Origin of the sequence: Streptomyces sp. NPDC012466 (genome assembly GCF_042955215.1) — a bacterium.
Classification (GTDB): Bacteria; Actinomycetota; Actinomycetes; order Streptomycetales; family Streptomycetaceae; genus Streptomyces.
The window spans coordinates 378,825-434,889 of record NZ_JBIBEQ010000004.1 but is presented as its reverse complement, the minus strand read 5'-3'; the positions used below and the strand labels follow the sequence as shown (position 1 = coordinate 434,889).

47 protein-coding genes and 12 pseudogenes (2 of these 59 only partly in view) are annotated in these 56,065 nt (G+C 69.2%); 32 read left to right on the top strand and 27 right to left on the bottom strand.

Annotated features, from left to right (window positions below; genetic code table 11):
* From ACFY9E_RS17935 to ACFY9E_RS17895, 9 genes and pseudogenes are all read left to right on the top strand, one after another.
* A protein-coding gene (locus ACFY9E_RS17935) for a TetR family transcriptional regulator (RefSeq protein WP_390984665.1) crosses the window boundary here: on the top strand, window positions 1–484 show its 3' portion. Its footprint begins 116 nt before the window's first position; 484 of the gene's 600 nt are visible here — the last part of the coding sequence; its start codon lies off the left edge, out of view; it ends in the stop codon at window positions 482–484.
* A 186-nt stretch (window positions 485–670) separates the two neighbouring features.
* Window positions 671–1,470, top strand: a pseudogene (locus ACFY9E_RS17930) (IS5 family transposase).
* Between the two features lie 302 nt (window positions 1,471–1,772).
* Window positions 1,773–2,078 carry a hypothetical protein gene (locus ACFY9E_RS17925; RefSeq protein ID WP_390984662.1) on the top strand — a complete coding sequence of 102 codons (306 nt, stop codon included), beginning with the start codon at window positions 1,773–1,775 and terminating at the stop codon, window positions 2,076–2,078.
* A gap of 14 nt (window positions 2,079–2,092) precedes the next feature.
* Window positions 2,093–3,019 (top strand): LysR substrate-binding domain-containing protein, encoded by a 927-nt coding sequence (locus tag ACFY9E_RS17920; RefSeq protein ID WP_390984659.1) that lies wholly within the window; start codon window positions 2,093–2,095, stop codon window positions 3,017–3,019.
* A 626-nt stretch (window positions 3,020–3,645) separates the two neighbouring features.
* Window positions 3,646–4,875: an MFS transporter gene (locus ACFY9E_RS17915; RefSeq protein ID WP_390984656.1), complete on the top strand. Its 1,230-nt coding sequence runs from the start codon at window positions 3,646–3,648 to the stop codon at window positions 4,873–4,875.
* A 682-nt stretch (window positions 4,876–5,557) separates the two neighbouring features.
* Window positions 5,558–6,490, top strand: a complete 933-nt coding sequence (locus tag ACFY9E_RS17910) for an NAD-dependent epimerase/dehydratase family protein (RefSeq protein WP_390984654.1) — start codon at window positions 5,558–5,560, stop codon at window positions 6,488–6,490.
* A 311-nt stretch (window positions 6,491–6,801) separates the two neighbouring features.
* Window positions 6,802–8,904, top strand: a complete 2,103-nt coding sequence (locus ACFY9E_RS17905) for a BTAD domain-containing putative transcriptional regulator (protein ID WP_390984651.1) — start codon at window positions 6,802–6,804, stop codon at window positions 8,902–8,904.
* 159 nt (window positions 8,905–9,063) lie between these two features.
* A complete protein-coding gene (locus ACFY9E_RS17900; RefSeq protein WP_390984649.1) occupies window positions 9,064–10,926 on the top strand; it encodes a nuclear transport factor 2 family protein in 1,863 nt (620 codons plus the stop codon).
* A gap of 187 nt (window positions 10,927–11,113) precedes the next feature.
* Entirely contained in the window at window positions 11,114–12,157 is a 1,044-nt protein-coding gene (locus ACFY9E_RS17895; protein WP_390984646.1) for a TetR family transcriptional regulator, read from the top strand.
* A 373-nt stretch (window positions 12,158–12,530) separates the two neighbouring features.
* Here the strand turns inward: ACFY9E_RS17895 and ACFY9E_RS17890 are convergent.
* The 4 genes and pseudogenes from ACFY9E_RS17890 to ACFY9E_RS17875 all read right to left on the bottom strand — a co-directional run bounded on the left by ACFY9E_RS17890 (window position 12,531) and on the right by ACFY9E_RS17875 (window position 16,035).
* Window positions 12,531–13,013: pseudogene (locus ACFY9E_RS17890) on the bottom strand (transposase family protein).
* Window positions 13,014–13,296: 283 nt separating this feature from the next.
* The gene (locus ACFY9E_RS17885) at window positions 13,297–14,097 is read right to left on the bottom strand and encodes a methyltransferase domain-containing protein (protein WP_390984644.1); all 801 of its coding nucleotides are present in this window, start codon (window positions 14,095–14,097) and stop codon (window positions 13,297–13,299) included.
* A 10-nt stretch (window positions 14,098–14,107) separates the two neighbouring features.
* Window positions 14,108–14,993, bottom strand: a pseudogene (locus ACFY9E_RS17880) (transcriptional regulator); the annotation flags it as partial.
* A 46-nt stretch (window positions 14,994–15,039) separates the two neighbouring features.
* Window positions 15,040–16,035, bottom strand: a complete 996-nt coding sequence (locus ACFY9E_RS17875) for a helix-turn-helix domain-containing protein (protein ID WP_390984641.1) — start codon at window positions 16,033–16,035, stop codon at window positions 15,040–15,042.
* A gap of 272 nt (window positions 16,036–16,307) precedes the next feature.
* Here ACFY9E_RS17875 and ACFY9E_RS17870 point away from each other — a divergent pair, with 272 nt between their 5' ends.
* On the top strand, window positions 16,308–17,621 hold the full coding sequence (locus ACFY9E_RS17870; protein WP_390984638.1) for an MFS transporter: 1,314 nt from the start codon (window positions 16,308–16,310) through the stop codon (window positions 17,619–17,621).
* 15 nt (window positions 17,622–17,636) lie between these two features.
* A pseudogene (locus tag ACFY9E_RS17865) lies at window positions 17,637–18,253 on the top strand (transposase).
* A gap of 44 nt (window positions 18,254–18,297) precedes the next feature.
* Here the strand turns inward: ACFY9E_RS17865 and ACFY9E_RS17860 are convergent.
* Window positions 18,298–18,927: a LysE family transporter gene (locus ACFY9E_RS17860; RefSeq protein ID WP_390984636.1), complete on the bottom strand. Its 630-nt coding sequence runs from the start codon at window positions 18,925–18,927 to the stop codon at window positions 18,298–18,300.
* 228 nt (window positions 18,928–19,155) lie between these two features.
* Between ACFY9E_RS17860 and ACFY9E_RS17855 the strand changes: the two are divergent.
* The 4 genes and pseudogenes from ACFY9E_RS17855 to ACFY9E_RS17840 form a co-directional block, all read left to right on the top strand.
* Window positions 19,156–19,468: pseudogene (locus ACFY9E_RS17855) on the top strand (CGNR zinc finger domain-containing protein); the annotation flags it as partial.
* A 112-nt stretch (window positions 19,469–19,580) separates the two neighbouring features.
* Window positions 19,581–19,760 (top strand): annotated as a pseudogene (locus ACFY9E_RS17850) (methylaspartate mutase); the annotation flags it as partial.
* 127 nt (window positions 19,761–19,887) lie between these two features.
* A complete protein-coding gene (locus tag ACFY9E_RS17845; RefSeq protein WP_390985113.1) occupies window positions 19,888–20,160 on the top strand; it encodes a hypothetical protein in 273 nt (90 codons plus the stop codon).
* Window positions 20,136–20,492, top strand: a complete 357-nt coding sequence (locus ACFY9E_RS17840) for a hypothetical protein (protein ID WP_390985110.1) — start codon at window positions 20,136–20,138, stop codon at window positions 20,490–20,492. The genes ACFY9E_RS17845 and ACFY9E_RS17840 overlap by 25 nt, the downstream gene beginning before the upstream one ends.
* Before the next feature lie 42 nt (window positions 20,493–20,534).
* Here ACFY9E_RS17840 and ACFY9E_RS17835 read toward each other — a convergent pair.
* The 3 genes and pseudogenes from ACFY9E_RS17835 to ACFY9E_RS17825 all read right to left on the bottom strand — a co-directional run.
* Window positions 20,535–20,708, bottom strand: a pseudogene (locus ACFY9E_RS17835) (IS5/IS1182 family transposase); the annotation flags it as partial.
* 266 nt (window positions 20,709–20,974) lie between these two features.
* Window positions 20,975–21,907 (bottom strand): anti-sigma factor RsbA family regulatory protein, encoded by a 933-nt coding sequence (locus ACFY9E_RS17830; RefSeq protein ID WP_390984633.1) that lies wholly within the window; start codon window positions 21,905–21,907, stop codon window positions 20,975–20,977.
* Complete coding sequence (locus ACFY9E_RS17825) at window positions 21,907–22,260, bottom strand: STAS domain-containing protein (RefSeq protein WP_390984631.1); 354 nt, start codon at window positions 22,258–22,260, stop codon at window positions 21,907–21,909. Before ACFY9E_RS17825 ends, ACFY9E_RS17830 begins: the two co-directional genes overlap by 1 nt.
* Window positions 22,261–23,580: 1,320 nt before the next feature.
* Here ACFY9E_RS17825 and ACFY9E_RS17820 point away from each other — a divergent pair.
* Window positions 23,581–24,429 carry a SigB/SigF/SigG family RNA polymerase sigma factor gene (locus ACFY9E_RS17820; protein WP_390984628.1) on the top strand — a complete coding sequence of 283 codons (849 nt, stop codon included), beginning with the start codon at window positions 23,581–23,583 and terminating at the stop codon, window positions 24,427–24,429.
* An 842-nt stretch (window positions 24,430–25,271) separates the two neighbouring features.
* Here ACFY9E_RS17820 and ACFY9E_RS17815 read toward each other — a convergent pair.
* Window positions 25,272–25,625 (bottom strand): antibiotic biosynthesis monooxygenase, encoded by a 354-nt coding sequence (locus ACFY9E_RS17815; protein WP_390984625.1) that lies wholly within the window; start codon window positions 25,623–25,625, stop codon window positions 25,272–25,274.
* 276 nt (window positions 25,626–25,901) lie between these two features.
* Between ACFY9E_RS17815 and ACFY9E_RS17810 the strand changes: the two are divergent.
* The 4 genes and pseudogenes from ACFY9E_RS17810 to ACFY9E_RS17795 all read left to right on the top strand — a co-directional run.
* Window positions 25,902–26,251 (top strand): annotated as a pseudogene (locus ACFY9E_RS17810) (transposase); the annotation flags it as partial.
* Window positions 26,252–26,374: 123 nt separating this feature from the next.
* Window positions 26,375–26,881: a DUF6624 domain-containing protein gene (locus tag ACFY9E_RS17805; protein WP_390984623.1), complete on the top strand. Its 507-nt coding sequence runs from the start codon at window positions 26,375–26,377 to the stop codon at window positions 26,879–26,881.
* A 182-nt stretch (window positions 26,882–27,063) separates the two neighbouring features.
* A pseudogene (locus ACFY9E_RS17800) lies at window positions 27,064–27,779 on the top strand (IS630 family transposase); the annotation flags it as partial.
* 141 nt (window positions 27,780–27,920) lie between these two features.
* On the top strand, window positions 27,921–29,021 hold the full coding sequence (locus ACFY9E_RS17795; protein ID WP_390984620.1) for a serine hydrolase: 1,101 nt from the start codon (window positions 27,921–27,923) through the stop codon (window positions 29,019–29,021).
* A gap of 1,242 nt (window positions 29,022–30,263) precedes the next feature.
* On the opposite strand, the gene ACFY9E_RS17790 is transcribed toward ACFY9E_RS17795, so the two are convergent.
* Both ACFY9E_RS17790 and ACFY9E_RS17785 read right to left on the bottom strand, forming a co-directional pair.
* Window positions 30,264–30,392: a hypothetical protein gene (locus ACFY9E_RS17790; protein WP_390984618.1), complete on the bottom strand. Its 129-nt coding sequence runs from the start codon at window positions 30,390–30,392 to the stop codon at window positions 30,264–30,266.
* 267 nt (window positions 30,393–30,659) lie between these two features.
* On the bottom strand, window positions 30,660–31,346 hold the full coding sequence (locus ACFY9E_RS17785) for an FCD domain-containing protein (protein ID WP_390984615.1): 687 nt from the start codon (window positions 31,344–31,346) through the stop codon (window positions 30,660–30,662).
* Between the two features lie 309 nt (window positions 31,347–31,655).
* Here ACFY9E_RS17785 and ACFY9E_RS17780 point away from each other — a divergent pair, with 309 nt between their 5' ends.
* The gene (locus ACFY9E_RS17780; RefSeq protein WP_390985108.1) at window positions 31,656–32,300 is read left to right on the top strand and encodes a transposase; all 645 of its coding nucleotides are present in this window, start codon (window positions 31,656–31,658) and stop codon (window positions 32,298–32,300) included.
* Window positions 32,301–32,755: 455 nt separating this feature from the next.
* Here the strand turns inward: ACFY9E_RS17780 and ACFY9E_RS17775 are convergent, their stop codons facing one another.
* Window positions 32,756–33,754, bottom strand: coding sequence for an ElyC/SanA/YdcF family protein (locus ACFY9E_RS17775; protein ID WP_390984613.1), 999 nt, complete (start codon window positions 33,752–33,754; stop codon window positions 32,756–32,758).
* A gap of 1,224 nt (window positions 33,755–34,978) precedes the next feature.
* On the opposite strand from ACFY9E_RS17775, the gene ACFY9E_RS17770 reads away from it, so the two are divergent.
* The 5 genes from ACFY9E_RS17770 (at window position 34,979) to ACFY9E_RS17750 (ending at window position 38,694) form a co-directional block, all read left to right on the top strand.
* On the top strand, window positions 34,979–35,503 hold the full coding sequence (locus tag ACFY9E_RS17770) for a hypothetical protein (RefSeq protein WP_390984610.1): 525 nt from the start codon (window positions 34,979–34,981) through the stop codon (window positions 35,501–35,503).
* Between the two features lie 124 nt (window positions 35,504–35,627).
* Window positions 35,628–35,879 carry a hypothetical protein gene (locus tag ACFY9E_RS17765; RefSeq protein WP_390984607.1) on the top strand — a complete coding sequence of 84 codons (252 nt, stop codon included), beginning with the start codon at window positions 35,628–35,630 and terminating at the stop codon, window positions 35,877–35,879.
* Window positions 35,880–36,009: 130 nt separating this feature from the next.
* Window positions 36,010–36,339, top strand: coding sequence for a hypothetical protein (locus ACFY9E_RS17760; RefSeq protein WP_390984605.1), 330 nt, complete (start codon window positions 36,010–36,012; stop codon window positions 36,337–36,339).
* A gap of 260 nt (window positions 36,340–36,599) precedes the next feature.
* Window positions 36,600–37,196 carry a hypothetical protein gene (locus tag ACFY9E_RS17755; protein WP_390984602.1) on the top strand — a complete coding sequence of 199 codons (597 nt, stop codon included), beginning with the start codon at window positions 36,600–36,602 and terminating at the stop codon, window positions 37,194–37,196.
* A gap of 775 nt (window positions 37,197–37,971) precedes the next feature.
* Entirely contained in the window at window positions 37,972–38,694 is a 723-nt protein-coding gene (locus tag ACFY9E_RS17750) for a hypothetical protein (protein ID WP_390984599.1), read from the top strand.
* A gap of 244 nt (window positions 38,695–38,938) precedes the next feature.
* On the opposite strand, the gene ACFY9E_RS17745 is transcribed toward ACFY9E_RS17750, so the two are convergent.
* The 3 genes from ACFY9E_RS17745 to ACFY9E_RS17735 form a co-directional block, all read right to left on the bottom strand.
* Entirely contained in the window at window positions 38,939–39,136 is a 198-nt protein-coding gene (locus ACFY9E_RS17745; protein ID WP_390984596.1) for a hypothetical protein, read from the bottom strand.
* 245 nt (window positions 39,137–39,381) lie between these two features.
* A complete protein-coding gene (locus tag ACFY9E_RS17740) occupies window positions 39,382–40,614 on the bottom strand; it encodes an MFS transporter (protein ID WP_390984593.1) in 1,233 nt (410 codons plus the stop codon).
* The gene (locus tag ACFY9E_RS17735) at window positions 40,611–42,008 is read right to left on the bottom strand and encodes an NAD(P)-binding domain-containing protein (RefSeq protein WP_390984590.1); all 1,398 of its coding nucleotides are present in this window, start codon (window positions 42,006–42,008) and stop codon (window positions 40,611–40,613) included. Before ACFY9E_RS17735 ends, ACFY9E_RS17740 begins: the two co-directional genes overlap by 4 nt.
* Before the next feature lie 290 nt (window positions 42,009–42,298).
* On the opposite strand from ACFY9E_RS17735, the pseudogene ACFY9E_RS17730 reads away from it, so the two are divergent.
* A pseudogene (locus ACFY9E_RS17730) lies at window positions 42,299–43,258 on the top strand (flavin-containing monooxygenase); the annotation flags it as partial.
* Between the two features lie 96 nt (window positions 43,259–43,354).
* Here ACFY9E_RS17730 and ACFY9E_RS17725 read toward each other — a convergent pair.
* Together ACFY9E_RS17725 and ACFY9E_RS17720 are read right to left on the bottom strand one after the other, a co-directional pair.
* Window positions 43,355–43,564: a hypothetical protein gene (locus ACFY9E_RS17725; RefSeq protein WP_390984587.1), complete on the bottom strand. Its 210-nt coding sequence runs from the start codon at window positions 43,562–43,564 to the stop codon at window positions 43,355–43,357.
* A 126-nt stretch (window positions 43,565–43,690) separates the two neighbouring features.
* Window positions 43,691–44,212, bottom strand: coding sequence for a hypothetical protein (locus ACFY9E_RS17720; RefSeq protein ID WP_390984584.1), 522 nt, complete (start codon window positions 44,210–44,212; stop codon window positions 43,691–43,693).
* A 136-nt stretch (window positions 44,213–44,348) separates the two neighbouring features.
* Here ACFY9E_RS17720 and ACFY9E_RS17715 point away from each other — a divergent pair, with 136 nt between their 5' ends.
* Window positions 44,349–44,720, top strand: coding sequence for a metalloregulator ArsR/SmtB family transcription factor (locus ACFY9E_RS17715; RefSeq protein ID WP_390984581.1), 372 nt, complete (start codon window positions 44,349–44,351; stop codon window positions 44,718–44,720).
* Window positions 44,721–44,749: 29 nt separating this feature from the next.
* Here the strand turns inward: ACFY9E_RS17715 and ACFY9E_RS17710 are convergent, their stop codons facing one another.
* A complete protein-coding gene (locus ACFY9E_RS17710; protein ID WP_390984578.1) occupies window positions 44,750–45,013 on the bottom strand; it encodes a hypothetical protein in 264 nt (87 codons plus the stop codon).
* A gap of 239 nt (window positions 45,014–45,252) precedes the next feature.
* Between ACFY9E_RS17710 and ACFY9E_RS17705 the strand changes: the two genes are divergently transcribed.
* On the top strand, window positions 45,253–45,402 hold the full coding sequence (locus ACFY9E_RS17705; RefSeq protein ID WP_390984575.1) for a hypothetical protein: 150 nt from the start codon (window positions 45,253–45,255) through the stop codon (window positions 45,400–45,402).
* A 66-nt stretch (window positions 45,403–45,468) separates the two neighbouring features.
* Here ACFY9E_RS17705 and ACFY9E_RS17700 read toward each other — a convergent pair whose 3' ends face one another.
* On the bottom strand, window positions 45,469–46,083 hold the full coding sequence (locus ACFY9E_RS17700) for a hypothetical protein (protein WP_390984572.1): 615 nt from the start codon (window positions 46,081–46,083) through the stop codon (window positions 45,469–45,471).
* Window positions 46,084–46,214: 131 nt separating this feature from the next.
* Between ACFY9E_RS17700 and ACFY9E_RS17695 the strand changes: the two genes are divergently transcribed.
* A complete protein-coding gene (locus ACFY9E_RS17695) occupies window positions 46,215–46,619 on the top strand; it encodes a hypothetical protein (protein WP_390984570.1) in 405 nt (134 codons plus the stop codon).
* Window positions 46,620–46,626: 7 nt separating this feature from the next.
* On the opposite strand, the pseudogene ACFY9E_RS17690 reads toward ACFY9E_RS17695, so the two are convergent.
* A pseudogene (locus ACFY9E_RS17690) lies at window positions 46,627–47,036 on the bottom strand (transposase); the annotation flags it as partial.
* Window positions 47,037–47,214: 178 nt separating this feature from the next.
* On the opposite strand from ACFY9E_RS17690, the gene ACFY9E_RS17685 reads away from it, so the two are divergent.
* Window positions 47,215–47,820 (top strand): SMI1/KNR4 family protein, encoded by a 606-nt coding sequence (locus ACFY9E_RS17685; RefSeq protein ID WP_390984567.1) that lies wholly within the window; start codon window positions 47,215–47,217, stop codon window positions 47,818–47,820.
* 82 nt (window positions 47,821–47,902) lie between these two features.
* On the opposite strand, the gene ACFY9E_RS17680 is transcribed toward ACFY9E_RS17685, so the two are convergent.
* Both ACFY9E_RS17680 and ACFY9E_RS17675 read right to left on the bottom strand, forming a co-directional pair.
* Entirely contained in the window at window positions 47,903–48,565 is a 663-nt protein-coding gene (locus ACFY9E_RS17680) for a response regulator (protein WP_390984564.1), read from the bottom strand.
* Window positions 48,562–49,689: a histidine kinase gene (locus tag ACFY9E_RS17675; protein WP_390984561.1), complete on the bottom strand. Its 1,128-nt coding sequence runs from the start codon at window positions 49,687–49,689 to the stop codon at window positions 48,562–48,564. The genes ACFY9E_RS17680 and ACFY9E_RS17675 overlap by 4 nt, the downstream gene beginning before the upstream one ends.
* 239 nt (window positions 49,690–49,928) lie before the next feature.
* Between ACFY9E_RS17675 and ACFY9E_RS17670 the strand changes: the two genes are divergently transcribed.
* On the top strand, window positions 49,929–50,306 hold the full coding sequence (locus tag ACFY9E_RS17670; RefSeq protein WP_390984558.1) for a DUF6223 family protein: 378 nt from the start codon (window positions 49,929–49,931) through the stop codon (window positions 50,304–50,306).
* Window positions 50,307–50,554: 248 nt separating this feature from the next.
* On the opposite strand, the gene ACFY9E_RS17665 is transcribed toward ACFY9E_RS17670, so the two are convergent.
* From ACFY9E_RS17665 to ACFY9E_RS17645, 5 genes and pseudogenes are all read right to left on the bottom strand, one after another.
* Window positions 50,555–51,850, bottom strand: coding sequence for an MFS transporter (locus tag ACFY9E_RS17665; protein WP_390984555.1), 1,296 nt, complete (start codon window positions 51,848–51,850; stop codon window positions 50,555–50,557).
* Window positions 51,847–52,386: a helix-turn-helix domain-containing protein gene (locus ACFY9E_RS17660; RefSeq protein ID WP_390984552.1), complete on the bottom strand. Its 540-nt coding sequence runs from the start codon at window positions 52,384–52,386 to the stop codon at window positions 51,847–51,849. Before ACFY9E_RS17660 ends, ACFY9E_RS17665 begins: the two co-directional genes overlap by 4 nt.
* Before the next feature lie 153 nt (window positions 52,387–52,539).
* Window positions 52,540–52,770, bottom strand: a pseudogene (locus ACFY9E_RS17655) (IS1380 family transposase); the annotation flags it as partial.
* A gap of 382 nt (window positions 52,771–53,152) precedes the next feature.
* Window positions 53,153–54,532, bottom strand: coding sequence for an FG-GAP repeat protein (locus ACFY9E_RS17650; protein ID WP_390984550.1), 1,380 nt, complete (start codon window positions 54,530–54,532; stop codon window positions 53,153–53,155).
* A gap of 724 nt (window positions 54,533–55,256) precedes the next feature.
* Window positions 55,257–56,065 carry the 3' portion of a helix-turn-helix domain-containing protein gene (locus tag ACFY9E_RS17645; protein ID WP_390984547.1) on the bottom strand. Its footprint extends 232 nt past the window's final position, so the window shows 809 of its 1,041 coding nt (coding positions 233–1,041); its start codon lies off the right edge, out of view — the gene reads right to left on this strand; it ends in the stop codon at window positions 55,257–55,259.

The window sequence follows — 56,065 nt, the reverse complement described above, 5'->3', positions numbered from 1 at the left end:
CGAGCGAGCCACCATCCGCGCCATCGCCAAGGACGCGAACATCGATCCGTCGATGGTGATGCGGTACTACCGCAACAAGGAGGGCCTCTTCGCGGCGGCCGTCGCCATCGACCTGCGACTGCCGGACGTGAGCGGGGCGGACCACCGGCAGGACGCGGGGCAGATCCTCGTCGAGCACTTCCTCGACATGTGGGAGAACAACGAGGTTCTCACCGCCTTGCTGCGGGTCGGCGTGACCAACCAAGCCGGGGCGGAGCGCATGCAGGGCATCCTGCGGGACCAGCTACTGCCGGTCGCCCGGCAGGTGTGCCCCGACCCCGAGCAGGTCCCGGCACGGGCGGCACTCATGGCGTCGCAGCTGCTGGGGCTGGCGCTCACGCGGTACGTGCTGCGGATGCCGCCGGCGGCGGGGCTGGCGCGGGCGGAGATCGTGGCATGGCTGGCACCGACGATCCAGCGGTACCTGACCGCGCCGAGTCCCTGAGGCTTGCCGAGCACTCGTATCCGCCGGGGCCACGGGACCGGTAGGGCGCTGGAAGGCCGCCCAGCTAATGAGACCCGCCGAGCGACGAGAAACTCGGGCCCAGGAGGCCAGCCGAACCCGAGAACCCGCCGAGCCCCTGACACGCCTAGGCAGCGTCTTTCCGATCATCTGATCGTTGGGTCGGTCGTGAGGGATGGGGAGATATCTGACGCTGCGTGGACGGTGATCGAGCCTTTGCTGCCGCCTGCGGGTCGTGCCCGGGGCAGATGGCGTGATCACCGCCAGGTCCTTGAGGGCATCGTGTTCAAGTTCCGCACCCGGGTGCCCTGGAGGGATCTGCCCGAGCGGTTCGGGCCCTGGCAGACCGTGCACGGGCGGTTCGCGCGCTGGGCCGCCGATGGAACCTTCGACGGGCTCCTGGCCGCAGCCCAGACACGGGCGGAAGTCGACTGGCTGGTCGCAATCGACTCCACCATCGTCAGGGCCCATCAGCACACGGCCGCCAAAGGTAGCTCGAAGAACGCGGGCTCGGACGCTCCCGCGGCGGGCTGACCAGCAGAATCCACCTGGCCTGCGACGGGCGGGGCCGGCCGCTGTCCTTCACAGTCACGGCCAGCACCCGCAACGACTGCACCCAGGCCGAGACGGTCATCGACAAGATCCGTGTCACTCCACCCGGGCCGGGACGCCACCGCAGCCGGCCGGAGCGGGTCGTGGCCGACAAGGGCTACTCAGCCCGCTCCTCCCGCGCCTACCTGCGCAGACGCGGAATCAAGGCGACCATTCCCGAGCGCGTCGACCAACTCGCGGGCCGGCGGCGCCGCCGCGAGCGTGACTGCGGCTTCGACAGGACCGTCCACCGCCGCCGCAACGTCGTCGAGCGCTGCTTCCACCGACTCAAGCAATGGCGCGGCATCGCCACCCGCTCGACAAGACGCTACCCAGGGGTGTCTCGGCGATCAGGCCTGTCGGCGCTCTCCTCCTAGAGCTGGCACGCGCCTGACGCACGGACAGCATCGCGCTCTGGGGAAGCTGGGCATGCAACGGCATGACGCTGACCGTCAGTGGAGTCCCGGCTTGAGTCGGTTTGCTCATCCAGCGGTGGTGGCGGTCGGCCAGGAGCGGGAAATCTGGTTACAACCCTTGGTTCTCGCTGTCGGTCTTGTGCGCGCGATCACCACGCTCGGCCCCGTCAGAAGTACAACAAGGGTGAAGGCGCTGGAGTCGCACTCTCGTTGACCGTACGACAGGGTCAAACCCGTTCGGCGCCCCGGCAAAGGGCATCCCCTTGACCAGCCGCATGCTCACGGCCCTGGCGGCCACGGCCACGGTGGCCGTGACCACCGGCCTGCTCACGGCCACCACGGCCGCGGCCGTGGCCGCCAAGCACGGCGATGACCTCAACGGCGACGGCTACCGCGACCTGGTCAGCGGCAGCGGCAGCGGCACCGTCGGCGGCATGAAGCAGGCGGGTGCGGTTTGTGATCACGACCGTCATGGGGAGCGGCGGTTTCCGCCCACTGCGGTTCACCGTCCCCGTGGAGGTCAACAGCGCATTGTTTCCCGTCGGGGCATTGATACCTCACGGGGCTAACATAGAATCTCTAGATGCCTTCTTTTCGCGCGCTGGAATGCCTCATCGCTGTCGCGGACACAGGATCGATCACTCAGGCCGCATTGCTGCTGCACTCCTCGCAACCGGCCGTGTCCCACCAGATCGCCTCACTGGAGCGCGAGGCCCGCACGCCCCTGCTGCGTCGCGAGGCACGGGGGGTAAGGCTCACCGCCGCGGGGCGGGTCGCGGTCGCTGACGCCCGACGGGCGGTCGAGGCGGCTACCGCCGCTGTTCGGTCGGCTCGGGCGGTGGGAGAAGCCGGGGGCGGGTCGCTGCGGATCGGCTGCGCGCAAAGCCTTACCGTGGCCTTGCTCGCCCCGGTGCTCCGCGACTGGCGCCGGCGTCACCCGGAAGTGGCCATCACACTGCATGAGCTCGCAGTCATGGACGAGGCACTGAGGCTGGTCGAGTCCGACGACGTTGACGTCGCGGTGCTGCCGGACCCCCCCTCCGACCGTTTCCAGGTCACCGCCGTCGCCGAGGAGGAGATTGTGCTGGCTTCGCCCACCGGCCACCCACTGGCCCAACGGGCCTCAGTGCGGATCCAGGACCTCGATGGAGCGCCACTCGTGCACTACACGGCGCACAACCGCCTCGGCGCATGGCTCGACCAGTCCTTCGCCCGGGCCGGGGTCCACCCGGAGGCGGTCATGCGGACGTCCGTTACTGCTACGGCACCTCAACTCGCCGCCGCCGGACTGGGCGTCGCGGTCTGTCCGGTGAGTGCGGTCAGTGCGGGCTTTCCAGGCGTGGTCCGGGCGTTCTCACCGCGGTGGACCAGACAATTGATGGCGGTGACCTCCGCCGAACCCGATCCGCTCGTCGCGCGGTTCATTGCGGGGCTGCGCCGTCGCGGAGTGCGGGTCCCCCGCAGCGTACAGACACAGCTCGACGAAGGCGTCGTGGTCGCGGGCGAGTGACCACGGACGCTCTGATATCGGCAGAACCCGAAGCGCGGCTCCTCATCACGTCGTTGTCTTGCACCGGCCGAATACGCGTAGGTACGGGCTGGACGGCTTCACCGGGGACCGGTGCCCCTGCTGCCATCGTGGCTGACCGAACCGCCCTGGGCTCGCTGGTGGGCAGCTCCTTGTCGAACACCTTCTTCCCGGCCGGAGTCGGCCCGTGGCCGGATGTGCGCCCTTGCCGACGTCCAAGCCGAGGAACACACCTACCCCGTTACGCTCGCGATCACGGTGCAGCCACATCCTTCGATCCGATGCCGGCCCCGGCGGTGGGACCTTGCACCCGCATCACCATGCAGACCTACCGCCCGCAGTTGGTCAGGCATGGCGCCCGGCCGGGGGTGATGGGGTTCCTGATCAGCGTCTCCGACGGCATCCCTCGGTCCCGTTACACCTCCACGGCCACCCCATCGATCGGCACGGGCACCAGTCGCGCCTGGTCCGAAGGCCAGCGGACCTCCTGCAGGACCCCGACACCGCCCCTGTCTAGGCAGCCTCTGACCTGCATCTATCGAGACATGTACCAGATGACCTCAAATCTTTGGATGGCTCGGAACGGTACCTAAAGGAATCCTGATGGGATGTCTGAGGTTTTGCCCGTCATGACCCATGAACACATCACATCCGGAACAACCGACGAGGCGGTCACTCGGACCCACAGGACACCTCTCGGGCTGTACGCGCTCGCTCTCGCCAGTTTCGCAGTCGGCCTGGCGGAGTTCGTGATTGCCGGCCTGCTGCCGGACGTGGCCGCCGATCTGTCGGTCAGTGCCGGCAGCGCGGGCATTCTGGTGACGACGTACGCGGTGGGAATCATCGTGGGCGCCCTCGCCCTGACCACGGCTTTCAGCAGGCTTCCGCCGAAGTCGGCCCTGGTGCAGATCGGTGTCTTCTTCATCATCGGTAACCTTCTCAGCGCACTGGGACCGAACTTCGAGGTCGTTCTCGCGGGACGGATCATCGCTGGGATGACCAACGGGGCGTTCCTCGGCATGGGCATCGTCGTCGCCGTCAGCCTTGCCGATGCACGAAATCAGGGCCGGGCAATCGCCACCATGCTGGGCGGCCTGACGCTCGCAAACGTGCTCGGCGTGCCGCTTGGCACCGCGCTCGGTCAGCAGTTCGGGTGGCGGGTCGTCTTCGGCGTCATCGTGGCCCTTGCGGTCGTCGCAACCGTGGCCATCGTCGCGGTCGTCCCCCACGTGGCGTCCGCGCCGACGAGTTCCCTCGCCGATCTGCGGCATCTCCTCAACCGGCAGGCGCTCTTGGCGATGGGCATCGCGACGTTCGGGTTCGGCGGCATGTTCGGCGCCTTCACCTATGTGGCGCTGACGCTCACGAAGGTGTCGGGCTACCCCACCAGCGCTGTGCCCTGGCTGCTCGTACTCTTCGGCATCGGCCTCATGGTCGGCAACGTGCTATCCGGCCGGCTGGTCGACCGCGCCCTGGACGCCACCCTGGCAGGGTCGCTCATGGGCCTGCTGGCCGTGCAGATCCTCCTCGGGTTGCTCGCCGGTCATCCTGTCGTAGCGGCGATCTCGCTGGGCCTCATGGGAATGTTCGGCTTCGCCGCCGCGCCCGGCTACCAGCAGAAGGTGATGCGACACGCGCGCGCCGCCGGGGCGATCGCGTCCGGTGCCCCGATCGCCGCGGTGAACCTCGGCAACGCGCTCGGCTCGTGGCTCGGCGGACTCCTGATCACGGCCGGGCTCGGCTACACCTCCCCCATCTGGATGGGGGCGGTAGCCACCGGACTCGCCCTCGTCCTCCTCGCGGTTGCCGCCCGCACTGCACTCAAGGCGGCACAGTGACCCCGGCCGCCCGACTCGCCGCCGCGCGCACCGCAAAGAAGCACGGCGACGCCCATGCGCTTCCACTGGCGGACAACCCGCGCTCCAGTCAACGAGCTGCTTTCGGCGAGGACCTGCCGTAACCACAGGACGCCGCATCTAGCCCGCTCCCGTCGCCGGTTACAACTGAGGGCAGGGCCACCTCCTGCATAGTCGGCCCCCTTCTTCCATCTTCCAGGCTTCGCCGACGTTGCCATGCGACGCCGACCCGCTGCGCCGCTGCCTGATCGGGCCACCAAGCGCCGCCAAGACCTCATGGCACGCGGTCAGCAACGGAGGACGGCAGATGGTCGAGTACGTCGGCGAGGCGGTGCGCCACAGCCTCACCGCGCCACCCGTCAACGGCCCGAGCTCGCAATGGCGCCTGCATGGGTTCAAGCACTCCACAGCCACGCCCCCAAGGCCGAACCGCACGGTTGTAAGTGGCCTCTGGTCGCCGGCAAGACTCGTGCGACCAGCTGTCTGTCGCTGCGATGAGGCGTTCCGGCGCCTGGACGAGGATGAGGCATCCAAGAAATCTTTGGATTGCCGTTGATTTATGAATGACTTCGAGGGAACAACGGGCAGCCCTTGATCGCTGCACCCCACATGGCTTCCCGCCCGCAGCGAGCGGGAAGCGTCTTACACGAGAGAGAAGGCTCCCATGTCACAGACATTCGTCACGGGTGGCTCGGGTTTCATCGGTCGCGCCCTGATCCGTCGACTTGTCAGCGATGGTCATGCGGTCCGCGCACTGGTCCGCAGCGAAGCGTCGGCCGACAAGGTCGCGGCCCTCGGCGCGCAGCCGGTGCAGGGCGAATTGACGGAGCCGACCAGCTGGCAGGACGCGGTGGCAGGCAGCGACGTACTGTTCCACCTCGCCGCCGAGACAGACATCACCGCCGACCGCGAGCGCCACGAGCAGGTGACGGTCGGTGGCACCCGAGCGGCTGTGGAGGCAGCCCGTGCCGCGGGGGTCGCCACCTTCGTCCACTGCGGCAGCGAGGCCGCGCTCCTGGCCGGCGAACCGCTGCTGGACGTGGACGAGACCGCACCGCTGCGGCCGGACTCCGAAGCCGCCTACTGCGCGGCCAAGGCCACGGCCGAGCAGATCGTGCTGGAAGCCGACGCACCGGGCTTCACCACCGTCTCCATACGACCGCGGTTCGTCTGGGGCCCCGACAGCAGCCTGACCGCAGGCCTGGCGGCTGCGGCCAAGGCCGGGCAGTTCGCCTGGATCGACGGCGGCCGGCACACCACCGATGTGACATACGTGGACAACGCCGTCGAGGGCTTGATACTCGGATGGCGACACGGCCGGCCGGGTCAGGCATACTTCGTCACCGACCAGCACCCGGTCGTCCTGCGGGATTTCCTGGAGACGCTCTTCTCGCTCTACGGCGTCGACGTACCCATCCCCGACATGGACGCCGACACCGCCACCCGTGTGGTGCCGGTACCCGCCCGGTGGTTCGTCGGACAGCCGTGCACGCTGCGCACCGACAAAGCCGTGACCGAACTGGGATACCGGCCCATCGTCCCGCATGCCGCCGGTTTCGCCGCCGTGAAGGAAGCGCTCGCCTCCGACGCTGCGTGACGGCCTCACGGGGCGGCATCTGACCGCGGTGTCCGCCCTACCGGGTGGTGGAGCCAGTGCAGGTGGGTGAGCGCGGTGAGCGCACCCTTCCTCGACTTGGCGCCGGGTTCCCGGACCGAGGCGCGCTCGGCGCCGCGGCGGGCGATCGGCGGTTCACACCGATATCCCGGACCAGGCGACGGTACGTCTTGTGGTCACAGCCGGAGTCGGCCTCCGATGCCGGCGATGAGGACGAGGGGCTGCCGTCCGATCCGTTAAGCACTGTCGTTCAACGGGCCATCGCGCCACGCCCTTCTGCGTGCGGAAGCGCGATGGCCCCGGTACGACCGCAGGCATGGATACTGGCCCTGCTTCAGTGCCCGGCCATCCTGTGTGGTCGGGCGCGCCGGTGTGGGGCGGTCCAGTCAGCGGCGGACCTGAATGCAGGGATCGCCGGACCGCTCCGCGCGGCGGCCTCGCCGGCCGGGCCGGAACGGGGCAAGCATGAGAAAGAAGGGTGCGGTCGCGTGATGCGTCTTGCTGTTCTTGGTCCTGTCCGTGCATGGCGGCGGGACGAGGAGGTCGACCTCGGGTCTCCACAGCAGCGTGGACTGCTCGCGCTGCTGCTCTTGCATGAAGGGCGCCCAGTGGAGACCGAGGCGATTGTGGAGGCCTTGTGGGGTGAGCACGGGCCTCGAGGCGCTCGGGGCACCGTTCGCACCTACGTCTACCGTCTGCGCCCGATTCTCGGCGACATGGCAGTCATCGAATCGACCGGCAGTGGCTACCGTCTCACAGTTCGTGACGGGACTTTCGACTTGAGAAGGTTTCGGGAGCTGACCGCCCAGGCTCACCGGGCGCGCCGCGCCGGCGCTACGGCGAGTGCTGCCGATCTCCTGCGTCAGGCCCTCGGCACGTGGCAGGGACCGGCTCTGTCGGGTGTCCGGGGCCCCTTCTTCGAGCTCGAGCGTGACCGGCTGGAGGAGCTGAGGTTGGCCGCCTTGGAGGAGGTGTTCGATCTTGAGCTGGAGGTCGGCGGGCAGTCCGATCTGGCGTCCGAGATACGGGCAGCCGTGACGGAGCACCCACTGCGTGAACGGCTGCACGAACAGCTCATGCTGTCGTTGTTCCGTGCCGGCCGCCGGGCCGAGGCTCTGGCCGCCTTCCAGCACACACGGCGGCTTCTGCGCGAAGAACTGGGCGTGGACCCCGGGCCCTCCCTTCGCTCTCTCCACGACCGTATCCTGCGCGAGGGTGAGGATGCGCCCGCCCGTGCAGGCCGTGGGCTGTCCTCGGCCCTCGCGCCGGTTCCGGCTCAGCTTCCGGCGGACCTGGCAGTGTTCACCGGGCGCCGCGCAGAAATCGCGGAACTGTCCTTGACGCTTCGTGAGGCTGCGCACGCTCCGGTCGTCGGCATCACCGGCCTGGGCGGGATGGGCAAGACGGCGCTCGCCGTACGCCTCGCGCACACCCAACGCCACCTGTTCCCCGATGGGCAACTCTTCGCCGACCTCGGCGGTTTCAAGGATCCGGCCGGCCCGCTGGAGGTGCTCGGCCAGTTCTTGCGTGCGGTCGGGGTGTCCCGGCTGCCGGCATCGCTGGACGAACGCGCCGCGCTGTGGCGTACGACGGTGTCCGGCCGTCGCATGCTGATCGTCCTGGACGCGGCATCCAGCGGTGAGCAGGTGCGTCCCCTGTTGCCGGCCTCCCCGGGCTGTGCCGTCATCATGACCAGTCCGCGCCGCATCATCGACCTGCCCGGCATCCCCTGGCTGCGTCTGGGCGTTCTGCAGCCCGAGGACGCGTTGCAACTGCTCGCCGCCATCTCCGGGACCCGGCGGATGTTGGCAGAACAGGCAGCGGCCAGTCGCTTGGTGTGGGCCTGCTCCTGTCAGCCGCTCTCGGTGCACGTGGCGGCCGCGCGGTTGGATGCCCGGCCGTCGTGGACGATCGACCAGATCCTGGCCCAGCTCGAGGACGATCTGCGCCAGCCGGTCGTCATGCATGAGGACTGCAAGATCGTGGACAGGCCGTTCCGTGAGGCCCAGGCGCGCATGGACACCTTCCACCGCAACGCCTTTCACCTCGCCGCCGTTCCCGACTGCAGCCGGCTGGACGCCGCCATGGCCGCGGCAGTGCTCGACCTGCCGGTCAACGAAGCCACTGCCGTCATGGAAGCCCTCGTCGACGCTCATGTGGTGGAGATCGGCGAGAACGGTGACTACCACTTCCTCGGGCTCGTCAAGGCGTTCGCGCGGCGTCAGGCCCTCAACGGGCTGGGGCACGAGCACTGTCAGCAAGCGCTGCACCGGCTGCTGCGCCACTGTCTGACCGGCAAGAACACGGTCGGCGAAGAGGACCTGCGCGCGGTGGTCGACCAGATCACTGATCTTCCGGACGCTCTCGCGGAAATGGTGTCACTTTCGCTGCCCTGACCCCTGCCGCGGCCGCGGCCGCACGAGGTGACGCACCCGCACAGGCCCCGCACCACACGCGGCGAGAGTCGTGCGGAAGACGACCTGCGGCCCGTGGGCGAAACGCCCCGTCGACGCACCATCGACGCCCCGTCGACACGCGCCCGATGCAATGCACACATGCTCGATTCACTCACGCGCGCCGCTCTGGCAGCGCAGATCACCGGCCCCGTACTCGGGCCGGAAGACGAAGGGTTCGCCGCGGAGTGCGCGCCCTTCAACCTTGCCGTGACCCACCGCCCTTGCGTCGTTGTCGGAGCCGCGAACAGTACCGACGTGCAAGTCGCCGTTCGCTTCGCCGCACAGCGACGTCTGCCGGTCGCCGTCATGGCCACCGGTCACCAGGCGACAATCCCGGCCGATGACGCGGTCCTCATCACCACTCACCGCATGGCGCAGGTGAGCATCGACCCCGCAGCCCGCACAGCCCGCGTGACGGCGGGAGCCCGCTGGCAGCAAGTGATCGACGCGGCGACCCCGTTCGGGCTTGCCCCGCTCAACGGCTCCTCACCGCTCGTCGGAGTCATCGGCTACACCCTCGGCGGGGGCCTGAGCCCCACCATGGGCCGCGCTCACGGATGGGCAGCCGACCACGTCACCTCCCTGGAGGTCGTGACAGCCGACGGCGAGTTGCGCTGTGTCGACGCCGCGTCGGAACCCGACTTGTTCTGGGCGCTGCGCGGCGGCAAGAGCAACTTCGGTGTCGTCACCGCCATGGAGTTCGCCCTCTTCCCGGTGGCACAGCTGTGGGCGGGCGGGCTCTTCTTCGACGGTGCCGACGCAGCAGCCGTCCTGCACGCCTATGCCCAGGTCACGGCCGGGGCCCCGGATGATCTGAGCTCATCGATCGCCCTGCTGCGCCTGCCGGCCCTGCCCGGCGTGCCCGCCTTCCTTGCCGACCGGTTCGCCGTGCACGTCCGCATTTCCTACCTCGGCCCGGCAGTCGAGGCCACCCGGCTGGTTGCGCCGCTGCGGGCGGCCGCACCCGTCCTCGCGGACACTCTGGGTCCGATGCCGTACGCGTCCTTCGCCCAGATCCACAACGACCCGGCAGATCCGGCACCGTTCATGGAACGCACCGCGATGCTCCGCTCACTGACCGCCGAAGCCGTCGAGGAGATCCTGGCCGCCGCGGGCCCGACGGCCGACTGCCCGGTGCACTTCGTCGAGTTGCGTCACCTCGGCGGCGCCTTGGCCCGGACCGCGGACAACGCCGTCGGACACCGGGACGCCCAGTTCGCACTCTGGGTCGTGGGGGTCGGGGCACCCGATGCCTTCACCACGATGAACACCTACGCCGATGGGCTTCTGCAGCGCATGCGCCCCTGGTCCACCGGCGGACGGTACCTGAACTTCATGGCCGCCCAGGACACCGGCGCCTCCGACGTGAGCGCCGCCTACGACGAAGCCGACTACCACCGGCTCCGCAGCATCAAAACGCGCTTCGACCCGGACAACCTCTTCCGCCTGAACCACAACATTCCCCCCGAGGAGCGCCCGATGTCCGACGACAAACTGCAGCTTCTGATCGACCACGCCGCGATCGCCGATGCACTGCACCGCTACACGGCCGGACTCGACCACGGCGACGCCGATCTGCTCGCCTCATCACTCACCGAGGACGCCATGGTCGACCTGACACCCGCCACGAGCAAGATCGGCCTCGACTTCCCCGCGCTCAAGCCACGCGACACCGTCGTGGGAGCGCTCATCCCGGCGGTCGGCCCGCTCGACACCAGCCACGTGATCAGCAACATCCGCGCCGCCGTGCACGGCGACACCGCCCACGTGAACTGCTACGCGATGGCTCAGCACTACCTGCCCCAAGAAGGCCCCAAGCCGGACCGGACCCGGCACGCACTGATGATGAACCGCTACGACGCGGACCTGAGGCGCGATGGAAGCACATGGCGCATCAGCCGGCTGACGATCGACAACGCCTGGTTCGAGGGCGACGAGACCGTCCTGCTTCCCGGCGACTGATCTCAGGGCGAGACCGTCCGACCGGGGTGGCGCCCCTGCAGCCGCAGAGCGCCACCCCGGTGCTGCGGGCCACAGCCTCACTGCCGCGGACCCGACCGCACCGCCCTGACTCACCCAACCGCCACCGGCTGACCACACCCATACCCCACGACGCCCGCACTCCAATATCCGCTTGGGAGCGTTCTGCATGTCCACCACCCCTGATGAGCCCCACCCTCGTGCGCACTCACACCTCGACAGCGCCCGAGAACTCGCGGCGCTGATGCGGGACTTCCGCCACGGCGCATGGCAGCCGACCGGCCTCGAGCATCGCCTGGCCGAGCTTCTTGCGCAGTCGGCCGCCGGGACCGGGTCACTCACCGCGGTCAGCGTCCGGGCCGCGATATGGGAAGGCTCGATGGCGGCCGTCCATGAAAACGGCGGACGCTTCATCACCCTTCTGGCCGACCTGCTGCCGCAGATCGAGGCCCCCGACGCGGCCGCGCTGCACACCGCCGGCCTTGCCCTCGATCTCGTCGAGACGATCACACAGACGGCACCGCACCCACAAGCTGCTCCCCCGCCGCGCGCCTGCCCCTGTCCGGGCAAGGCAGGCAGCGCTCAGAGCGAAGGGTCACCGCCCCGGTCACCGCAACCTCGCGAGGACAGCAGACCCCTGCGCGTGGACGCGGCACGCAATCACGCCCGTCTGCTGAACGCCGCGGCACGGATAGCGCGGGAGCGTGGACTGAAGCACCTCACCATGGAGGCGGTGGCCACCGCGGCAGGCGTCGGCAAGGGCACTGTCTTTCGCCGGTTCGGCGACCGCGCAGGTCTGTTGCAAGCCCTGCTGCAGCGCTCCGAGGAGACGTTCCAGGCCGCTCACCTCAGCGGCCTGAAACCAGAAGACGGCCGTGACCAGGCCATCGAGCAGCTTCACGCATTCGGGGTGGCCGCTATACGGCGCTACGCCAAGGAGATGGAGCTGCACATCGCGGCCGAGGCCTCCCCCCACCAGCGCTACCAGCGCGCACCGCGCCGCCTGTATCACGAGCGGATCAGCGTCCTGCTCAGCCTGGCTGCACCGGAAGCAGACGCAGAACTGCTCAGCCACGCGCTGCTGGGCTACCTCGAGCCCGCCCTTCTGTGGCACCTGAGCGACCAGTGCAAGGTCCCGCTGCAGGGGCTGGAAAACGGCTGGCTCGAACTGGTCTCCCGACTGACCCAGGAGTCACAACCCCACACGGCGTGACCCGAGGACTGTCCCCGGTCTCACGTAACGTCCGCACTGCCGGACAGCTCCGCGAAGCTTTGCGCAGGCCAGTGCGCCGCTGGCGACTCATGACCGCACGCTCCGCCTCCGTCGGTGTCGGTTCACACATCCAAGCGGTCGGGCAGGTCAAGGCCGACGACCCTGGCGCTCAGGCCGGCCCAGGTGCGTACATCGAACCCACGCCCCAGGTCCATGCCGTTCACGAAGAGGACCCTCGCTCATGATCCCCACCGGCGTCCCCGAGCGGCAGCGCCGGCGCGGCGAGTCTGCCGAGGCTGGCTTCGTTCACTTCTGAAGGGTGTTGCAGAAGGCCTTGGTCACGCAGCCTGAGGCGGGCGGCTGGCCTGTCTGTTCATGTGGCGAGGGCAAGGTCGTGCATGCGGACGACGGCCTGGACGGCGCGGTGGAGGCCGTCGCCGCGCTGCCGGCAGTCACGGAGGATCTTGTAGCTCTTCATGCGGGAGAAGGTGTGTTCCACGCGGGCGCGGACCTTGCGGTGGGCGGCGTTGTCCTCTTCCTCGCCCCTGAGCAGGGGCCGTCCGAGGCGTTTGCGGTGCGGGACGATCAAACCGGTGTTGATGGGTCGGCTCGAGTGCGAGCAGCGGGCCAAGCCTTTGGATCACCCTGCACACGGCCGCCGGTGAGACGCCGAACAGCGGGGCGAGCTGCCGCATGGTGAGGTTCGTGGGGTGTACACGGCCAGCGGTAACCGCCACGGACGACCCCAGCCACACCCCTCGCCACCACGTTCACGGACCGCCCTCAGCAGCCGGCTGAACTGATCGACCCGCAGCCCGGTGAACGTCTCCACCCACACCCGCTCGGCCCTCAACACCCCAGCCGTACCACGGAGATGCCCAGTTCACGGCGTTCTGCAACACCCTCTGGTGCTGCACCGCACAAGTTCCGCCGATGGCTATCGGGCGGTGAGGTGCATGTTGATGGCGTCGATGTCGAGGCGGTCATGCGTGGCGCTGGTGCCCACGGTTGCCAGCACGATGAGCGACGCGGGGCTGCCGAGGCCGGGGTGTTCCCGGTTTGTGTATCAGCAGGGTCGTTGCCCACCTGACCCAGCCGTCTGCCGGCCTCACTGCTGACCTGGCCCGGCCGGTGGGGGGTCAGTGACCGGCGCCGGCCTTGACCGCTTTCGTGGCGAAGTAGCCGGAGAGCCAGCCGGCGGTGGCCTCCGAGTGGTGCGGCGCCTCGACGAAGCCGGTGATGGCGAAGCCTGCCGCGATCTGCCCGCCGAGCTGCTCGGTGAGCGTGTGGCTGTACTCCACCGGCGCGTCGAGGCCCCACAGCCGTTCCCGCTCGGCGGGCTCCAGGTGGGTGAGGTCGCTGTAGGGCAGGCGGTGGCGCACCACCAGCTCGCCGCGCGTCTCCAAGGACTCGGCGTCGAAGAGGTAGACGTCCGGGTTGAGGAAGCCGGACAGCAGCGTCCCGCCGGGGCGCAGCACGCGGTGGCACTCGCGCCAGACCGGCGCCAGCTCCGGGATGAACAAGTTGGAGACCGGATGGACGACAAGGTCGAACGAGGCGTCCGGGAACGGACTCAGGTCGCGCGCGTCGCCGAGCACGGTGCTTAGGTCGAGCCCCTCCCGTGCCGTGACCATCTCGTCCTGCGCCAGCTGGCGGGGCGAGTTATCGAAGACGGTCACCCGCGCGCCCGCCGCGGCCAGCACCGGCCCCTGCTGCCCGCCACCGGAGGCGAGGCAGAGCACGTCGCAACCGGCGATCTCCGGCGGGAACCAGGTCGGGTCGACCGGCTCGTACCCGATCAGGACGATGGACCACTGGCCGGCCCGCGCCTTCGCGATCACCTCGGGGCCGACCGGGCGTGACCACTCGTTGCCCTCCTCCACCTCGCGGTCCCAGGCGAGGCGGTTGTGCGCGACGGGGTCGACGGGAGTCTGGCTCATACGCCGTACCCTAGTTGCTGCACCGCACAAGTTCCGCCGATGGCTCTCGGGCGGTGAGGTGCTTGTTCTCCATCAGCTCCAAGGCCCACAGCATCGGCTGGACGCCCTCCAGCTTCGCCAGGCCCGGCGTCGGTCCGAGGCGGAATCCGCCCGGCTGCGGCTTGCCGAACGCGGCGTAGGGGTGGAAGTCCAGCGGGCTCGCGCCCTGCGAGGGGTGGACGACGCAGTCGGAGAGCACGGCGAGCGGGAACAGCCCGGTCATCTTCGCCATGTTGTCGAGCTTGCGGTGCATTTTGACCCGGGCCTTGCTGATGACGGCGGCCCGGATGTCCAGGCGGCCGCTCCAGGGCCGGCCACCGCTCGCCCTCCTTGTAGTGCTTGCTCTGCGGGCGCTCACGGAGCTTGCCGACGCCACCCTTCACGGTGGCCTTGCTGGCGGACAGGACGGCGGCCAGGGCCGGGGCGACCTGCTTGTGCTGCTCCATCGCGGCGAGGAACTGGCGGTCGTCCAGGTCCTTGGTGACGCCGAGGTCGGCGAGGGTGTCGGCGTAGGCGTTCTTGAGGCGGTCGTGCCACGGGTCCAGGCAGGCGCCGGTCTCGCGGCGCAGGTACGCCTCGATCGGGTGGACGTCGTAGCCGAGTTCCTGGGCGTAGGCGACGCTGTGCGTCTGGTACCAGGCCGGGCCCGTCGGCCGGGAGCCGTCCGGCGTGAACGGCGAGGGCACACGCGGGTCCAGCTCGATGTGGGACAGGTCGACCAGCCAGGAGCCAGGGATCTTCGGGGTGAACTTCGGGGCGTGGAAGTGGTCTGGAGCGCTGAGACCGACGACCGGGCCGGCTGCGGCGGCGAGGAACGCGGTGTTGAGGTCCAGGCCGGCCGCGAAGGGCATCATGCAGCACCCTGTCCCGCTGACACCCACCCAATGCCACCAACGTGCCCGCTCACAACGGTGCCTCGTGCCGGTGGCTGCCCAGGAGCCGTTCGGCGAGCTCCGTGCGGAGATAGAGCACGCTCCGGCCGGCCCGGTGCGAGACGGCCAGGCCGGCCGCGCGCAGAGCCGTGAGGTGATGGGAGACGGTCGGCGTCGGCATGCCCGTGCGTGCGGCGAGCTCCGTGGTGGAGGCCGGGGTGCCCAGCTCCGTCAGCAGCAGGGCCCGGGAGCGGCCCAGGACGCCCGCGACCGCCTCCGGCACCGGGACGCGGCCGCGCTCCCAGAGGGTGCCGATGCCCCGTGCCGGATAGACGAGGCCCGGCTGGTTGGGCGGGGTGCTCTGGGAGAAGACCCCTGGCCACACGAAGACCGAGGGGATCAGCACCAGGCCCTGCCCGCCGTTGAGGGCGCGGCTGGCCTCGTACCCGGGGTGGGCCACCCGCAGGATGCCGTTGTCCCAGCCGACCGACGGATGGAGGTCGGCGAAGAGCGCCTCGGTGCCGCCGCGGGCGATCAGGCGCCCGCGGCGCAGGATCTCACCGTCCAGGAGGCGGACGATGCGCGGCCAGTGCGGCGCCAGCGCGGTCTCCCAGTAGGCGCGGATCTCGTCGGCGAGCCGGGCCAGACCGCGGGCCGGGGCCTCGTACAGCTCCGCGACCTCGGGGGGGAACGGGGCGGAGATGCGGTCGAGGTCGGCCCGCACCGCCTCCGGCCCCGTCCGCAGCAGGCGGTCGATCTCGTCGTCCAGCGTCGGCTCGCCGGACTCCGGGACCGGCGTGAGGAAGTCCGGCACGTGGGCGGCCGGTACGGGCACCAGTGCGGTGAGCAGCGGGAACCGGATCCGGTCCGTGGCGAGCCGGTCGCCGACGTCGCGGGCCCACGCCAGGTGCAGGGCGTGCCGGCCGGGGTCCTTCAGTGACTCGATGCTGGTGACGACCTCCCACAGTGGTGACCGGGCGAACCGTGAGCGGGCGAGGTCGCCGGCGGAGAACTCGAGCGTCAGCACCTTCCCTCCCCGCCTTCCGTGTTCCGCCCGTGGATTCGACTCAGATGAAATCTATTGGCCTGCGTTCCGGACGCCCACAGGCTGGTCGGCAGATCGCCACCGCGCCCCCGTCGGTCCACGCCTCATGCGACCGCGCCCCTCCCGTCCCGTGCGCCGCCCCCGCGCGGCTCCGCCCGAAAGGCTTCCACACCCATGCCCGAAACAGCTGCCCCGGAACGCGAGGGCTTCCTGCGGCGCAGGCTCGCCCTGCCCGACATGCGCGCAATCGGAAGATGGTCAACGCCGCCGTCATCGACAGCATCGGCTCCGGCCTTGTCCTCGCCTTCATCCTCGTCTACTTCGCCAAGACCACCGGCCTCTCGCTCCCCGCGATCGGCGGCGCGCTCACCATGGCCCGGTTCCTGGCCGTGCCCACCGCGATGGTGGTGGGGCCGCTGATCGACCGGTGGGGGGCGCGGGTCGTCGCTCTGGTGGGCAACCTGATCTCGGCCGTCGGCTACGCCGGGTTCCTGGTCGCCGAGGACCTCTGGCAGATCGTCGCGGTGGCCTTCCTGACGCAGATGGGCGGGGCGGCGTACTGGACGTCCAGCAGCGGCCTGGTGGTGCTCGCCTCGACGCCGGAGCGGCGGCCGCGCTGGTTCGCGCTGCTGCACATGCTGCGGAACAGCGGCCTGGGGTTCGGCGGCGCTCTCGGCGCCCTGCTGGTCGGCTTCGACGGCACCACCGGGCTGACGCTCCTGGTCGTCGCCAACGCCGCCAGCTATCTGGTCGCCGCGCTGCTGCTCGCCCTGTGGCGGCCGCCGCTCGCCGCCGTCCAGGCCGCGGCGCGACAGAAGGAGGAGCAGGAGCAGGAGCGGAAGAAGAAGCGGCAGGAGGGGGTGGAGGACGCGGCGAAGCCCAAGGCCAAGGGCGGTTACGGGACCGTGCTGCGCGACAAGCGGTACATGCTGCTCGTCGGCATCAACATCAACTTCGTGTTCGCGGCGTTGGTGCTGAGCCTGCTGATCGCGGTGTTCGTGACCGAGGGCCTGGGGCAGGCGGCGTGGATCGGCGGTGTCGTGCTCGTCCTCAACAGCGTGCAGGTCGCGGCGACCCAGACGCTCGTGAACCGGCGCCTCGAGCGCTACCGGCCGATCCGGGTGATCGCCGCCGGCAGCCTGATCAACGCCCTCGCGTTCGGGATCTTCGCGGCCCTCGGCCTCGCCCCCACCTGGGCGGGGGTGGTCGGCCTGTTCGTCGCCATGGTCCTCTACAACTTCGCCGAGACCGCCGCGACCCCGTTCTCCGAGGACCTGTCGGTGTCCCTCGCCCCCGAGCACCTGCGCGGCCGCTACCTGGCCGTCTACCAGCTGTCCTGGACCTTCGGGCAGACGGTCGCCCCCCTGCTGCTGACCCTGCTGCTCGATCTGGGCGCCGCGTGGCCGTGGGTGTTCCTGATGACGCTCGGCCTGCTGGCGGTGCCCGCACTGCTGCTGCTCGAGCGGATGGTGGAGGCGGCCAAGCCGAAGCAGAGCGAGGGGGACGCGGGCCAGGGAAGTACCGGGGCGCCCACCGACACGTCCAAAGGCTTTGTTAGGACCAGTTAGAGGTGTCCCTGGGAGCTGGCCGCCCCGTTGCTGCCGTCGTTCGGTGCTCGTCCGCAAGGTGGTGGGACCGCTCCGTGTGACGGGCGTGCCGAGTTCGCGGCAGTGGTGTACACGCTGACCAGCGGCTGTGCCTGGCGGCATCTGCCGTCGACGTTCGGCACGTCGCCCGCCACCGCGCATCGCCGCTTCACGGAGCGGGATCGCTGACTGACGGGCCGAGCCCGGTCGATCGCGGCAAGAAGGGCAGCAAGCTGCACATGCTGTCCGATGCCCAGGGGCATCCCGCTCGCCGTCGCCGTGTCCGGCGCGAACAAGCACGACAGCCTCGCCTTCAAGCCGCTCATCCGCGGCATACCCGCCGTCCGGTCCCGCCGGGAACCACGACGGCGCCGACCCGTCAAACTCCGCGCGGACAGGGCGTACCTCTCCGCCGAACACCTGGCCTTGCTTCGCGAGCGCGGGCTGGTCGCGCGCATCGCGCGGCCCGGCATCGAGTGCTGCGAACGCCTCGGTCGGCACTTGGGTGATCGAACGGTCGATCGCTCGGCTCTTCTGCCACTGACGCCTCACCGTCCGATACGAACGAAAGTGGCTCGGGCTTCCTCGCCTTCCACGGCCTGGCCGCCCCCTGACCTGCTGCGAGAAGCTCGAGACACCTGCCACGGGAGACAACCTCTTAAGCCAGGAGAATCTCGACGGTGATCGCCGTTGCCAGCACAACATAAACGGCGCACGCAGCATAATTCAGCACAGCCGTCGCCTTTGTTGAGCCGGTGAGTCGTGCATGAAAAAATCCTGACAACACTCCGATGCACCCGTAGAGAATTACCTCCATCAGGACGTTGATTGCGCCGAGAATGGTCATCTGTAATTCGGGGTTTTTCGCACCCCCAATGAACTGCGGGAGCACCGCGAGGTAAAAGAGAATTATTTTCGGATTCGTCAGGCTGACTAACACTCCTCGCAGATACCACCTACCCGTCGCGATATTGCCGTGTCCGTTGATAGCGCGACGCGCACTTCGCATTGCCACGTACGCCAACCACAGCAGATACGCTGCACCCAGTATTCTCACCGCATCAAGCACTGATGGGTAGGATCGGGCGATCTCTCCCATCCCGGCAACGACGGCGGCGGCATAGACGCTCATACCTGTTCCTATGCCGAGGATGGCTCTCAGCGCGGACAGGCGACCACCTTCAAGGCCCACTGCGAGCATGTAAGCCATATCAGGCCCGGGCGGTGCGAGAAAGAGCAGGATCACTGCCATGTAGCTCGGCAGTACCGCTAAATCCACCATCGTCATCTACCTCCGGATTTGACATGGCGTGCCAGTGGCCCCTCGACGCCGGCGGTGATCGATCCATGCCGAGTCGCCCCAGTCGGTGGCCCGATACCTGCCGCTGACCTCGGAGGATGCCATGAGGTCCCGGAGGCGATGCAGAACCACCTATGACGGTTCTAACATGCCGGCACTTCAGGCGGCAACCGGCTAAGGTGGTTCCGTAGCTACTCTTCATTTCCCGGGTAGAGTCTGGCGACCAGTTTCACGGGAACCCTGTCAGAGCGTTACGGTGAAAAACTGGAGCGGATTCCTGTGGCCGGAATGACGATTGAGCTCTACTTCCGCAGAAGATGCGCTCTCAGCGTGATCGCCGTCGATGCGATCAGTCTCCTTGCGGGAGAGTGAGAGGGGAAGATCTCGTTGTGCGCATCGCCCACGCCGAGCTGTTTTCTTGGACACCAGTCGAGGCGGCACACGGAAATGGTGCGACATGAACACGTGTGGAAATTGCGAGAAGAAGGCCCGCTTCCTCGCCAACAAGCGCGATAGCTCAAGGCCCCGCAAGTTGATGAACGCGGCGCGGGCGGCCGGTTCGCGGGGTGTGGAGAACTTCGGCAGGGCCTTGGCGTGGGCACTGACGCCCCCGGATCCCTCGCCGCTCCTGCTTCCCCTACGTGCGCCTTCCGCTGGCCGAGTCGGTGGCCCACTGGCGGGAGGCGACCCAGCAACTGGCGGACGAATGCGCGGCGCTCGGCCGCAGGGCACACTTGGAGACCATTGGCGGCTGTCTGCTGGGGCAGCTGTGCCCGCCCTCGCTGCTCATCGCCGTCAGCCTGCCGGAGTCCCTGTTCTTCGCCCAGCAGGGCATCCGCAGCGTCTCCCTCAGCTACACGCAACAGAACCACCCGGTCCAAGCCTGGAGGCGCTCGCCGCGCCGGCTGGCCCGACACCTACCTGCCCGAGCATGCCGACCGGCACTTGGTGCTCTGCACGTACACGGGCGTCTTCCCCGCCACCCGGGCCGATGCCGAGCTGCTGACGGACCGCAGCGCCGAACTGGCCGCCCGTGCCGGGGTGGAGCGCCTGATGGTGAAGACTCCCGCGGAGGCGCACCGGATTCCCACGGTGTCGGAGAACGTCCGCTCGCTGCGCCGCGCCTCCGACGCCGCCGTGCCCGGGCGTGCACCACCCACGATCTGCCCTGGGCGCACCAGACGGACCACAGCGAGGTGCTCGCCGAGGCGACCGCGCTGATCGAGGCGGTCCTCGAGCTCTCCGACGACGTGGGCAGCGCGCTGCTGCAGGCTTTCCGTCGGGGCCTTCTGGACGTCCCGTTCTGCCTGCATCGCGACCACCGGGCCGCGACCCGCAGCGCCGTCGACTCCGACGGGCGGCTGGTCTGGGCCGACCCGGGGGCGCTGCCGCCGCCCCGCCGGGCGCGGACCGGAGAGGGGAGCGTCACCGCCGCCCAGCTGCTGACCATGCTCCGGCACGCCGCCGGGCAGTACGACAACCTGGGGGCCGTGGCAGGGCCCCAGGACGCCCTGCCCGGTACCACCCAGGGCGCCATGCCGGCCGCGTCCTGACCGGCGTACGACAGGGGCGCGACCGTACGACAGAGGGGCGGGGAAGGCTTCGTGGATGTCGCCGCGTCGTTCCCGGCGGATGCGCAGGCGGCGGAAGCCGTGCAGCCAGGAGATGGTCCGCTCGACGACCCACCGGAAGGTCCCCAGGCCGGTGCCGTGAGGCTGGTCTCGTTCGGCGATCACCGGCCGGTTGCCCCACTCGCGAAAGAGCCGGCGGACGCCGGTGGCCCGTCCTTCAGGCGTACCCGGTGGTGGGTGGCAGGAGTGGGAGGACGCATACTCGGTGACCGTTGCGATGCGGTCGAAGCTGAGGCTGCTGTCACGCATCGAGTGGCTGACATGGGCGTCGGTCGGGATGGAGCGGATGGTCTCCAAAGGCTGGACGACGCCTACCGGGCCTCGGTGCGGGGCCGGCAGAAATACAAGGTTCGTGAGACGAACGGGGCGGGCGGCCACCCGGACAGGTGGCCGCCCGCGCGCTGTCACAAGCTGAGGTAGAAGCGCACGGTCGTGCCGTCGTCGCCGGTGTGCACGCGCACCAGGTCGGCCACGTAGTGGACCAGCATCAGACCCCGGCCGCCCAGCTGGCCGCGCTCCGGCGGGCGGCGGCCGGCCAGCGGATCGGCCAGCCGGCCCGCATCGCGGACCTCACACACCAGCTGCCCCTGCTCGGCCCAGACCGCGAGTGTCCCGCGGCCTCCGCCGTGGACCACGCTGTTGGTCGTCAGCTCCGCGACCGCAAGCTCCACATCCATCAGCCGCTCCCCCACCATGCCCAGCCGCATCGCCTGAGCGAGAGCGAACCGGCGGACCGCCGGAAGGTCCTCACCACCGTAGGAGAAGACCGCGGCGTCCGATGCGGGCGCAAGCGCCTGGTTGTACCGATCGACGACCGCCTGCCAGTCGTAGACGTCGCTGACCGACTCACGGCCCTCCCCGCTGATGAGGATCGGGTGGGTAACCCGCGCATCAGCGATCACCTCCGGGTCCAGCCGCACCTCGTCGTAGGGGCACAGGATCGTCACCGCCCGGCCCTCGAACGCGGCGTTGATCAGCGCCTCGTGCTGCGCGCACGCCGGGTACTCCACCGCGCTGCGCCCGGCCCAGATCGGCTCGCCGATGATCCGCACACGCCCCTTCGGATGGGCGTCTGCGAATCCGCGCAGCACCTTGGGGATGATCCGCCCGGGGTTGCGGCCGGCCTCGGTCATGTCCAGGAACAGGATGCCCTCGGCATCCCCGCCCAGACCTGCCTTGATCAGCTCCAGGTTGGGGCCGGGCACCGCCACGGCCATCGGCTCGCCGTTGGTCAGGCCCCCGCGCAGGAAGGCCACCGTCTGCTGCGTGTACTCCTGCTCGGTGCGGTAGAAGAGGGCAGGGTGCACGAACGCCTCGTGGGTGGTCACCGTGCTCATCACAGAGCCACCTCGATTTGGTCCAGGCCCGGCCAGAACATCTCCAGAACCCGCGGCAGCTGCGGCGGGGGATTCTCGACCACAACCCTGCCGTCGGGCAGGTTCATGGCGGTGACCGCCAGCGCGGTCACCCCGGCCACGTCGACGAACGCCACATCCGACAGCTCCACGTACGACACGTCCGCGTGCCGCCGGACCAGCTCGGACAGGGCCTGCTCCCACGACGGGCGAGTGAGGGCGCTGATCTCACCGCGGGCACGTAGCCCGGAACGACCGGGCAACGGGCTCACCTCCAACGCGGCCCTCCCCGACTCCGCCGGGGTGGGCCCGCGCACCACATGTGGGGCATCCACGCTCGGGCTCCTTCATATCAAGCCGCCTGCCGGCCCTCCCGGCACGGGCAGAGGAAAAGTCCCACCCGACGGGGCAGTGTATCCAGGCGGCAGACACGCTTGGTTCTGTAAGTGGGAGCGAGCACCGTTCATCGACGGTTTCGCATGCGCCAGGGGATCACGGAGCCCGAAAGCGTCGATGAGAACCAGCAGCATTCCGAGGGGACCGGACGCTGACGTCGGCCGCAAACGGCCCCTGTTGTGAGCGTCACGGGTGAGGGGACGCCGATCGTCACACTCGGCCGTCACCGGCAAAAGGCGACCGCAGCAGGGGGGTGTCGTGTCATGGCGTATCCCGGGCGCGCCAGATGGGTGACGGCTTGCCCCGGTGCCCGTCGTTGGTCCGACATGAAGAGCACAATCAGCCCGCGCCGTCAGGGTGCGGTGATCCGGTGCTGTCGCTCACAGGGGCGATTTCGCCCGGGGCTGCTGGGCGAGGGAAGAAGAGGTCCTCGAGCGCATCTGCCGCGAAGAGGAAAGCCATCATCACAGCAGGTAGAAGCAGGGCAAGCAGAATCACAGAACCTCCCGGCAGGTCGGTCCGTGGGCTTCGAGGCCCGGCCTTCAGCATGGGCCCGAATGGCGGAACGCGCACGGCGGGCTCCGGTGCAGTCGATACCCAGGGCGGGCCTGGGCGGCAGGCGGGCGGGGGCGGGGTGGAAGGCTCGCGGTGCCTTGCACACCCTGCCCCGACGCGACCTCGGCAGGCCGGGTGAGCGAGCCGCAGGCCGACGCATCCGCCGGCTGAGCAGGAAATGACCGACGCAACCGAGTCCGCCAGGCCGGAGTGAATCGCCCGTCTCGGCATCGGAGCCACACGCCCCCGATCAGGTCCACGTCGGTGACCACTGCGCCGGGCAACGTCGCGCCATCGGCCGGCACTGCGCCCGCCGACTCCTGGCTTCCGGACTGGCCCTCCCCCACTGCCAGCCCGGCATCAAGCTCCGCATCCTGGACTCGCAGTGCGGTCCGTCCCGCGTCGGGCCTGGTGCGAGACTCCTCCTGCGGTACGGGTGCCTCACCGGATACGGCGGCTCCCTGGCATCGACGGCCGCGGCCGTCGTCTCCGGGCCGACTCCGACCGAGTAGTCCAGGCGTATCCGAGCGCGGAGGCCTGCCATCACGGCGCCCAGCGAGGTGGCACGCAGTGGTCCGTGGCGATGCCCGCCACGTCGACGTCCTCGACCCCGCGGATGGAGTAGGCATGAAGGCGGGGGGAAGGGGTAAACGCGGCTACGGCGAGTTGAAGTGGGGTCGGCATGGCCCACAGGGGAGGGAAACATGGTTACGGATACGGCAGTGACGACGGCTCGGGCGCAGTGCGCTGAACTGCCGGAGGTGGCCGACCCCTCCAAGGTCGCTCCGAAAGACGCGCGTGAGCTCACCCGCCTGTTCTTCCAGCAGCTGGATCTGCTGGAAGAGGGCACGCCGGAGTACCAGTACGCGCGCAACACATTGATCGAGATGAACATCTCCCTGGTCCGATACGCGGCCTCCCGTTTCCGCAGCCGGGACCAGGAGGAGATGGAGGACATCGTCCAGGTCGGCGTGATCGGTCTGATCAAGGCAATCGACCGGTTCGAGCTGTCCCGAGAGGTGGAGTTCACCTCCTTCTCGATCCCCTACATCGTGGGGGAGATCAAGCGGTTCTTCCGTGACACCACGTGGGCCGTGCACGTTCCGCGCCGTCTGCAGGAGGCCCGCGTCCAGCTGGCGCGCGCGACCGAGGAGCTGAGCAGCCGCCTGGGCCGCACGCCGACCGTGGCGGAACTGGCCCAGCTGATGAACCTGGAGGAAAAGGAAGTCATCGAGGCACGGGTGGCCTCCAACGGCTACCGCTCCTCATCCCTGGACGCCGCCATCGGCAACGGCGAGGACGGCGAGACGGCCCTGGCCGACTTCATCGGCAACGACGACGGCGCGCTGGAACTGGTGGAGGACTTCCACGCCCTCGCCCCGATGATCGCCGACCTCGACGAGCGCTCGCGCAAGATCCTGCACTGGAGGTTCGTGGAGGAACTGACCCAGGCCCAGATCGCCGAACGGCTCGGCGTCTCCCAGATGCACGTCTCCCGACTGCTGTCGCGCACCCTGGCCCAGCTCCGGAAAGGCATGCTCACCACCCACTGACCCCGCCACCTCCCAGCGGCACCTTGGTCGTCGTGAACCCGTGTACCCATGCACTACCCTGTGCACGGTCGGTTCGGAGCGGCCCGACCGGCACGATGTGCCGGGCGATCCGGACAGAGCCCGCCTGAGATCACGCATCTCCTCTTTTAACCGCTCCTGCTGCTGTGCCAAAGCCACGGCAGCGGCCTCAGCCGCATCATCTTCGCTCCGGGCCACAGTCGAAGCGGGGCACCGCGTCTACTTCACCACCGCCGCGGAACTGGCCAAGTGCCACAAGCCGGCCCCTCGAGGGCCGCTGGAAAGCCTGCACGAACGTCTTCGTCGCCCCCAAGCCGGTGGGCTCGCTGGCTTGGGCCTGTCTACGCGATGTACAAGATCATGCGAGACCACCTGGGCCTGTGACGCCGAGAGCTACGACCCGGTTGCTCCGCGGAGCTCGCGCAACAGGCCTTAGACACCGCGGGCAGAGAAGGACTCCGCGTCGTCCAGGGCGGACCTTTCGCCGTACGCGACCCCACGCCCGCCCCACGGCGACCGTCGGCTCAGGCCCGGCGCCGCTGAGAGCGCTGAGAGCAGCGCTTCGGTCTGATGCGGACAGGGCATTCAACGCTGAGTGGAGCGTCAGCCGAGTGAGGCGGACGGATCGTCGGCCGGGCGGCCACCGGCTGCAAAAACACGGCGCGGGCCCCGGGGTGCCTTTGTTCGCACTTCGAACAGACCTCGGTCCCGCAGTTCGTCAAGGTCGGGGATGCTGGCGACACCGCGCCGCCCGGACCAGCATCCGAACGGCGCGTCACATCATCAGAGGGCAAAGGTCAGCCTGCTATCGGGCTCTGCGGAACCTACGCTCGCGTGAACCCGTGGCTCCGCTCCACTTTCGCCACATGCAGCGTGTAGCTCTGGTACCACTCGGCTTGCCCACGCTCTTGCGCCGCGCGGTGCTCGGCGTTGCTCCGCCACTCCGTGAGGGCGTCGGCGTCGCGAAAGTACCCGACGGTGATGCCCAGGCCGCCAGGAGTCTGCGCGTGGTCCATCCCCAGGAACCCAGGGACGTCCTTCACCAGGTCTTCCATGCGTGCGTTGGTCTCGCTGTAACCGCTCTGGTCCTGGGTTCGCACCGTAGTGAACACAGCCACGTAGTAGGGGGGTTCATAGGCCTCGACAGGCGCGACAGGCGCTTCCGAGTGATCGCTCATGGCGCCACCGTAAGGCGGGATGCGCCCAACGATCCAGCGTCTTTCCTGAACGGGACACATCTCGCGCAGCCCCAGCGGCCAATACTGCGTCGCCGCATGCGGCCCAGCCGCGTGCGGCGACGGAGTGCCTCCAGTCGCCCCCCTCCCCGAGCGCCGTGATGAGGCATCCGGGTCGGAGGGAGGCGGCAAGGCGCTCCCCGTTGTCACAGTGATCGCCACCGTAGTAGCTGCCGTGGCGGCGATCGGAGGGCTGTGGGCTCAGGCAGTGACCACGTACGTATCCGCGTTGGCCGACTCGGCGGCGGGCGTCCCCGCACCCGGCGGGATCATCTCGGCACTGACGAGTGCCTACTCCTCGCACCGTAACCGCCGCTACCTGCGCCGACGGCAGATCAAACACACCATCCCAACCGGGCAACCAGCGGGCCAACCGAAAGCGCCGCTGCAATCGCGGCGGCCGGCCCAATGGCTTCGACAAGACGATCTACAAGCGAAGGAATGAAGTCGAGCGGACAATCAACGCAGTCAAGAACTTCCGGGCCGTGGCCACGAGGTTCGACAAGCGTGCCTGCGTCTTCCAGGGCACCGTGACTGTCGTAGCGATGACGCTCTGGCTTCGGCGGTAGATCCATTATCCCCGTGCGGGGAGGTGCCTGTCACCGTTCTCCGGAATGATCTTTACGCCTGGATTGCGCCTTTAGGCTTGCGGGCAACGGGCACAACGTATGGATCTGACATGGGAGTTGAGAGTGGCACACGACGTTGCCGCGCTGGCCGTGGAGCTCGCGGACATGGCTGCGGCCGATCACCAGTCCGCAGTCCGCGCGAACAGCGATGACCTTGCCGAGCAGCTGGCCTGGCGGCGGCTGACCGCCCGACACGGTGACCGGCTGAGCGAGATCATGGACGAATACGGCTGGCCGACGGCAGAACTGGTCGGTGAGGAGGCCGCACGCGCGGCATGGCTGATCGCCCAGCACGCCGACCGGCAGCTCGATGTTCAGCGGCGCGCGCTCCATCTGATGCAGCAGGCGGTGTCGGCAGGCTCGGCCAGCCCGCGCGAGCTGGCCTTCCTGCGCGACCGCACGCTGGTCAATGAGGGCCGCAAGCAGGTCTACGGCACTCAGATCGCCGGCGTGAAGGACGGGGCACCGATTCCGTGGCCCTGTGAAGAGCCCGAGCGCATGAACGAACTCCGTGCAGAAGTCGGCATCGAGGCCTTCGACGAGTACGTCGCCCAATTTTCCCAGGCCTGACACGCTGTTCCCAGTCGCGTACTGCGCATCGCTGCCCGGGGCTCACTTGCCGCAGGTAATGATCCGCCGGACGGGGCCTAACCGCAGCCCACCGCCGACTTGTCCGTGCGGACGGGCAGGAGCAGCCAATGTGAGGCTTCCACTAGCATTTAGGTACCGAAGGGCGTGATCGCCAGCTCGCTCTCGGTGTGCGAGGCATCACCTTCCAGCGCACCAAGACCTGGAAGGAGTCCCCGACCCCCAGCGTGACGCCAAGCTGGACCGCATCGAGCACGTCCTGGAGTACTTCCCCGACCGGGTGTTCGCGTTCGACGAGTTCGGCCCGCTGGGTATCCGGCCCACCGCCGGATCCTGCTGGGCGAAGAAAGGCAAGCCCAACCGTCTGCCGGCGACCTACCGCCGCACCCACGGCGTCACTTACTTCCACGGCTGCTACGCCGTCGGCGACGACCGGCTGTGGGGCATCAACCGCCGCCACAAAGGCACCGCCAAAAGCCTCGCCGCACTGAAGTCGATCCGCGCCGCACGGCCCGACGGCGCCCCGATCTACATCATCCTAGACAACCTCTCCGCACACACCGGCGCGGACATCCGTCGCTGGGCGAAGAAGAACAAGGTCGAGCTGTGCTTAACCCCGACCTACGCCTCCTGGGCCAACCCGATCGAGGCGCACTTCGGCCCGCTGCGGCAGTTCACCCTTGCCAACTCCCGCCACCGCGGCCACCCCGCGCAGACCCGGGCCCTGCACCGCTACCTGCGCTGGCGCAACGCCAACGCCTGTCACCCCGACATACTCGCAGCACAGCGCAAGGAACGCGCCCGCATCCGCAGCGAGAAGGGCATCCGCTGGGGCGGGGCGCCCCCTCGCAACCGCAGCGTGACCAACCCGGCGAACTGATGGGGTGGCAGCATCAGGTCGCATCTGTCAGGGGCAGCCCAGGGTTGTGATCAGGGTGATCACTGATGGGCGACGGGCGGCTGCACGCAGCAGAGTTGGCGTTGTCACAAGTTCCATCAACGCCGTGGAGGAGAAACTTCGATGCGCATCCGCCTCGCCGTCACCACCCTCGCCCTGGCTCTCACCGCCGGCGCGGCCCTGCCCACGGCCGCCGCCACGCCTGCTTCCAGCGCCCCGGCGTCCGCGAACCCCACCGTTCAGGACATCCTCGACCACCTGCCCGACGACGTCGTTGCGGGCGCGCTGATCAGACGGGACGGCGTGGACGCCACCGCCGGCCCGGTCACCGCTGACGCCCATGTCCGGATCGGCAGTGTCACCAAAGCGTTCACCAACACGGTGGTGCTCCAACTCGTCGCCGAGCACCGGATCGGCCTGGACACACCGGCGCGGAGGTACGTCCCCCAAGTGCTGCCCGAGAACTACAACCGCGTCACCGTGCGCCAGCTCCTCGACCACACGAGCGGCCTGCCCAAGCCCGCCCCGACCCCTGGCCCGGCCGACGGACCCGGATGGCAGCTCAAATCTGTGACGCCCGAAGACTTCCTGCGCGACTCGTTCGCCGCAGCCACCGACGCGCCGCCCGCACCCGGCTCCGAGCAGCAGTACAACGGACTCAACTCCTTCGTCCTCGGCCTGATCGTCGAGAAGGTCACCGGCCACTCCTTCACCAACGAACTGCAGCGCAGGATCATCCGGCCGCTGCATCTGAGGCACACCAGTCTGCCCGCCGCCGACGACCCGACGATCCCCTCACCTCACACGGAGGTGTACCTCGATGGGCAGGACGTGACCGAGCAGAGCCCGTACCCGTGGGCCGAGGGAGGCATGATCTCCACCGCCGCCGACCTGGACCGCTTCATCACCGCACTGTTCCGGGGCAGCCTGCTCCCACCCGCCCAGCAGAAGCTGGCATTCGAGGTACCGAGCGTGAAGAGCGCCGCCGACAACACGAACTGCGTCGGCCAGGGGGCCTGCTACAGCATCGGCGGACTCCTGCGCTACCAGCTCCCACGCGGCGAGTACGCGTGGGGCAAGACCGGTTCCCGCCCCGGCTGGGACAACGGGCTCTTCGCCACCCGCGACCTCCGACACCGCGTGGTGTACTCCCTGAACCCGACGGGGACCGGCAATGACCTCCCATACATCAAAGCGATCGTCAACGCCGCGCTCGCCGACTGACAGCCGGACCTCATCCAGTCCGGTGCATGGTGACCAGCGACCGACGCCCGGGCAACCCGGCGAACCAATGCGGTCACAGCACTAGGTAGCCGGACACCAGCTCGATCTCAACCACGCCATGCCTCACGAGTGCACCTAGGTTGTCGTAATACCAGGCCAGTTCGCGAACCAGGACCTGTCCGTCGCCAGGAAGGCCAGCCAGCCCCTGGGACGGTCGCAGGCAGGCAGCTCCTCATGCACGAAGGTGCGCGCCTGTGCCAGGCGTACGCTCCGGTGTTCTCGGAACAGATCCACCACCATCGGCAGCGTGTTGGCGTGCTCCGAGAGCCGCAACTGCCGCCACGCCAGACACCCCGAGCGCCACCAACGACACCACCAAAGCCGCAATCTCCATCCCGCCCCCATGTTCAGCCCCGCGCCCCCACCGTTCCCCACCATGCGTCGCACCACACTGCCGTCGGGGCACGGCGCGTCCCGAGCCCGGGCCGATACTGCTGCGGCCGGGCACCGGCAACGGCCGCCATGCCGCCGCGGAAAGCGCCGCCTTTGGTGCCGACCCAGCAACTGCCACCGCTTCGTGGCACGACAGGTCCTCCTGAGGCCTCGAGGATCGCCCGCTGGGCCGCGACGACCGCCTCCACAGCCTGCTGCCCCAACGGAGAGACCCAAGCTGCACCAATGGGTCGGTCCCTCTGGCAGAAGGCAGAAAGCGGACCGCGAATGACCCCCCTGCTCACCAGCGCTTTCGAGACGCCGGTGCCGGGCGTGTCAGCGTTTCGCGGTGCCCATCTGCTCGGGGATCCTCTGCCGATGCTCACGGTCGACTCCTCTGGACGGGCCGGGAGCTTGCGGGGCAGGCGGCCTTCTGTCCCAGACGGAAGGGTGCTCCCCGGCGTGAGAAGGCTGTTGATGCGGCGGGCGAACTCAACCCCGGGCAAAGGCAGCTCGGTATCGGGTTCAAGAAGGTAGCCCGCAGTGACGGCTGTGGGGATGTGGGCCATGAGCTTGCTGACACCGGCGGGCCGGGAGCGGACCGTGTGCTTGGCGAGGTGGCGCAGGATCCGCATGAAATGGGCGGTGGATGTGCTGGTGATGCGGTGGTCTGTCGGGTGCCAGGTGCCGGCATCGTCGAAGTCAGGGCGCTGAGGTGAGGGCTGGACGTCGTCGTCTGGCGTGCCATAAGTCGGCGGTCTCCCGCTCCCCCAGTGCCAGGTGGTGCAGGGAGAGGCAGTAGGCGGCGGCTTATCCGGCGCCGGCGGCGTACTGCCACCAGCAGCGGGCGCCCTCGTTGGTGTCGGTCATCTGCAGGACGCAGACGAGGATCAGGGCGGCGCGGAGTTCGGGAGCCTGGTGGGTGACGAACCTCGCCATGGTGAGTGGCGGGCTGTGCCTGCGAGGGCTTCGCACAGGGCGCGCAGGTCTTCGGTGGCGGCGTGGTGGCTGCCGCTCGGGGTGTGCTGGGCGGCTTGGGCAGCGGCGTCGGGTGGGCTAAGAGAGGGCTGCGGGAGGCCGTGCCGCCGGTGCGGCTGGCCGGGATCGTCGGCGCAGACGGCACCTGCCGGGGATGCCGGATCGCGGTTCGGTTCGGTCAGGCCCCGGCGACCGCTGCCGACGAGCCAAAGCCCTTCCCGGCATGCCTCACGCCTGCCGGGGCGTGCGTTCCTCCGGTTCTCCCGTCTGGGCTCCCAGCCCCATGGGGAAATGGGCAGCCAGTTCCTGGCGGAACGTGTCGGTGTCGCCTTCCAGGGCAACCGCGGCCAACCGCTCGTGCTCGACGACCAGTTGCTGCGGGTCGTCGCTGTATGTGCGGTGATCGACGCTGAGGTGGAGACGCAGCTTGGTCTCCCAGCCGTTCCAGAGACTCTGCAGGACGCCGTGCCCCGAGAGATCGTAGAAGAGCCTGTGGAATCGAAGGTGCGCGTCGATGCTGGCCGGGATGTCGTCCTTCTCCATTGCCCGGCGGAGATCCTCGACGGTTTGCAGCAGCTGAGGGCGCTCGGGACCGCGCAGCGCTTCGGCCGAGAGCTCGGCGGCGTACGGTTCGACACGCAGCCGGACCGAGTCGATCTCGGCCACCTCACGAGCGCTCACCTCTACGACGAACGCCCCACGGTAGGGGATCTTGACGACGAGCCCTTCCTCCTCCAGCTTGGTCAGCGCCTCGCGCAGCGGGGACCGGCTGATGCCGAGATCCGAGGCGATGTGCGCCTCGCGCAGCTGGCCACCAGGAGGTACGGCCCCGTCGAGGATGGCCGCCCGCAGTGTGCGGTAGACGCCGTCCGGCGTCGTCATCCGCTGCTCCTGCCACTCGAACTTGTGGTCCACCCCGTTGCTCCCTTGGCACTTGTCGACCACTTGGTCGTTTGTCGACTATACCTCTGCCGGTCACAGCCGCACCTCAACTTGGTTGCCTGTCAGGGTTCCCCGAACTCGCAGCGCACCCGAACCGGCTCAGGTTGTACGGATGCGGATCAGCGCCGGCCTGCCCTAGGCACTCCTTCGGCACTGTTGGCAGTCCGGACAACTTGGTCTCCGAGACCGGATGGTCGTTCGGCCAGGAGCCGGACTGCTCAACTGAAGCACTAGGAGGACCCAGTGGGGTTGGACGCCAAGCCGAAGTTCGTGACGTTCGACATGAACGAAACGCTGATCAAGTTCAGCATCAACGACACGATGCGTGAGGTCCTGGGCGACCGGTTGCCGGCCGAGGTCGCCGATGAAGAGCGACGGTGTCCTCTGGCTCCGCGCTGGCGACAGCTGGATACATATCGACGCTTGAGTCATCAAGGCTCGACAGCCCCATCGCGCCACTCCTCGCGCCCTGAAATGCCGGCTGAGGGCGGATGTGGATCACGGCTGCGTGATACGTCGCCATCAATTGTCCGATGCGGAGTGGGGGGCGTCCGGCCGCTGCTGCCGGAGTCGCCGCGGGGCCGGAAGCGGCTGGATGACCGGACGATCCTCAAGGGGATCGCGTGCTGGTTGTGGGGCAGGGCGGCCTGGCGAGATGTGTCCGAACGGTACGGGACGTGGGCCACGCTGCACACCCGCTTTCGTCGGTGGCCAAGGAGGGCACGTTCACCCGGATGTGTCAGGCCGCACAGGCGGGGCGGAAGCGGCCGGAGACATCGACTGGCCGGTGCTGGTCGTCTCCACCATCATCCGTGCCCACCAGTACGCCGCTGGCGCCCGGAAAGGGGTGCCGGGCACGCGGCCGCCCACGCGCGCTCGTGGTCACGCGCAGTACCACCAATGACTGCACCCGGTTCACCAGGGTGATGAAGACGATCCGGGTGCCTGTATCGGCCCAGGTCGACCCCGGATCAGGCCGTCTCACGTCATCGACGACGGGGTGGTTACAGCTTCAGGTAATCCGCACCTCGCTCCCCCGGCAGGGGCATCACTCACACGATCCGCGAGCGGACCGACCAGGTCCGCAACCGCCTCAAGCGCGGCAGCATCGGCGGCCACCCCCGGCCTCGACCGGCGGCTCCACGAGCGGCGAAACGTGATGGCACGGTGCTTCAACCGGCTGAAGCAGTGGCGGAGCATCACCACCCGCTACGACAGGATTCTCGATGATCACCGATCCACGGCTTTCGCCGACTGCGCATCCGCTGGGAGTGACGCGACGACAACCACGAGGCCTTCCTCGGCCTCGCCATCTGCCTGATCACCCACCGCCACGCCCAACGCCATTGTTTGCACCTCTTACGAGGTCCGCGGCCGGCGCTTCAGTGTTCGAACACCGCCGTCGCCACGGGCACTGCCAGCAGCAGGCTGAGTCCGAGAAGGGGGAGGCGGTCCAGCCACAGGATGGCGGCGAATTCGCGCAGTGTCGCGGCCAGCCAGTAGGCGGGGGAGGTCGGCGCGCCCACGACGTGCACGGGCACGCCGACGCGGCGGGCCAGCAGGGTCGTGCGGTAGACGTGGAAGCCACTGGTGACCACCGTGGCACGGTGGCCGGGATTGGTGCCGTCCACGAGGGCCGCGCTGAAGCGGAGGTTCTGCCCGGTGTTGACGGAGCGGTCTTCCCGCACGATCCGGTCGGCGGGCACTCCGCGTCCGCGTAGATAGTCGGCCATCGCGTCCGCCTCGGAACGGACCTCGTCGTCGCCCTGGCCGCCCGAGACGACGAACACCACACGAGGCGTGTCCGGTGCGCGGGCGGCGTCGATCGCGAGGGCGCGCTCCAGCCTGCGGGTCAGCAGCGGGCCGGGCCGGTCGCCGTTGAGCCCGGCGCCCAGGACGACGACATGGGTGGTTTCCGGCAGGGGGGTGCTACGGCCCCGGACGAACACGTAGCCGGCGAAGACCAGGAAGAGCAGAGTGAGGTAACCCGCGGTCGCGTTCACCGCGACCACGAGGGCACCGAACACCTCGCCGCCGACGGCGTGGAAGACCGCGTCGAGGCCGAGCACCGCCAGCACCGCGCAGCCGGCGGCCCCGGTCGCCAGCAGGGCCGCCTGCGGTCCGTAGCGCCGGACCAGGAGGACGCCGTCGGCCAGCAGCAGCAGGCCCAGCGCGAGCGCCGGGAGCAGGGCGGCGACGGCGAGGACGGTGGCGATGGCCGGGTGGGCTGCCGCACTGCGAGCGGCCACGCCGAGTCCGGCAGAGGTCACCGCGAGGCAGAACAGGACGGCGGTGGAGAACCGGTGCGGTGCCAGCAGGGCGTTGACGACGCCGCCCGCGGCGAACACGACCGCGGCGAGGTACTCCGGGTACTCCGGCATGTGCCGCACCGCTCCGCTCTCCCGCCCGCCGGGCCGCTGCCCGTACCCGCCAGCCTCTCACCGCCCGCGGTTCCCGGACCCGTGCAATACGGCGGACCCGGTACGGACGGCCGCCGGCCATCCTCCCAGACCCGCTGTGATGCGCCGAACGCGGGCAGGCGGCCGTGCGCTCGGCGGGACCGGCACGTCGTACCGGTGGTGCTGCCCGGCGGCCGCGAAGGACGCACAGATGGACGGTGTGCCCTACAGCCCGGTGCAGATCCACCAGGTACGGAAGCGCGACGCGGTGGACCGCTCCTTTGGGCGACGCTGCACCGATGGCCATCATCTTCAACGCGATCCGGTAGCCGGTGCCCTCATGTTCGACCGTCCCCACTCGGACGAGCATCCCGAAGGCGCGGTAGGCCGTCGATTTCGGCAGACCGGCGCGGCGCGCCACCTCCCTGGGGTTGCGCCATGGCGGGCGGGTGGTGCTGCACTCGTCGACCACCTCGCGCAGCGCCGCGACCTCGGTTTCATGGACGCCAGCACGTCAACGGCGTATGCGGAGTGCCTGCACCAGGCAGATAACAGCCATCAAGCCGGAGAGGATTGCAACGAGGTAGAGCGGGCCGCTCTTGGATCCCGGTGTGAGCAGGCACAGGACGCACGCGACAGCACATAGGGCCGCGACGGCGAACGCAGCGGTGCGGGACATAGTTTTTCCCTTACATGATGTACGGGATGGGGCTCCGGGGTCGTGAGCCCGGAGCCCCACCCCGTCACTTAGGGTGCTGATGTCGGCCGGTTCGAGGGTTGCAGCCGCGGCCATGACCGCTGCGTGCGCGGACGGGGAAATGACCAGGACTTCCGCCCGCCGGAGCAACTCGGGGACGGCATTGTTCATGTTGGACGCGAGCGTCATCCGCCCCCACCGGTTACCGTCAGGCACCGCTGAGTCTGCTCCCGCAAGCGGTGCGCCGCCCGTGCCGCAGCCGCCGCGGTCCACTGCCCGCTCCTGTCGCTCTGCGCTCCCGCTTGCCCCGGCTCGCCTACCCACCCCGAAACCCCCTCCGCATCAGCCAGTCGCCGAAGCCGTACCCGACCAGCACAGATACAACACGGCATGATCCAGCCGGCAACCTGCCGCCACCGTGGCTGCGCACGGACTCGATGAGCGGGAGACCGCGGGGTATCCGGGAGACGACGACGCTGTCCCGACTCCCCTTCGAGGAGGTCTGCGCTGTGCTCTCACTCAAGCGCTTACTCGACCGCAGTCTGACCGCGCAGGCGACGCTGGTCTTCCTGCTGGCACTGGGCACCACGGCCCTGCTCCGCAGGGACGAACACCCGGCTGTCTGGGTGTTCCAGAGCGCTCTCTACACCGGGGTCGCCATCGCGGTCCTGGCCGTCCAACGCTATCGGGCCGCCCGAGTCGTGGGTACCGACGCAGGCGGACTCGCCGATCTGAACCGGAAGATCCGCCACCAAGAGGTGCCGCAGGACCCCGAGGAGCAGGCGGCCATGCGACGGCTGGTCACCGAGCAACTCGGCCAGGTGGAGCGGGCGGGCAAGTGGCTGCCGTACTGGCTCGGCGCCATGGGCCTCATCGCGGTCGGCATGCTCGTCCTGGGGGCCGTCAGCGGGTCCCTCGTCTTCCCCCTTCTCTTCTTGGTCGGCATGGCCGCGTTGTGCTCCTGGGTCCTGTGGACGCGCCGTCGCTCCCTGGCCCGCCTGTGCTGGATGCGCCAGGCCCTGCGGCCAGAGTGAGCGGCCAGACAGGGCAGGGACGCTGAGCAAGTCCCCGAAATCGGCGGCCTTGCGAAAGCGGTGAAGTCGCGTAGCGGGGGTACCGGCAGGGCAACGCGTGAGGACACGGCCCGGAGGGGTGACGATGGGTTCGGTCAGTCAGTTGCGACAGCTCAGGGCCGTGTATGCGGGCGGTGTGGTGGCCTGGACCTTCTGCCTGTTGCTGAATCTGGTCCAAGGTGGGGGATCGGCGCGGCAGATGGTGGTGCTGCTGGGGCTGCTCGCCGTCTTCCTCGTCCTGCTGCTGTGGTCGACCTGGTGTCTGTGGGAGACCGGGGCGCACCGTGGGGCCGAGCAGGCCGGGCGCACGGCGAACGCGCACGCCGAAGCGTCCTGACGCGAGCAAGGCTCCGGGAGCGAACCTCGACGGCGGCGAACCGACACAGAAGCTCTGGGACACCGCCATGACAATCTCCAGGCCGTGCTGCCCGATCCGTTCTGGGTCGGCTGCTTGGACCGACGGCAGCGTGGTGCTGCTGTCCCACACGCTCATCTGGACGGCACCCTCGCCGATCTCCAGGTCCGGTCGCGTACGTGCGGGTGTTGGTCACCAGCTCGCTCACGACCAGTTGCACCCTGCCCATCGCCCGCGCCGACACCGGCAGCCCAGTCACTGCCTGCACGGACACCAGGAAGTCGCGGGCTATGTCACGGGCCTCCCACGAAGGCGCGGTGGCAATGGCCAAGACGGAGAAACAGAAGGCGCCTTCCACGACGCCAAGAAGATGGCCCACGCCATCATCACCTCGCAGACCGCCGAGATCACCAGGATGAACGACCTCCTCGGCAAGAGCTGACCCACACTCCAGCGGTAGGGGTGTTTGTGCCTGCGTAACTCGCACGCCTCCACGGCTGTGCCAGGCAGCATCGGGATGCTCTTGGTGAAACGTACTGGTCATGCGACAAACCCGCACTGCCGTCAGCCGCCGGTTGCACGACTTCGTCGGCCGTCAGACGGAGCCGCATCAGCCCTCAGAGCGATGCTCGGAGCCCCTGTGACTGGGATCTTCAGTACTGAACGGGCCGAACAGCAGTTCACCGAAGCCGAGGACCGCCAATGCAGCAGCTCCTGCACGCCAAAGAACCCACTACCGTTCACCCCGGACGATTACGCGTCGCATGGCGGGCGGCCCACGAGCCCGTTGTCGGAGTGTCACGACGGATTCGACTCGTGGCCTACGCCGTGCCCTTGGCCGTCCTGCCTTCCAGTATCTGGCGGCTCCCGGCCGCGTTCAGCGACGGTCGCGGACTCGGTGAACGGGCGTACATCGTCTTCCTGTCGGTGCTGTCCGAAGTCCTCGCGTTCGCTGCGATCGGTCTGATCGCCCTCTGGGGTGAGGTGTTCCCGCGCTGGATCCCGATCCTTCGCGGTCGCCGGGTTCCGAGAAGCGCAGCCGTCCTCCCGGCCACCATCGGAGCCGCGAGCCTCACCCTCCTGTTCACCCTTTTGTTCATCACCTCCGAGATCAGGGGTACCACGATCCGAGGTGGCGACCTGCCGGCCGACTCCCCCGGCCAAGCCGGCGGCTGGGAAGCTGCCTGGTTCTATGTCTGCTACGCACCGCTGACGCTGTGGGGGCCACTGCTGGGCGTGCTGACCGTCGCGTACTGGAAACGCCGTTCCGCGGCCGAGAGGACACCTGCGACGGCGTGAGATCGCCGTCGCCTTCCGATGCTCACTCCGGAGATCAGGGCCGTAGGCGCGCGGTGCCGAGAAGTCGGCTCGGAAAGCAGCGTCTGCCGACGGGCTACTTGTTCTCCGGTCTCCAGGGCCCACGTGTGGCATGCGATATGACCTTCGCAGGCCAGCCTGACGGACGGCTGGCTGCCCCGCGTTCGCGGCCACGACAGGACCGTCATTCGTCCTCGGCATCCATGTGTCGGCTGATCACCGACTGGCTCCAGAACCCGTCGACAAACGCTGCCTCCAAAGATGAACGCAGCCAGAGCCCGATTCCCTGACCCATGCGAGACACATGCGCGGCGCGAGGGCAGTTGTCCTCCATGAGGCGGAGAGGAGGCCGATGCGGATCGCGCCGCACCCGGCGGACGACGTGACCTGCAGTCCGGGAAGGCCGCTCAGACCCGACGACGAGTCCCTGCCACGGCCGCAGCATGACACCATGCAGCGGATCTACCACCGATCGAGAAGAACCTCACCCCCACCGCCCCGCCTCGATTGCAAACCCTCATCCGGGCGTCTGGCACGAGCATCCCCGCTTCAGCGCCGGCAACCACGGAATGCGGTCCTTGACCGGATCCGCTTGTCGGTACGGGCGTGACCCCGGGCGCTCGCGCAATCGGCCGCGATCAGACTTCGTTTGAGTGAGGTGTCGCTGCGCGTCCTGGGAGAGCGGCTGCATCTGGTGACCCTCAAGTATGTCGGTCGGTGACGTCGAGAGGACTGGGGTCTGCTCATGGGTCCGGACATGCGCGTCGGCGAAGAGGCGTATTCAGCCAGCTCGCGAACCCGCACGCTGACGATCGCCGGCGGGCTCATGGTCGGGGGCTTCCTTCTCAATGTCATCTTGACCGCAACGCTTCACCCCTCTGGCGAGGAAGACGACCACCCTGAAATCTTCACCAAGTACGCAGACAGCGGCGCCTGGATCGCCGTTCATCTTGGCCAGTTCATTGCCGTCCTGGTAACGCTGAGCGGCCTGCTCGTGCTGTACCGCGTCCTGCGCGGTACCAACGGGTCCTCCCTGCTTGCGCAGCTCGCGGCCGCAGCAGCCGTTGCGACCGCCGCGATCTGGGCTGCCCTGCAAGGGCTGGACGGCGTGGGGCTGAAGCAGGCAGTGGACTCATGGGTCAGCGCGTCGGGCGCGGAGAAGACGATCCGCTTTGCCAACGCCGAGACCGTGCGCTGGCTGGAATGGGGACTCCAGAGCTACTTCCGCATCCTGCTCGGGCTGACCCTCGCGCTCTTCGGGGCTGCGATCCTCACCAGCCGCCGGGTCGCCGGCTGGATGGGCTGGACGGCCGTTGTCGCAGGTGTGTGCTCTGTGATTGTAGGAGTCGACGTGGGCTACAGCGGCCTGGCCAGTGGTCTCCAGGACGTCCTGGGCATCGCCGTTTTCATCCTCGTCCTGATCTTCGCCGTCGGAGTGCTCGTCACCGGAGTACGCGAGCACAATCGGCGCGACCGCTGAACCGATCGGTGCTGCAGTATCGGCCAGGCACTCGTCCTGGCACCGCACCCGACCGCCCTCCAGCCCTCCGACATCCGGGTCGTTTGAACCACACCCCGGGCCCCGGCCGACGCACTGCGACAGAGCGGTGCCACTCCGGTCCCAGAAGCCTGATCCCGGGGTTCCGCAGCAGGTCAAGGCGCAACGCATCCGCTGATGCACTGCGGTGGTGCAGTGCGGGCCGGGATTTTGGGGCGGCTGGCAGCTACCGGCGGCGACGTGCGGTGGCCCGGTCCTCCGCCAGGACGACGCCGGTCACCAGGTCGCGGTACACGGGGATGTACAGGCCCCAGTCGGCGGCGCCAGCGGTGAGCCAGCCCCCAGCCCACGGGCCCGAGGTCGACCGTGCACGGCCACCGAGCGGGCCGCCCACGAACCGCACGATCACAACGGAATCCTCCATCCGGCGGGACTCTCCCACCCTCACCCCTTAGCGGGACTCGGCAGCAGTAGGACAGCACCGGACCACTCGGTGGAAGGGATCGGGTGTGACGTGGATGCTGCCGGAGCCGATGTTGAGTACTCCTGTGCTCGGACCGATCCGCCGCCGGGGCAGGGCGGGGGAACCGAAGTGGCTTCGAGCGGTTGCAGAACCGGCTGCCTCGCAGCGCTCCTGACTGGCTTGCCCGATCATCTGACCGGGTACCACTACCGCTTCGGAGCTGGTCGGCGCGGTGTGGTCCCGAAGGTGACTAGGGCGGCGAGTCCGGCAATCAGTGCCAGCAGTCCGAACAGGTGGGGGTAGCCGCCCAGAGGCGCGGCCAAGGCGGCGCCGGCGAAGGGGGCCAGGGCGGAGGCTGCTGTCGTGGGCGCGGCGAGCAGTCCGGACAGGCGGCCGTAGTGGGTGGTGCCCCAGCGGTCGGTGATGGCGGTGGCCTGGAGGAGGGTGAGGTTGCCGCGGACCATCCCGGCCGCGACCGAAAGGGCAACCAGCAGGGCGTACGGGCCCGGTACGAGCGCGAGGGCCGCTGTGGTCAGCGCGCCGAGTGCGATCAGCGCGATTGTGCGGGTCGTGGTGCCGGTGCGGCGGGCGAGGGTGGCGTACAAGGTGCGGCCGAGGGTCTGTCCGGCGCCGCCGAGGCCGAGTGCCCAGGCGGCTGCGGTGGTGGAGTAGCCGCGTTCGAGGAGGAGGGGCACGAGCGCGACGACGACGGCGGAGACCGCGAACGCGGAGAAGGTCAGGGCGGCAGCCAGCATCCAAAAGGGGCGGCTGCGGGCCACCGCGTCCGCGCCGCCGGTGATGTGGGCTGGGGCGGGCGGCGCTTTTGGCCATGGTGCCTTGAGGGCGAAGGCGTGTGCGGGGACGGTCACGACAGCGAGCACCAGGGCGAGCACGGCGTACGTCGCACGCCAGGACAGCTGCTCGGCGAGCGCCGCGGTCGTGGGCGCGAAGACGGTGGAGGCGAGGCCGCCGGCCAGGGTGACGATGGTGAGGGCGCGGATGTGATCGGGGGCCCACCAGCGGGTGATCGCGGCGAAGGCGGGCTGGTAGAAGGTGGCCGCCATCGAGAGTCCAGCGAGCAGCCAGCCAGCGACGAAGACGGCCAGGTTCGGGGCGGCGGCGACGATGAGGATGCTCAGCACGCCGAGGACCGATCCGGCGGTCATCACGGTGCGCGGCCCGCGGTGGTCGATGATGCGGCCGACGCGTATCCCGGCGATGGCGGAGACGAGCAGGGCGGCGGAGAACGCGGCCGTGGTCGCTGCGGCCGGCCAGCCGGTGGCGTGAATGATCTGCGGGTTCAGCACGGGGAAGGCGTAGAAGACAATGCCCCAGCTGGTGACCTGCGTCAGGCAGAGGGCGACCAGCGCGGCGCGGGGCCGCGACCGGTCCCCTGTTCCGGTCGCGGCCCCGCGCTCGGGGGCGTCAGGAGTGGTCACGAGCCGCAGCAGCCGCCCGCCGGCGTCTCCTCGACGACGACAGCGGCGGCGGGCGCGCCGGCACCGAGCTGGACGAGCGCGGGCGCCTGGGCGCAGCAGCCGCCGCCGTCGGCCTGCCCGGCGTTCGGGTCGTCGAAGAGGCCGGCGCCGCCGCACACCCCGGTTTCGGGGAGGGTGAGTTCGACGCGGTCGGCGGACTCGAGGTCGCCGGCGATGGCGGCGGTGACGGAGCGGACCTGCTCGTAGCCGGTCATGGCGAGGAAGGTGGGGGCGCGACCGTAGGACTTCATGCCGACCAGGTAGACGCCGGGTTCGGGGTGGGACAGCTCGCGGTGGCCGTGCGGGTAGACGGTGCCGCAGGAGTGCTGGTTGGGGTCGATCAGCGGTGCCAGCTCCACCGGTGCCTGGAGCCGTTCGTCCAGGCCGAGACGGATCTCGGAGAGGAAGGACAGGTCGGGTCGGAAGCCGGTGAGCACGATGACTTCGTCGACCGGGTCGAGGCGACGGCCGTCTTCACCGGTCAGGACCAGTCGGCCTTCACCGTCGCGTTCGATGGCCTCGGTGCGGAAGCCGGTGACCGCGTCCGCGTATCCGTTGTCGACGGCCGCCTTCGCCGCTAGCCCGAGGGCGCCGCGGGCGGGCAGCTGGTCGGCTTCGCCGCCTCCGAACGTGGAGCCGGAGATGCCCCGGCGCAGGATCCACACCGCGTGCGTGCCCGGCTCATTCTTGGCCAGGTCGGCGAGGGTGGCCAGCGCGGTGAACGCGGAGGCTCCGGAACCGATGACGGCGGTGCGCTTGCCGGCGTACCGGGCCCGGAGGGCAGGGTCCTTCAGGTCGGGGACGCGGTAGCTGATGCGGTCGGCGGCCGCGTTCTCTCCGAGGGCGGGCAGTCCGCTGGCGCCGGCCGGGCTGGGGGTGGTCCAGGTGCCGGAGGCGTCGATGACGGCCCGGGCGAGGACGCGCTCTTCGCCGTCGGCGGTGGTGAAGTGGACGACGAAGGGCTGGGCTTCGCGGTCGGCGTCGACGATGCGGTCACGACCGGTGCGCGAGACGCCGGTGACGGTGGCGCCCACACGGATGTGATCGCCGAGGACGTCGGCGAGGGGCTGCAGATAGAGCGTGGCCCAGTCACCACCGGACGGGTAGGTGGTGACGTCCGGCTTGGTCCAGCCGGTCGGGGCGAGCAACTTCTCGGCGGCCGGGTCGGTCAGCTCACCCCAGGTGGAGAACAGGCGCACGTGCGACCAGTCGCGCACCGCGGCGCCGGCGGTGGGCCCGGTCTCCAGGACGAGGGGTTCGATGTCCCGGTCGATCAGGTGGGCGGCGGCGGCCAGACCGGCGGGTCCGGCCCCGATCACGACGACGGGCAGCTCGGTGGTGGCGGGCGCGTTCACGGCGACTCCTTGGCGTGGTTCGACATCCGTCGATGGCTTGTGCGGCCCAGCATGGCACCTGTATTGATGAGCGTCAACATAGACATCTATCGAAACCAGGGGGTTTGCTGATGGAGCACATCGACGTTGCCGTGATCGGCGGTGGCCAGTCCGGACTCGCCACCCGCCCACGCCCTGCTGCGCCGCGGGCTGCGGCCGGTCGTGCTGGAGGCGCATCATCCAGTACGCGTCCGACGCGTTCGACGGGCTGACGATCTTCAGGCCCGCCACGTTCCGGACGTGCTGCCGGATCATGGCCGCGCTACTACGACAGCCTCACGCTGTTCTCGCCCGCCCGGTACAGCTCCCTGCCCGGGATGCCGTTCCCCGGCGCCGACCGCGACCGCTACCCGCACCGCGACGAGGTCGCCGCCTACCTCACCGCCTACGCCGGTCACCTGGACGCCGATATCCGCACCGGCCAGCGCGTCACCTCCGTACGCCGCACCGGCGACGCCTTCGAGGTGGAACTGAAGGGCGGCGCCCGGCTGTCCGCGCGGGCCGTCGTGGCCGCCTCCGGGTCGTTCGGACATCCGCATCGGCCGGTCCTGCCGGGCCTTGTGCAGTTAACCGGCCAGGTGCTGCACGCCGCCGAATACCGCAGCCCCGCCCCTTTCGCGGGCCGCCGCGTGGTGGTCGTGGGAGCGGGGAACTCCGCGGTGCAAATCGCCGCCGAACTCACCCAGGTCGCCCGGGTCGCTCTCGCCACCCGGGCACCGGTGAAGTTCGCCGCTCAGCACGTCCTGGGACGGGACCTGCACTTCTGGTTCGCACGCAGCGGCCTGGACATCGCACCGCTCGGACGGCTCCTTCCCCGCCCGCCGGCGCAGCCGGTCCTCGACGACGGCCGCTACCGGGCCGCCCTGGCCGCCGGACGGCCCAATCGGCGACCGATGTTCACCGGAGCCGACGGGGCCAAGCTTCTCTGGCCGGACGGGGAGCGGGAGGAGGTCGACGCGGTGGTACTGGCCACCGGCTACCGCCCTGACCTGCCCTCCCTCGCCGGCCTCGACGGCGCCCTCGACGCCGCGGGCAGTCCCCGACACCGGGAGGGGGTCGCCACCGGTGTGCCAGGGCTCGCGTTCGTCAGGCTGGAGTGGCAGCGCAGCCTGTCGTCGAACTCGCTGCGCGGTGTAGGCCGGGACGCCGTCCGAATCGCCCGACGGCTTGCCCTCGGGCTCAACCAGGCGCCCGGCCCGGGCCGGAGTTGATGTTCACCAAACGGGATGTGCCCGGCGACTGACTTCCATGAGCGGTGGGGGTGCCGCGGGTTCCAGCGTGGTTGACCTCCTGGCGGCCCCGCCGTGTCAATCGTGCCGGGCGAGTTTGGCCGCGGAGGCGAGCAGGATCACCGCCAGGGCGGGGATGAGGACCCCATCCGGGAACACGCCCAGACACAGTCCGCCCAGTATCACGTCGGCGGCGGAACCCGCGGCCACGATCATGGTGAAGCAGAGGTTGGCGCCCAGGAGGGCGAAGCTGCCGTCGCGGCTGTAGCGGGCGAACTCCGCCAGCATCGTCGGCAGGGAGACCAGCCAGGAGAGGCTTCCCGCGGTAAGGAAGGGCTTCCCGCGGTCTTGATGTCCTCCCCGAACAGCAGCACGATCGCCGGGATCAGCAACTCGCCCCCGGCGACGCCATGATCACGGCGACCCCACGATGCCGAAACCGGCCACGCCCCCGCAGGGCACCTGGACCCAGAGCGGCAGCGCGAGCGTGCCCAGGGCGGTGGTGTGGGTGACCACCAGGGCGGCAGCCATGAGCACCATCAGGGCGGCCAGCACCTTGTAGAGGATGGAGGTGCGCATGCGCACCGCCCACGCGGCTCCGGCACACGCACCGAGCAGCCCGCCGGCCAGCCGATTGACCGCGACCGGCCGGCGCGCGGCCACCTCGGCGGCCGGGACCGCCACCAGACGGGCGGGCAGCGCGACCAGGACCACCACAAGGCTCAGCGCCTTGTTCAGGATGACGGCGGACAGCGCGGCGAACCCGAACAGGCCGATCAGCAGCGGCAGGCGGAACTCTGCCCCGCCCAGGCCGATCATCTCGCCCAGACCACCGATGACCGCTCCCGCGCCGAACACCACGGGAGCCGAGCGCGTCGGGCCGAAGGGGGCGAGGTTCTGGCAGCAGCCACGACGGGCATCCTTACTGAAAGCCACCCCGCCCACTACGGCACGCCCCCACCTTCGACCCAAGACACCGGGCGTCTGCACCGGGTTCGTCTGGACCTCCAAGCACCTTGGCACATCCCGGCAACCCTTCCCACCTTGGTTCGACGTGTGTCAACATAGACGTATGTCGAATGCGAAGACGTTGCCGCTGCTCGCAACCGGCGGTCAGGGTGTGGCGCCGTGCTGCCCGCCGCTGACCGAGCGCCCGATGAGCGCCGAGGAGGCCGAGACGGCCGCACGGATGTTCAAGGCGCTCGGCGACCCGGTGCGCCTGCGGCTGTTCTCCGCCGTGGCCTCGCACGAGGGCGGGGAGGCATGCGTGTGCGACATCTCCGACGTCGGCGTCTCCCAGCCCACGGTGTCCCACCACCTCAAGAAGCTGAAGGAGGCCGGGCTTCTGACCTCTGAGCGGCGTGGCACCTGGGTGTACTACCGCGTCGAGCCGTCGGTGCTCGCAGCGATGGGCAAACTGCTGACCCTGCCTGACGCGGCCTGACGATCAACCGGCAGAGGGTGCTTTGTATCTCAGCGCGTTCTGGCGGACAGATTCAACCGGCGCGTGGGCTCCCGGGTCTGGAGGGTCGGCGCCGGGACGGGAATGCCGAGATAGAGCGTGCCCGACTCGGTGGTGTGAGTATGCATCCGCATCGCCCACGACGCACCGGCCCGGGCGCCCAGCAGGCTCCCGGAGAGCAGGTTGGCCGCGTCCGTCCAGTGCGCGCTCAGGCCGGAGAAAGGCACGGTGGCCAGCCGAGCAGGCAACGCGGTCAGCACGGCGATCAGGCCCATCGCCTGCCCGGCCGTATCGCCACTTGGACGTCAGACGACGCTGCACTCGTGGGCAGGGCCGCCGCGCCACTCCATCCTCTGCGGTTCGTCCAGGAAAGCAGACCGGGGGCGATCAGCGTCCAGGCAGCGAGCCCCAGCAGCCACACCGAATCAGCGAGGGCTTTGGCGGTTCCCAGGACGGCTGTGGCCGAAAGAAGGGCCTACGGGGTGCGCCGAATACTGCCGTTCGGGTCACCGTAGTGGGCACCGTCTACAACGACCACGACTTGGCCGTGTTCCTCGAAGGCGCCGGCGTCGCCGAACCCGAGGTTCATAGCGCCTGCCTCTTTCTGTCGATGGCGCTACAGCCTCTTGCCCGCGCGGAGGTGATGCACTATCCGCCGACGTAGATGCCGGGGCGGCGGTCGGGGTTGGGTTCGTTGCCGCGGATGATCGCGCGGGTGACTGGGGCGGTGTCACCGCGGCCGAGCAGGAAGTAGCGGAACATGTGCTTCAGGGGGCTGCCCTCGACCCAGGCGAAATAGCAGCGACTGCAGACCGGTGGCGTCCCGCAGGGCGAGCAGGACGGCGGCGATGGCGTTGGGCGCGGCCGGGGCTCGGGCGCGCATGAGGCGGTAGCCGTGGACGGTGAGGGTGTCGCTGAAGTCGGAGGGGTCGACGACGTCGATCTCGAGGAAGAGCACGTCGGCCAGGCCCGGGCACGGCTTGGTGCCGCGCTGTTCGCGTTCTTTGGCGCTGTACTCGGCTTCGTCGCCGGCCTGACGGCGGTTGGCGATGATGTTGATGGACTGGTCGTGGGCGAGGGTGTCGGTGATGAACCGGCGGGCGGCTTCGTCGAAGACGAGGCGGTCGGCGCGCAGTTCGGTCGTACGCGCGACACGTGAGATGAGCGACACGGTGATGATGCCAACGATGAAGAAGCCGGAGATGGCGATGCCGTCGGGCTTGTCGACGATATTGGCAATCAGGGCGTACAGCAGGACCGCGGTCAGCGCAGCGAAGCCTGTGGTGTCCACACGCCGGCGGTTGCGGGCGACGAAGACGGTGACGGCGGAGACGCCGGAGGCCATCATCGCCAGGATGCCCGTGGCCTAGAGCGTGTCTCCTTGTTCGTGAACCGGTGCCAACTGCACTGGCTGATCGAGAAGTCAGACGACATGAGGGAACTGCTCGGATACGGTCGTCGCGGAGGTGGAAGCTCATGTCCTGGCCGTCTGTGATCGTTCTTGCCCCTGTCGAGCGACGTCCGTTGCTTGAGGGGCTAATCCGTTCCTTTGATCTTGTGCCGGACGCTGCGACGGGCGACGAGCGGCTCCACTGGCAGGGACACTCGTACTACCTCGACCTCTCAGGGAGGATCCTGGCGGACTACGAGCCGGACGAGCTTGAGCAGGTGAGATCCCAGATCGGTGAGCCGTACGGAGTCTATGTCTCGTGCGAGTCCATGGACGCGGCCCGGGTCTTCCTCCGTCGCGTTCTCGATGGTTTCGACGGTCTTATCGACACCAACCACTACGAAATCCTGCCAGCGCATCAGTTCCTCACGCTGCTGGACCATCACCCGGGATGGGACTGGCGCCGCCAACCAAGCGCGGAGTTGCGGTAGTACGTCTTCACCTGCGGGCCCAGAGGTGAATGGCGGCGAAATGAAGTGCGGCCTGGTAGGCGAGGGCGAGTTCGTCGTTTCGCTTGGCCAGACCACGCCACTCTTGAGCCGATTGCTGCACCGTTCGACGGCATTACGCTGCTTGTAGGCTCAGGCCGCCTCGGGAGCGGCCGAGCGCATGGTCCTCAGGTTCGGCCCGACCGGGAACCCCTTTGCTCCTGGCTCCGGTGGCGTGCTGGTGGGCCCGGCAGATGGTGAGTCCACCGACACGGTCGAGCCGATGTCGTCAGCACGATCGGCCGCTGCCAGGAGCGCGGCGAGGATCCGTTCCCAGGTACCGTCCACGGCCCACCTGAGCAGCCGTTTGTGAGCGGTCTGAAATGAGCCCAGCTCGTCGGGCAGGTCCCGCCAGGGCGACCTGGGCGTGTGGACCGGGAAGCGATGGCCAGGTGCATCGAGCAATGCATCACCTTCGTGCTCAAGCGCCAGATGTTCGGCCGGGCCGGCTTCCAGCTGCTGAGGAAGCGAGTCCTGCTCGCAGGATGAGCTCTGGTGCCGTGCGATAGATTGCGGGCGACACGAGAGAAGAGCTCGCATGGACTCCCGCATCCCGCGGTTGCGACGCAAGCTGGCACGCATCCCCTACGCGCCCAACCGAAGCCACTCCTTTGGGGAGGAGCGGCACGAATTTCGTCTCGGCCCCCGCCTCACCAAAGGTCAGGCAGATGCCTTTCAGGCCGAGCATGACGTGGAACTCCCGCAGCCCTACCGAGACTTCCTCATCAACATGGGCGGCAGTGGTGCGGCTCCGTACTACGGACTGATCCCGTTGGAGGACTGCACGCTCTTCACGATGAACTCCAGAGACGCCAGCACGGGCTCAAGAGGATTCAGCCGGGCCTACCGCCCCACCCGCCGTGGTGACCTGTTCCTGCACGTCATCGAACGCGGCTGCAGCGATCTCGTCCTCATAGGCATAACCGGCCCTCTCACCGGGCGCGTGCTCATCGGCAACGCAGACGGCTTCTGGGGCCCGAACGTCTCCTCAGCCCCGGACTTTCTCGCCTGGTATGAACGATGGCTCGACCACATGGCTGCCGGACAGGACAACCGGGCTCTGGAGCTCACCTCACCCCAGCTCCGAGCGCATCCGATTCGGCAGCGGCTCGCTCACTCGCCGTGGCCACTCCACAGAACCTGAGCCAGAACCCGAGAAGCGGCAGCACGAAAGAAGACCTTGCACGCCTCCTGCCAACCATGTGCAACGGCTGCGTGACGCACAGTCAAGAAATACGTGGGGCCACCAGACCGGACTCGTAGGCGAAGACCACGAGTTGGGCACGGTCACGAGCCTGGAGCTTGGTCATGGCCCGATTGATATGGGTTTTCGCGGTCAACGGGCTGATCACCATCCGGTCGGCGATCTCGTCGTTGGACAGACCCTGGGCGACCAGGACAACGGCCTCGCGTTCGCGGCTGGTCAGCTCCCCCAGCCCAGCGCCGGTGTCGGTAGGGAGCGGCTCGGCGACGTACCGGTTGATCAGCTTGCGGGTGATCGAGGGCGCGAGCAGGGCATCGCCACGAGCGGCGACGCGTACAGCGTGCAGGAAGTCCTCCGGCACCACGTCCTTGACCAGAAAACCGGCAGCGCCGGCGCGCAGGGCGTCGAAGACGTACTCGTCCAGGCCGTAGTTGGTCAGGATGACCACGTGCACCCCGGCCAGGGCCGGGTCCGCGGCGATGCGCCGGGTTGCCTCGATGCCGTCGCTGACCGGCATCTGGATGTCGATGAGCGCGACGTCGGGCAGGTGCTCTTTGACGAGTTCCAGGCCCTCACTGCCGTCGGCGGCCTCGGCCACCACCTCGATGTCGTCCTCGAGGTCGAGGAGGGCGCGAAATCCGCTGCGAATGAGGGGCTGGTCGTCGACCAACAGGACACGGATCATGACGTCCTCTCCACGGGGAGCTCGGCCTGGACGGTGAAGCCGCCCCCGTCACGTGGTTCGGCGCGTAGCCGGCCTCCGAGGGCGGTGACGCGTTCGCGCATGCCGAGAAGCCCGAGGCCGGGCAGCGGTGCGGTGGCCGGCGTCGCCATGCCGTCGTCGTCGATGCGAAGGGCGAGGGCATCCGGTAGGCAGTCGATGTGGACCGTCGCGGTCGTGGCGTCGGTGTGCCGGGCGATGTTGGTGAGCGCCTCCTGCACGATCCGGTAGACGGTCCGGTCCACCGCGGCCGGCACGTCGTGCTGCCGCCCGTCGATCGTCAGCGTGGCGTCCAGGCCCAACGTCCGGGATTTTTCCACCAGTTCCACCACGTCATCGAGCCCACGCGGCGGGGTCGTGTCATCGTCGCGCAATGCCTCCAGCGTGGCCCGCAGTTCCCGGCTGGCCTCGCGTCCGGCCTCCTGGATCGCAAGCAGCGTTTCCGGCACCTGTTCGCCGAGTCTGCGGGCCACATGGACCGCGACTTCGGCCTGCACCTTGATGACCGAGATCTGATGAGTGAGCGAATCGTGCAGCTCCCGCGCGATGCGCAGCCGCTCCTCATCGGCGCGACGCCGCGCAGTCTCCTCCCGGGTCCGCTCGGCCTCCTCCGCCCGCCGCTCGGCCTGCCGCACCGCCTCCCCCGCGGCGAAGGCGGCGATCAGCCAGGCGATCTCGAGCACGCCGCCGCCCCGCCCGAACGCCTCCCGCACCGGCTCGTCCTGGAAGACCAGCGCCGTGAGGTGGAGAGCGACCAGCAGGGCGACGGACGCCGCCGCGGTGATGGCGCGGTGCCCGGCCCGCACCGCGCTGTACACCGCGACCAGATACGAGACGGCGAGCACGTCGAAACCGGCCGCCTGATACCCCACCGCACACAGCCCGGTGACGGCCAGGACCAGAAGCGGAGCCCGGCTGCCGGCGGCCAGCGCCAGCCCGCCGCCTGCCAGGAGCGCATAACCGAGCAGGTCGCTGTTCGCCGTGGAGCTCTCACCGGACAGCCCGGTGCCCACCAGCAGCGCCGCCACGCCGACGGCGACCGCCCAGTCCCAGACACCGGCCGGGACACCTAACCGTCCTCTGTCCATACGCGCACCCTAGCCGGACGCCACCACGGGCGAGTCCCGCTCACGAACGAGCGGGCGACTACCGCCCCCGCAGTACCCGCGCGTTGTCTACCGCACCCACAGCAGACGTATGAACCACCGGCAGCAGCGCGAATTGCCTGCGTCCGCTGGACGACTGACGGCGGGGCCGCCGGACATGCTGGGCCGACATCGCATCGCACTGAGGCGACATCGACTCGCAGGAGACAAGGAGGCCTCTCATGGCAGTCCAATCCGTGCTCGCCGTACCGGCAGCCGCGCACATCGCAGTCCAGTCGGCTGCTACCACCGGCCTGACCTCCGGGCGACTGGTGGGCACCACGGCCGCTGTCGTGGCACTGGCCGGCGTGGTCATCGGCGGACTGGCTCTGGCCCGCTCCACCGATCGTCCCGGCACGAGCAACGGGCGAAACAGGGCCATCATGGCCATGGCGGCGGGACTGGTCGGCCTGACCATGGGCGTAGTGAACCTGGCCGTCGCCGACGGTGGCCCCGGCACCGGCAACGGAGTGATCGCCGGCGCCATTGCCCTGGTACTGGGGCTGATCGGCACGGCCCTCAGCGGCTTGGCACTGACCCGCGATCGGCGCACCGGGTGACGGTGGCGGATACAGGCACGCGTTCGCCCTGCCTGAAGACCATCAGACGCCGCCGAGTACAGCGCAGTCGAAACTCGGGCTCTGGATCACATTCCGTGACCGGTTACGGTGCGTGTTGGCCACTGGGACCCGGCGGTGGTGCACTGATGGCCAGACAGCAGATGTCCACCACTTCGGGGGGCACCTGGATGGTCCCGGAATCGAAACGCGTGAGCCTCGGACATGGTTGTGAGCCTTCGCGGCAGGCGTCACAACACGTCGGGTGCACTCTTCTGGGCGGGATCCTTGGGTGCCGGGTGATGCGGACCGCCGGCCGGGGCGGCGGCACGCAGCGCCGCTTCGACTCGGCGGTTGTTGGTCATGGATGCCGTGACGGCCGTCATCGCCAGGAGGAGCACGGCGGCGGCGTAGAGCGGGGTGCGGATGTCGTAGGTGGTGGCCAGCCAGCCGCCGAGGAAGGCCCCCATGGGGGCGGCGCACATGGCCAGCATGCGGGAGGTGGAGGCGACCCGGCCCATGAGGTGGGCCGGGACGATCGCCTGCCGGAGGGAGGGCCCGAGCACCATCGTGGCGCCCATGCCGGCCCCGCAGACGGCGAGCGCCAGCCCGGCCACGTACGGGTTCGGGGCGGCGGCCAGGCCCAGGATGGCAAGCCCTTCGACGGCGGCCGTGCAGGTCAGCGCTGTGCCCGTGCCGAGTCGTCGGCCAAGGTAGGAGGCGATGCCTGCGCCGAGCAGACCGCCGGTGGCCTCCGCCGTGAGAAGCAGGCCGAAGCCGTAGGTGTCGATGTCGAGGCGGTCGTGCGCGAAGAGGGCCAGAACGGTCTCCACAGCGAGGAAGGCGACGTTCCCGACCGCCGGGCGGAGCGCGAGCCCGAGCAGCAACCGGTCCCGGAAGACGTACGATGCCCCGGCCCGCGCCCGCCGAAGCAGCGACTCGCGGACCTCCGGCACGGGCCGGGGCGTGGCTGGGAGCGACCGTACGAGCAGTGCGGAGAGCATGAACGACACCGCGTCGGCGAGCAGCGGAACCGCCCGCCCGAGCGCGAGCAGCGCACTGCCCGCCGGCGGCCCCGCGAAGCCGGACATGGCGGTCTGGGCTCCGCGCAGGCGAGAGTTGGCTCGCTCCAGGAGTGCGGGGTCGCGGCCGAGCAGATCCGGCAGATAGGCCGTGGCGGCCGTGTCGAAGAAGAGTCCGCCGAGGCCGAGCAGGAAGGCGACGGTCGCGAGCAGCGGAATGCTCAGCACGTCGAGCGCGGCGGCCGCCGCCGGTAACGCGAGCAGCACCGCGCGCGCCGCGTCCACGACCCACATCGTGCGCCGGCGGTCCCAACGGTCCACCAGCGCACCGCCGAGCACCCCGAAGAGCAGCCAGGGCAGCGTCCCGGCGGCCGTGACGACGGCAAGTGCCATCGGATCCCGCGTCAGCGTCAACGCGAGCAGCGGCAGCGCGGCATGCGACACCCCGTCACCGAGCGAGGACACCGTCTGCGCAGTCCACAGCCGTCCGAACCCTGTCGGCAACTTCCCCACAGCTGAGGTCACTTGGCGCCCTCCTTGGCCTGCTCGCGCGGTGCCGGGTGGAACAGTGCGAAGACGAGTGACGCGTCCGGCAGCGACGGATCGGACAGCTCCCGGTACTCGTCCGCCAGTGCCTGCAGCCGCGCCCCCAGTTCCGTGAACTGCTCCTCGGTGAGCCGTAGATGCGCCATCCTCACGTGCCGCTCGCCATCCACCGGCGACGCCTCCAGGTCCGCCACCGCATGCCGCATCAGCACATCCGGCCCTCCCTCGCCCGGATCCGGCAGCACGATCGACCGTGCGGCCATCGCGTAGTACCGCTCGGTGACACCCCGCACCTTCCGCGTCCGTACCACCTTCACCAGGCCGGCCCGCTCCAGCAGCCGCACGTGATAGCTGGAACTCCCCTTCGCAAGGCCCACCCGCTCGGCGATCTGCGTGATCGTCGCCGGCTCGAAGCGGAGCACGGCCATGATCCGGTGGCGGGTGAGATTGGAGACGGCGCGCAGTTGCTCGTCGGTGGTGACGTGAAACGTCTCAGGTAGCTCGTCGGTAGGCATGCAGGCAATGGTCAACGATCCTTGACCATTGAGCAAGGGGATTTCGCGCGGACTTCCAGAAGACCAAGATCAATCTCAGCGGCACTTCCGTTCCTCACCATGCCTCGGCAGGCATCGAACGACCGCTGGCCGTCGTGCCTCCCGAAGTGGTGAACCTCTGCTGTCGGTTCTCGTGAAGTGCGGCGCCCGCGCCGGTAGGTCCTAGGGGGCGGGCCAGTGCCAGTTGAGTGGCGGTGATGTGGTCGGCGGCGGACTTGCTGCCCGCCTTCCCCGCCCTGAGCAGGCCGACGACCGGCTCACCGGCGCCGCCCGCCCGTGGTCGACGAACCCCGTGATCGGATGGTGGCCGAATGTCCGCTTCCAGGTCGCGGTGGCAGACTGCTTGCATCGCCGGCACCGGCAACCGGTGCCCGACGGTCATGAATCCGGGCCGCATCGGCTCGGCCCGCGGCCAGCGCATACGCGAGGCCGGAACACCCGCCGCCGAGACCTTCACCGCCCGTCCGTGGTGCTCGGCTGGCCTTGGTGCAGCTGGCTGGAGAACCGCACCGGGGGCAAAGACCCATGGGACGAGCCGTGCTTGGGCTTCACGGACGCCGTCACGGAGACCAATCGCCCCTTGCGGGAACTGATCACGGGTGCTGCCGGGTCGCGGCCGGCACGGGATGACCTGTTCCGCCACCGGCCGTTCATGACCACGCCACACCCGCACCACCCGCCGTCGATGACCACGGCCCACCCGGAGCCGAGCCGGTACGGGTCCGTGTCAGATCACTCCAAGGAGTCCGTTGCCGCCGAGGAGGGTGTTCTCCCGCTGGGAGAAGCCCACGGAAGGGGCGGTGATCAGGTAGCTGCCTCGGGCGGTGGGACCGCCCGCGCCCCCAGGCAGAACCCATACCGCCCCCGTCGCGGTGTTCTCTTCGGCGGCGCTGAGGAACAGTTCCGGCTTGCCGTCCCCGTTGACGTCGCCGACGGCCACGCTGGTGCCGAACGAGTCCCCGGTCTCGCCGGCCCCGGGGATGCTGGCGGTGTCCTGCGTGTAGGCGTAGGCGCCGGTTCCGAGGGAGCCGGTGCGGCGGCCGGGGATGACCGTCACTTGCCCGGCATTGGCCTTGCCCGTGTCCTCCAGCGGCGAGCCGACCACGATGTCCGCCAGCCCGTCCCGGTTGAGGTCGGCCACGGCGAGGGCGGCGCCGAAGTTGTCACCCTTCTCGCTCGATCCGGGGACACCGGGGGTGTCCTGCGTCAGCCGCACCGGCTGGGCCTCCCACGCGATGCCATGTGTCGAGCCGTACCAGACGAGCAGGCGGCCGCCGAGGGCACCGTCGGCGGCACTGTGCGGATCGTCGGGGTCGCCGACGACGAGGTCGTCGTGCCCGTCGCCGTTGACGTCTCCGGTGGCCGCGATCAGGCCGTTGCCCTGTTGCTGCGCACCTGCGTACACAGGGTTCACGTCCACCTGGCCGCCGCTCAGCTCGCTCAGCCGGACGGTGACGACCACTGCGTCCGGTCGGCCCCCCGCGGCGAAGTCGCCCAACGCGACGCTGTTCACGGACGCGGTGTCCCGGTTCTCGACGGCCTCACCGTAGGTGCCGCCGCGGGTGAACGGCCCGGCGAAGCGCATCGACCCCTCGTACCCGCCGACGAGCACCTGGGTCTCGGCACCGGGGCCGGCACTCAACGCCGCCACGTCGATGCCGTAGTACGCGCCGGGGCTCGTCGCCGGCAGGTCGGTGCCGGACGTCAATCCGTTCTTACCGCCCCACAGCACCGTCACCGTGCCGACGTCCCGGCCCCGCGTGGTGTCCTCGAACGGGGTGGACACCACCAGGTCCGCGTACCCGTCCCGGTTGAGGTCGGCCGTCGCGGTGGCACCGCCGAAGCCGTCGTGTGTCTCGGCCGAGCCCGGCACCCCGGCGGTGTTCTGCGTGATGACGGCCCGTCTGGACGTCGACAGGCCCGACTTGGATCCGTAGTGCACGACCACGGCACCGGCTCCCGCCTTGCCGGCGACGTTCGCGCCCGGCGCGGGCAGTACGGCATCGCGGTACCCGTCGCCGTTGACATCGCCCGGCACGGCCCCGTGCCGGGCCGCCGCGGGCGGCGCCGCCGACAGCGGCGCGGCCACGACGACCGCGATCAGCAACGCCGCGGCTCTCCACCCGCCGTAAGAGAAACGTCTGTGCACCACGAACCGGATCCCCTCCCACGCGGCGCACCGGTGTGCACCACAGTCAGAAGATCTTAGAGGCGGAACCCGCCTATGGCGCAGGCCAATCCGCACAGGGCGGGGACAGGCTCCCCGGTCGTTCAGTCGATGCAGAAGTTGGTGAGTCGGTTGCTTTGATGCCGGGCTGGTTCGTTCGCTGCCTTGGAGCGCTGTGAGCTGCTGATGCCGACCTGCTGTCCTTTTGATCTCAGGCAGCGTGAGGCCGCTTCTGGCTTTCTTGGATGCCGAGTCCGCGAAACGGGCGACTTGCAGTTGGGCGGGCTTTGCCGTGCAGAGGAGAAGACTCATCGGCTCGGCGTTCGCTACTGGTGACAGGAGGCATGATCGCTGGCCGTACGAACTCGCGTAGGTCCCGCGTGCATCCCGTGAATGCGGCTGTCAGCGTCTGCTCATCGCTGCGCCCCAGGCGCCGCCAAACCGCCGCGTCCGCGCCCCGCTCGCGCAGCTGCTCCGAGGTGGTGACGAGGACGGGGACGGCCTGGCTGGTCCGCATACCGCCCGAGATCGGTGCACGGCCAGCCTGGAGGAGCTCACCCCCTGCACCTCGTACCAGCTGCACTGGTTTCCCTATGAGACCACCAGGTGCTCAAAGCCGTCATCTTGCTCCATGACAGGACCGGTTGTGAGGAGCTGGTCTCCCTCAGTCGTTGAGTAGCCGCCATGTGGTGAGGGCGAGCCCCGCTCGTATCAGACCGGTGGGCTCAGTGAGCTCGATGCCCAATGTCTTGCCGATCCGTTCGAGCCGGCGGGCGACGCTGCTGTGGTGCAGGTGGAGGAGGTCGGCCGCTCTGCGCAGCGAGCCGGTGGTGCAGTAGGCGTCCAGCGTCTCCAGATCCAGATCTTGCGGGCCGTCGGCGATGCGGGCGATCGCGGCCACGTCGGCGTTGCCGCACGCACTGTCCCGGGGGACCTGCGCGAGAAGCGCCAACGCCCCGAGTTCGACGTAGGGGACGGTCGGGCGGTGTGGGGTGGTGAAGCGGAGAGCTGTCCGGGCTTGTTGCCAGGACAGCTCGGGGCTTCCGGCGGCGCCGATGCCCGCGCGTGCGCCTGCCGGAAACCGGGCTTGGTCCACAGTGGTCGCCAGGATGACGCCCACGTCGGCGAGCGGTGCCGCCTTGACCGTGTGAGCCGGGCAAATCAGGGTGCCGACCTGGTCGAGTGGAAGATGCGAACGTACGGCGACGACTCGGACCGGCAGGTCGGCGGCGAACCCCAAGAGCCGTAGCGCCCGGGTTCGTGCCGCCTCGTCGCTGTCGGAGCTGATCGCGAGCTCGACGAGGGCGGGATCGGCCATGGTGGTACGGGCCGGGCCGTACCGTTCGACGACCGCTGCGGCGGCGATAGCGAGCCGGTCCAGGAGCACTTCGTCGAGCGGGCTGGGCGGGCCGGGTCGTTCCAGCCACACCGTGCCGATTTCCTCCTCGTCGAGTGTGATCGGCACGGTGGTGG

What these genes read in the sequence shown, in the direction of transcription:
- ACFY9E_RS17820 (WP_390984628.1), top strand. Translation starts at nt 23,581, where the DNA reads ATGGTTACGGATACGGCAGTGACGACGGCTCGGGCGCAGTGCGCTGAA.
- ACFY9E_RS17915 (WP_390984656.1), top strand. Translation starts at nt 3,646, where the DNA reads ATGTCTGAGGTTTTGCCCGTCATGACCCATGAACACATCACATCCGGA.
- ACFY9E_RS17795 (WP_390984620.1), top strand. Translation starts at nt 27,921, where the DNA reads ATGCGCATCCGCCTCGCCGTCACCACCCTCGCCCTGGCTCTCACCGCC.
- ACFY9E_RS17660 (WP_390984552.1), bottom strand. Translation starts at nt 52,386, where the DNA reads ATGCCTACCGACGAGCTACCTGAGACGTTTCACGTCACCACCGACGAG.
- ACFY9E_RS17780 (WP_390985108.1), top strand. Translation starts at nt 31,656, where the DNA reads ATGAACGAAACGCTGATCAAGTTCAGCATCAACGACACGATGCGTGAG.
- ACFY9E_RS17870 (WP_390984638.1), top strand. Translation starts at nt 16,308, where the DNA reads ATGGTCAACGCCGCCGTCATCGACAGCATCGGCTCCGGCCTTGTCCTC.
- ACFY9E_RS17670 (WP_390984558.1), top strand. Translation starts at nt 49,929, where the DNA reads ATGGCAGTCCAATCCGTGCTCGCCGTACCGGCAGCCGCGCACATCGCA.
- ACFY9E_RS17790 (WP_390984618.1), bottom strand. Translation starts at nt 30,392, where the DNA reads ATGGCGAGGTTCGTCACCCACCAGGCTCCCGAACTCCGCGCCGCCCTG.
- ACFY9E_RS17700 (WP_390984572.1), bottom strand. Translation starts at nt 46,083, where the DNA reads ATGGCCTCCGGCGTCTCCGCCGTCACCGTCTTCGTCGCCCGCAACCGC.
- ACFY9E_RS17750 (WP_390984599.1), top strand. Translation starts at nt 37,972, where the DNA reads ATGCGCGTCGGCGAAGAGGCGTATTCAGCCAGCTCGCGAACCCGCACG.
- ACFY9E_RS17715 (WP_390984581.1), top strand. Translation starts at nt 44,349, where the DNA reads ATGTCGAATGCGAAGACGTTGCCGCTGCTCGCAACCGGCGGTCAGGGT.
- ACFY9E_RS17910 (WP_390984654.1), top strand. Translation starts at nt 5,558, where the DNA reads ATGTCACAGACATTCGTCACGGGTGGCTCGGGTTTCATCGGTCGCGCC.
- ACFY9E_RS17695 (WP_390984570.1), top strand. Translation starts at nt 46,215, where the DNA reads ATGTCCTGGCCGTCTGTGATCGTTCTTGCCCCTGTCGAGCGACGTCCG.
- ACFY9E_RS17765 (WP_390984607.1), top strand. Translation starts at nt 35,628, where the DNA reads ATGGGTTCGGTCAGTCAGTTGCGACAGCTCAGGGCCGTGTATGCGGGC.
- ACFY9E_RS17725 (WP_390984587.1), bottom strand. Translation starts at nt 43,564, where the DNA reads ATGCTGGCGGAGTTCGCCCGCTACAGCCGCGACGGCAGCTTCGCCCTC.
- ACFY9E_RS17745 (WP_390984596.1), bottom strand. Translation starts at nt 39,136, where the DNA reads ATGGAGGATTCCGTTGTGATCGTGCGGTTCGTGGGCGGCCCGCTCGGT.
- ACFY9E_RS17885 (WP_390984644.1), bottom strand. Translation starts at nt 14,097, where the DNA reads ATGAGCCAGACTCCCGTCGACCCCGTCGCGCACAACCGCCTCGCCTGG.
- ACFY9E_RS17830 (WP_390984633.1), bottom strand. Translation starts at nt 21,907, where the DNA reads ATGAGCACGGTGACCACCCACGAGGCGTTCGTGCACCCTGCCCTCTTC.
- ACFY9E_RS17675 (WP_390984561.1), bottom strand. Translation starts at nt 49,689, where the DNA reads ATGGACAGAGGACGGTTAGGTGTCCCGGCCGGTGTCTGGGACTGGGCG.
- ACFY9E_RS17895 (WP_390984646.1), top strand. Translation starts at nt 11,114, where the DNA reads ATGTCCACCACCCCTGATGAGCCCCACCCTCGTGCGCACTCACACCTC.
- ACFY9E_RS17710 (WP_390984578.1), bottom strand. Translation starts at nt 45,013, where the DNA reads ATGGGCCTGATCGCCGTGCTGACCGCGTTGCCTGCTCGGCTGGCCACC.
- ACFY9E_RS17775 (WP_390984613.1), bottom strand. Translation starts at nt 33,754, where the DNA reads ATGCCGGAGTACCCGGAGTACCTCGCCGCGGTCGTGTTCGCCGCGGGC.
- ACFY9E_RS17685 (WP_390984567.1), top strand. Translation starts at nt 47,215, where the DNA reads ATGGACTCCCGCATCCCGCGGTTGCGACGCAAGCTGGCACGCATCCCC.
- ACFY9E_RS17860 (WP_390984636.1), bottom strand. Translation starts at nt 18,927, where the DNA reads ATGACGATGGTGGATTTAGCGGTACTGCCGAGCTACATGGCAGTGATC.
- ACFY9E_RS17920 (WP_390984659.1), top strand. Translation starts at nt 2,093, where the DNA reads ATGCCTTCTTTTCGCGCGCTGGAATGCCTCATCGCTGTCGCGGACACA.
- ACFY9E_RS17680 (WP_390984564.1), bottom strand. Translation starts at nt 48,565, where the DNA reads ATGATCCGTGTCCTGTTGGTCGACGACCAGCCCCTCATTCGCAGCGGA.
- ACFY9E_RS17755 (WP_390984602.1), top strand. Translation starts at nt 36,600, where the DNA reads ATGCAGCAGCTCCTGCACGCCAAAGAACCCACTACCGTTCACCCCGGA.
- ACFY9E_RS17905 (WP_390984651.1), top strand. Translation starts at nt 6,802, where the DNA reads ATGGCCCCGGTACGACCGCAGGCATGGATACTGGCCCTGCTTCAGTGC.
- ACFY9E_RS17900 (WP_390984649.1), top strand. Translation starts at nt 9,064, where the DNA reads ATGCTCGATTCACTCACGCGCGCCGCTCTGGCAGCGCAGATCACCGGC.
- ACFY9E_RS17815 (WP_390984625.1), bottom strand. Translation starts at nt 25,625, where the DNA reads ATGAGCGATCACTCGGAAGCGCCTGTCGCGCCTGTCGAGGCCTATGAA.